We start from the raw sequence: 51,863 nt of genomic DNA, 5'->3' as shown, positions 1-51,863 counted from the left end.
GTCGCAGAAGAATCCGAAGATCGCGGTGCGGGACTACGGTTCGATCGACAACGCGCCGGAAGAGCGGGAGCGTGGGATCACGATCGCGACGGCGCACGTGGAGTACGAGACGGACAAGCGCCACTACGCGCACGTGGATTGCCCGGGTCACGCGGACTACGTGAAGAACATGATCACGGGAGCGGCGCAGATGGACGGGGCGATCTTGGTGGTGTCGGCGGCGGACGGTCCGATGCCTCAGACGCGGGAGCACGTGCTTTTGGCGCGTCAGGTGGGGGTGCCGTACATCGTGGTGTTCATGAACAAGTGCGACATGGTGGACGATCCGGAGCTTTTGGATTTGGTGGAGTTGGAGATCCGCGAGCTCTTGAAGAAGTACGAGTTCCCTGGGGACGACATCCCGGTGGTACGGGGGTCGGCGAAGGTGGCGATGGACGCCGCGGGGAAGGATGCGAAGGCGAACGAGGCGATTTTGAAGCTGATGGAGTCGGTGGACAGCTACATCCCGACGCCGCAGCGGGCGGTGGACAAGCCGTTTTTGATGCCGGTGGAGGACGTGTTCTCGATCTCGGGGCGTGGGACGGTGGGGACGGGGCGGGTGGAGCGGGGGAAGGTGAAGGTAGGGGACAAGGTGGAGATCATCGGCTTGCGGGAGACGCGGGAGACGGTGGTGACGGGGGTGGAGATGTTCCGCAAGCTGTTGGATGACGCGCAGGCTGGGGACAACGTGGGGTTGCTCCTACGTGGGATTGACAAGGAGGCGTTGGAGCGGGGGATGGTGCTGGCGTGGCCGAAGAGCATCACGCCGCACAAGAAGTTCAAGGGGAGCGCGTACATCCTGACGAAGGAAGAGGGGGGCCGGCACACGCCGTTCTTCAATGGGTATCGGCCACAGTTTTACTTCCGGACGACGGACGTGACTGGGGTGGCGACGTTGCCGGAGGGTCGGGAGATGGTGATGCCTGGGGATAACGTGGAGTTGGCGATCGAGTTGATCACGCCGATCGCGATGGAGAAGGAGCTTCGGTTCGCCATTCGCGAGGGTGGCCGGACCGTGGGCGCCGGCGTCGTCGCCGAGGTCACCGAGTAATGGCCGGGACCGCTCCCGGCCAGCGCATCCGCATCCGCCTTCGGTCGTACGACCACGCGGTCCTCGACCAGTCGGCGGGCGAGATCGTACGCACGGCCAAGCGGACCGGCGCGCGGACGGCGGGACCGATCCCGCTGCCCACGCAGCGGTCCGTCTACACCGTGCTCCGCTCCCCGCACGTGGACAAGAAATCCCGGGAACAGTTCGAGATCCGGGTGCACAAGCGTCTCATCGATATCGTGAAGTCGACGCCGCAGACGATCGACGCGCTGATGAAGCTCGATCTGCCGGCCGGCGTGGACATCGAGATCAAGCTCTAACCGGGGACGCCCATGATCGGATTGCTCGCGCAGAAAATCGGAATGAGCCAGGTCTACGACGAGAAGGGACACGTTGTTCCGGTGACCATTCTCTCGGCGGGCCCCTGCCCGGTGGTCCAGGTGAAGACGTCCGAGACGGACGGCTACGCCGCGGTCCAGATCGGATTCGGGAAGCGTCGGGAGAAGCTGATTCCAAAGGCGCTGCAGGGCCACATGAAGAAGCACAAGGCCGCGGGCCTTCGGATGCTTCGCGAGATCCGCGTCGAGGATCCCTCGGCCTACGAGATCGGCCAGACGCTCACCGTCGCGCTCTTCGAGGTCGGCGTCAAAGTCGACGTCGTCGGAGTGTCGAAAGGGCGTGGGTTCGCGGGCGTCGTGCGCCGCCATCATTTCACGGCGGGGCGCGCCACCCACGGATGCACCACTCACAAGCAGCCCGGCTCGATCGGCGCGAGCGCCTATCCCAGCCGCGTCGTCAAGGGGAAGCGCCTCCCGGGGCGCATGGGCGGCGCGCGCGTCACGGTCAGGAACCTGGACGTGATCGGCGTCGACCCGGACCAGAACTTGATCTGGCTGAGAGGCTGCGTACCCGGTCATCCGAACGGCACCGTCCTCATCCGGAAGAACGGATAACGAGATGGCCAAGGCGCGCAAATACGGAAGCGACGGCAAGCAGCACGGCACGGTCGACCTGCCGGCCGCGATCTTCGAGGCCCCGGTCAACGAGCACCTGATCTGGGAGGCGGTGAAGAGCCACCTCGGGAATCAGCGCCAGGGCACGGCGGCCGCGAAGAACCGCGCTCTGGTGAGCGGCGGCGGACGGAAGCCATGGAAGCAGAAAGGGACGGGGCGGGCGCGGTCGGGCTCGAACACGTCGCCCCTCTGGCCGGGCGGCGGCGTCGCCTTCGGGCCGAAGCAGCGCGACTACACGACGCGCATGAACCAGAAGGCCCGGCGCTCGGCGCTCCTGGGCGCCCTGTCGGTGCGGGCCCGGGAAGACAACGTGGTGATCGTGGAGGCGCCCGAGCTCAAGGAGCCGAAGACGAAGCCGGTGGCCGAGCTCTTGAAGAAGGTGGGACTCGAAGGAAAGAAGATCCTCTGGGTATTCGATCGGACGGGTGAGACGCTTCTCAAGTCCTCCCGCAATTTGGAGCGTGTCGAGACGACGGAGAGCAACACGCTCAACACCTACGCGCTCATGAAGTGCGACTGCCTCGTCTTGACCGAGGGCGGTCTCAAGAGCCTGACGGAGCGACTGAGCGCATGAGCCGCGATTCGCGCACCATCGTCCACCGCGCGCTGATCACCGAGAAGGGTACCCGGCTTCGCGAGCAGGAGAACGGCTACCTCTTCGAAGTGGCGCGCGACGCGAACAAGATCGAGATCAAGCAGGCGATCGAGGCGATCTTCCCGGTGAAGGTCGAATCGGTACGGACCCTACGCGTGCACGGCAAGCCGAAGCGGATGGGCCGGTACGCGGGACATAGACCCGATTGGAAGAAGGCGGTCGTGACCCTGAAGAAGGGGCAGACGATCGAGCTCTTCGAGCAGGTATAGCCGATGGCACTTCGCAAATTCAGGCCGCTCACACCGGCGCAACGGTTCCGGACGGTCGCGTCGTTCGACGAGATCACGCGATCGCGCCCCGAGCCGAGCTTGACCGAGAAGCTGAAGAAGACCGGCGGTCGCGACAACCGCGGCCACATCTCCTCGTGGCTCCGGGGAGGCGGCTTTCCGAAGAAGTACCGGATCGTCGACTTCAAGCGGGACAAGAGAGGGATTCCGGCCAAGGTCGCGCACATCGAGTACGACCCGAACCGAAGCGCCCGGATCGCCCTCCTCCACTACGCGGACGGCGAGAAGCGTTACATCATCGCCCCCCAGCAGCTCCACGTCGGGGACACGGTGACGGCGGGGGCGGACTCCGAAGTGAAGCCCGGGAACGCGATGCCCTTGAGCGCGGTGCCGCTGGGAACGTTCGTCTACAACGTGGAGCTGATTCCCGGAAAGGGCGGGCAGCTGAGCCGCAGCGCCGGAACGTTCTGCCAGGTGATGGCGCGCGAGGGCGACTACGCGCAGCTTCGGCTTCCCTCCGGCGAGATGCGCAAGGTGCCGGTGGTCTGCATCTGCTCGATCGGGATGGTCGGGAACGAGGATCATCAGAACATCGTGATCGGAAAGGCCGGAAAGTCGCGGTGGCTGGGCCGCCGGCCCAGCGTGCGCGGCGTGGCGATGAACCCCGTCGACCATCCGATGGGCGGCGGTGAAGGAAAGTCCTCGGGCGGACGGCATCCGTGCTCGCCTTGGGGCCAATTGGCCAAGGGAAAGAAGACCCGTAAGCGGAAGCTCTCCGACCGTCTGATCGTCCGGCGGCGGAAGCAGACGTAGAGGAGCAAGCAGACCACATGAGCCGTTCGGTCAAGAAGGGTCCGTACGTCGTCGCGAAGCTTCTGAAGAAGCTCGAGGGCATGAACCGGATGAACGAGCGCCGCGTCCTCAAGACCTGGGCGCGCCGGTCGACCATCTCGCCCGAGTTTGTCGGGCACACCCTCGCGGTGCACAACGGGAACAAGTTCATCCCGGTCTACATCACCGAGAACATGGTCGGACACAAGCTTGGCGAGTTCGCGCCGACGCGGATCTTCCGCGGGCACGGCTCCCACGTGGAGAAGGTCGCGGCCGCGGCCGCGGCGGCCGGACCGGGCAGCGGTCCCGGCTCCGGTCCTCCGAAGTAAGCCGCGCCCGAGGGACGAAATGGAAGCGAAAGCGATCGCGCGATACGTGAGGGTCACGCCCCGGAAGGCGGATCAAGTGCTGCAGCTGATCCGCGGAAAGCGCGTGGACCAGGTCACCGAGATTCTCGATTTCACCCCGAAGCACGTCGCCCGGGTGATCGGCAAGGTCGTGAAGTCGGCCGTGGCGAACGCTGTGGCGATGGAGGGGAAGATCAACGTCGAGGAGCTTCGCGTGAAGATGGCGGTGGCGGGGGCGGGACCGACGATGAAGCGGTTCCTGCCGCGTGCTCAGGGCCGCGCGACTCCGATCTTGAAGAAGACCTGCCACATCACGGTCATCGTGGAAGGCGAGGTTTCGGAGGAGGACGAGGCGACGGCACGCCGGGCCCGACGCGTGGCGCCGCGGCAGGCGCCGGCGAGGCCCGCGGAATCGAAGCCGGGCGCTAAGATCGCCGAGCCCGCTGCTCCCGCGGCGAAGAAGTCGGCCGCGAAGAAGCCCGCGGCCAAGAAGGCCGAGCCGAAGAAGGCTGAGACCAAGAAGGCGGAACCCAAGGGGCGCACCGCGAAGAAGTCGAAGGAGGCGAAGTAGTGGGTCAGAAAACCAATCCGATCGGGATGCGCCTCGGCATCATCTTTACGTGGGACTCGCGCTGGTTCGCGCGCAAGGACTACGCGAAGCTTTTGGAAGAGGACATCTTCATCCGGAAATACCTGAAGAAGCGGCTCTCGCAGGCGGGGATCTCCCGCATCGTGATCCAGCGAGCGGTCTCGAAAGTCACGATCAACATCTCGACCGCGCGGCCGGGATTGGTGATCGGCCGGCGCGGCCAGCAGGTCGACCAGCTCCGGGACGAGCTCCAGCACATCACGAAGAAGGAGATCTTCCTCAACATCGACGAGGTGAAGAAGCCGGACATGGACGCCACGCTGGTCGGCGAGCACGTCGCGCGCCAGCTGGAACAGCGCGTCTCGTTCCGCCGCGCGATGAAGAAGGCGATCGCGTCGACCATGCGGTCGGGCGCCGGCGGCGTACGCATCGTCTGCTCCGGCCGGTTGGGCGGCGCCGAAATGGCCCGCACCGAGAGCTACCGCGACGGGCGGGTGCCGCTCCATACGCTGCGCGCCGACATCGATTTCGCGCGCTCCACCGCCCGGACGATTTACGGGACGGTGGGCGTAAAGGTTTGGATCTTCAAGGGCGAGATCCTGCCGAAGCGGGAGGCGGCCGAGGTTGCCGCCGCCGCGGCTCACGGCAAGACCGCTTAACGGGAGCAGGGCATGCTCGTACCAAAGCGCGTCAAGCATCGGAAGCAGATGCGCGGGCGCCGGAAAGGGAAGGCCTACACGGGCTCGACCGTCGCCTTCGGCGAGTTCGGGCTTCAGGCCCTCGAGCCGGCCTGGATCACGAATCGCCAGATCGAGGCGGCCCGCGTTGCGATCACGCGCTTCATCAAGCGCGGCGGCAAGATGTGGATCCGGATCTTCCCGGACAAGCCGGTGACGGTGAAGCCGGCGGAGACGCGAATGGGCAAGGGCAAGGGCGCGCCCGAGTTCTGGGTCGCGGTGGTGAAGCCGGGCCGCGTCCTGTTTGAGCTGGAGGGGATCAGCAACGAGCTCGCGCGGAAGGCGATGAGGCTGGGCGCGAGCAAGCTGCCGATCAAGACGAAGTTCGTCGAGCGGCACGATCTGGCGGGGAGCTAGGAATGCGCACCTTAAAAGCGGAGAAGATTCGAGACATGAATGAAGAAGAGATCCTCGTGAAGATCAAGGAGCTGACCGAGGAACTCTTCAATCTTCGGTTCCGCAATTCGATGCGCCAGCTCCAGAACCCGGTTTCAATCCGCGAGAAGCGGCGCGACGTCGCGCGGCTCCGAACCATTTTGACCGAGCACCGGAAGGGCATTCGCAAGCTTCCCGGCTCGGTAGAGGTCAAGGCGTGATCGAGAACGAGGCGGCGAGCCGCGGCAAGCGGAAGGTGATGACCGGGAAGGTCGTGAGTGATTCGATGAAGAAGACCGTCGTCGTCACGATCGAGCGCCTGGTGAAGCACGAGACCTACGGCAAGTACGTCCGCCGTCGGAACCGGTTCAAAGTCCATGACGAGAAGAACGAATGCAAGGTGGGGGACACGATCCGCTTCATGGAGACGCGCCCCTTGAGCAAGGACAAACGCTGGCGGCTTCTCGACTTCGTCCAGCGCGTAGAGCGCTGACGGGGACGGGGAGGAGAACGGCGGAACCATGGTTCAACCACGCAGCATTATCGCGATCTCGGACAATTCCGGCGCACGCGTCGCACGCGTCGTGAAGGTCCTGGGCGGCACCCGGAAGCGGTACGGCCGGCTCGGCGACATCATCGTCGTGTCGATCCAGGACGCGCTCCCCGGGGCGGCCGTGAAGAAGGGGGACGTCCACAAGGCGGTGCTCATCCGGACCGTCAAGGAAGTCCGTAGGAAGGACGGCAGCTACATCCGGTTCGACCAGAACGCGGCCGTCCTGATCGACGACCAGAAGGAGCCCAAGGGGACCCGCATCTTCGGCCCCGTGGCGCGCGAGCTTCGCGAGCGGGAGTTCATGAAGATCATCTCCCTCGCGCCGGAAGTGATCTGAGGGGCACGATGCCGCATCAATTTCGCAGGAACGACCAAGTGATCGTCATCTCCGGCGACGACCGGGGCAAGTCGGGCAGGATCCTCAAGGTCCTGCGCGGCGAGGAACGGCTCATCGTCGAGAAGGTGAACTTTGTGAAGCGACACACCAAGCCGCGCAGCCAGACCCGGCAGGGCGGGATCCTCGAGAAGGAGGCCCCGGTGCACGTCTCGAACGTGATGCACCTCTGCCCGAAGTGCCAGGTCGGCCGGCGGGTCACCGTGAAGGACGCGTCCGACGGCAAGCGCGAGCGCTACTGCGCCCACTGCGGCGAAACGATTCCGAGAGTGAACTGATGGCCGACGAAAAGGAAAAGAAAGAGAAGAAGGAAGCGAAGCCCAAAGGCGAGGCGAAGCCCAAGGTCCCCGGAGCCGATGCGAAGGCGAAGGCGAAGGGCGAGGGCAAGAAGAGCAAGGGCAAGGGCAGAGACGCCGGCGCGGCCGCCGGACCGACGATCGCGGAGGCCGAGCCGCCCGCGCGCGTCCCGCGGATCAAGGAGCACTACGAGAAGAACGTGCTCCCCGAGCTGGTCAAGCGCTTCAGCTACAAGAACCCCATGCAGGCGCCACGGCTTCGGAAGATCGTGGTGAACATGGGGGTGGGCGACGCGCTCCAAAACGTCAAGATGCTCGACACCGCCGCGATCGAGCTGGGCGCAATCACGGGCCAGAAGGCCGCGCTTCGGCGCGCGAAGAAGTCGATCGCGAACTTCAAGCTCCGCGAGGGCCAGCCGATCGGCTGCATGGTGACCCTGCGCGGCGCTCGGATGTACGAATTCTACGACCGTCTCGTGAACGTGGCGCTGCCGCGAATCCGCGACTTCCGCGGCGTTCCGATGCGCTCCTTCGACGGTCGGGGGAATTACACGATCGGTCTCACGGAGCAGATCATCTTTCCGGAAATCAACTACGACCGGGTCGACAAGATCCGGGGGATGGACGTCACCTTCGTCACGTCGGCCAAGACCGACGAGGAAGGGCAGGAGCTCTTGAGGCTCCTGAACATGCCCTTCCGCCAGCCACAGCGCTAGGGCGCCGCAAAGCGCCGGAGGAGCGATTTTGGCCAAGAAGTCGATCGTAGAGAAATGGAAGCGGACGCCCAAATTCAAGGTGCGCCGCTACAACCGCTGCCACCGGTGCGGCCGGCCCCGCGGATTCTTGCGGGACTTTGCGCTCTGCCGCATCTGCTTCCGGGAGCTTGCCCTGCTAGGCCAGATCCCGGGCGTGGTGAAGGCGAGCTGGTAGGAGCCCGGGCGAAAGCCCAACGAGTGAAGGGAGACCATGTCGGTTAGCGATCCCATTGCGGACCTATTGACCTGCATCCGCAACGCCTGCAAGGCGAAGCACAAGAAGGTGGACGTGCCCACCTCCAAGACGAAGGCGGAGGTCGTGCGCGTTCTTCTGCGGGAGAAGTACATCAATAATTACAAGTCGATCGACGACAAGAAGCGGGGCCTTCTGCGCATCTATCTGAAGTACGACCAGAAGGACCGCCCCGTCATTCAGGGCATCGAGCGGGTGAGCAAGCCGGGCCGCCGCGTCTACATCCGGCGTCACGAAGTCCCCAAGGTTCAGGGTGGCCTCGGCACGGCGCTCATCTCGACGCCCTCGGGAATCATGACCGATCAGGAAGCGCGCGATGAGGGGCTCGGCGGCGAGTACCTCTGCCGCCTCTGGTAGGAGCCGACCATGCCGTCACGAGTAGGAAAGAAGCCGATCGACATTCCGTCCGGGGTCCAGGTGGGCCGGGAGGGAGGGACGATCCGCGTCAAGGGGCCGAAGGGCGAGCTCCAGTTCACGATCGGGCACGGCGTCGAGGTGGCGCTGGAGCCCAAGACGATCACGGTGAGCCAGGTAGGCGGCGGCAAGCAGGCGCTGGCGCTCCACGGCACGACGCGGGCGCTGATCGCGAACATGGTCCTGGGCGTGACACAGGGGTTCTCGAAGGCGCTCGAGATCACGGGCACGGGATACCGGGCGCAGCTGAGCGGGAAGAAGCTCACGCTCCAGCTCGGCTACTCGCACCCGATCGAGTTTGATCCGCCGACCGGGATCTCGATCCAGCTCGACGGGCCGACGAAGCTCACCGTGAACGGATTCGACAAGGAGCTGGTCGGACAGGTCGCCGCGAACATTCGCGGCTTCCGCCCACCGGAGCCGTACAAGGGCAAGGGAATCAAGTACGCCGGGGAGTACATCCGGCGCAAGGCGGGCAAGGCCGCGGGCGGCAAGACGGCGTAGGCCCGGAGCCACGACCCAAGCGAGATGGGAATCGAACGATGAAATCGAGCGCCACACCAAGACTCAAGGGACGGGAGCGTCGCCACATCCGGATCCGCAAGAAGGTCAAGGGAACGGCGGAGCGTCCACGCCTCTGCGTCTATCGCAGCCTGAACCACATCTACGCGCAGCTGGTCGATGATCTGGCCAGCCGCACGATCATGACCGTTTCCTCCCTGGACAAGGGGCTCGCCCCCGACGTCAAGACGGCGAAGGGCAAGGTGGCGGCGGGCAAGATCGTCGGCAAGGCCATCGCCGCGAAGGCCAAGGCCGCGGGCATCGACCGCGTCTGCTTCGACCGCGGCGGTTACCTCTACCACGGCCGCGTCAAGGCGGTCGCTGACGGAGCCCGCGAGGGCGGTCTCACCTTTTAGGAGAATTCATGGCCCATCAAGGAATGCGTGGACGCGGAATGCAGCAGACCGACTCGGAGTTCATCGAGCGGGTCATCCACGTCAATCGAGTCGCGAAAGTCGTGAAGGGCGGACGCCGCTTCAGCTTCAACGCCATCGTTGCCGTCGGAGACGGAAAGGGCAGGGTGGGCGTTGGATTGGGGAAGGCGAACGAGGTCGCCGACGCGATCCGCAAGGCGGGCGAATCGGCCAAGAAGCGGATGTTCGATGTGCCGCTCCGCCGCACGACGATCCCCCATCAGGTGATCGGTCATTTCGGGGCGGGCCGGGTCTTCATGCGGCCGGCGACCCCGGGTACCGGCGTCATCGCGGGAGGCGCCATCCGCGCCGTCCTCGAGGCCGCGGGGATCCAGGACGTGCTCACGAAGTCGCTCGGCTCGAGCAACCCGCATAACGTGGTGAAGGCCACGGTCGCGGGGCTGCAGGGCCTCCGGAGGGCCAGCGAGGTCGCGGCGCTCCGCGGGAAGACGGTGGACGAGCTCTTGGGAATCCGGCGCAAGGTGGTGGAGGCCGATGTCACAAATTAGAATCACGCAGGAGCGGAGCAAGATCCGGTGCTTGGAAAAGCACAAGCGGACGCTCGAGGCGTTGGGTCTGCGCCGCCCCCGCCATTCGGTCATTCACAACGACACGCCGCAGATCCGGGGCATGGTCGCGCAGGTGAGCTACCTGGTTCGCGTCGACGCGGCGCCCGTCGAGGGCGCGCCCGACGAAGCGGCCGGGACACGGCAACGGCCGGCGGCCAAGCCGCGGCGCAAGGCGGCGGCGCGGTCGAAGCGCGCGGCAGCCGGAAAGCCGAAGCGGGCCGCGGCGAGGAAGACGAAGCGGGCCGCGCCGAGGAGGGCCGCGGAATGAGAATCGGACAGATCAAGCCGGCGAAGGGGGCCACGCGCGACCGGAAGCGGCGCGGCCTTGGCCCTGCGTCCGGTCTCGGCGGCACCGCGGGCCGCGGCCACAAGGGTCAGCGCGCGCGGAGCGGCGGCAAGGTGGCCCGCTGGTTCGAGGGCGGGCAGATGCCGATTCAGCGGCGCCTCCCGAAGGTCGGCTTCCGGAACCCGAGCCGCGTCGAGTTCCAGGTCGTGAACGTGGCGGCCCTCTCGCGATTCGCGAAAGGGGAGGCCGTGACCCGCGAGAGCCTTCTCAAGAAGCGGCTCATCGACCGGAGCGACCTCCCGGTGAAGGTTCTCGGGATGGGCGAGATCGAGGCCGCGCTCGCCGTGACGGTGGACGCCGTCAGCGGCTCCGCGCGAACGAAGATCGAGGCGGCGGGCGGGACGATCACGCTCCCGACCCCCCGGGTCTACCGGCCGCGCCACGAGAAGAAAGAACGTAAAGAGTCAAAGGGCTAAGCGAGGGACATGTTCGAGAAACTACAAAACATATTCCGGATCCCGGAGCTGAAGCGCCGGGTCCTCTTCACGGTCGCTCTCCTATGCGTCTACCGGCTGGGCGGGCACGTGCCCACCCCCGGAGTGAACAGCGAGGCGCTGGTCTCCGCGTTCGCCAGCCAGGCGAACTCGCTCTTTGGTCTCTACGACCTGTTCGTGGGCGGGAGCTTCCAGAAGGCGACCGTGTTCGCGCTCGGGATCATGCCGTACATCTCGGTCTCGATCATTTTCCAGCTCCTGGGCGCGGTGATCCCCTACTTCGAGAAGCTGCAGAAGGAGGGGGAGGAAGGCCGGAAGAAGATCACGCAGTACACGCGTGTCGGCACGGTCGCGTTGGCCGCGATGCAGTCGCTGGCGTTCGCGAAGTTCTTGGAGTCGATGGGCTCGGCCGGCGTCCCGGTCGTCCCGCATCCGGGATTCGGGTTTCAGCTCATGACGATGATCACCCAGACGGCCGGCACGATCATGATCATGTGGCTCGGCGAGCAGATCACCGACAAGGGGATCGGGAACGGGATCTCGCTGATCATCTTCATCGGCATCGTGGCCCGGTTCCCGGCCGACATCATCAACTCGATCCGCGCGCTCCGCGTCGGGACGCTATCTCCGATCGTGGCCGCGCTCATGGTGGCGATCATGGTCGGCGTCATCGCGGCGGTCGTGGCCATGACGCAGGCGCAGCGAAAGATCCCGGTCCAGTACGCGAAGCGGGTCGTGGGGCGCAAGATGTACGGCGGTCAGAGCACGCACATCCCGCTTCGGGTGAACACGGCGGGCGTGATCCCGATCATCTTCGCGCAGTCGTTGATCATGCTCCCGAGCACGCTGGCGATCTATTTTCACGGGAACGCCGCGATCCAGGGCATTGCGGGCCTGTTCGCGCACGGGACCTGGGTCTACGTCGTCGTCTATTCGCTGACGATCATCTTTTTCACCTATTTCTATACGGCGATCGTGCTCAATCCGATCGATATGGCGGACAACATGAAGAAGTACGGCGGGTTCGTCCCGGGAATTCGCCCCGGCCGGAAGACTGCCGAGTACATCGACCGCATTCTCTCGCGGATCACGCTCCCCGGAGCGGTTTTCCTGGCGTTGATCGCCGTGCTCCCGGACATCCTGATCCGGCGGTTCAACGTGCCGTTCTATTTCGGCGGCACCAGCGTCCTGATTGTGGTGGGCGTCGCGCTCGACACCCTGCAGCAGATCGAGTCGCACTTGATCATGCGCCACTACGAGGGCTTCGTGACCCACGGAAAGATGCGTGGGCGGCGCTGATGCGGGAGCGTTGTTGATGCGGGGGCGTAGCTGATGCGGATCGTGCTCCTCGGTCCGCCCGGCAGCGGCAAGGGAACGCACGGGAAGCGCCTCTCGGAAAAGCTGGGGACGCCCCTCATCTCGACGGGGGACATCCTCCGCGAGGCGATCGCGCAGGAGACGAGCTTGGGGATGGCGGCGCAAGCCGACGTCAAGGCGGGCCGCCTGGTCGCGGACGATACGGTGCTCGGCTTAATCGAGACGCGTCTCCGGATGGGCGACGCGAGGAAGGGCTTCATCCTGGACGGCTTTCCGCGCACGACCGCGCAGGCCGACGGGCTGTCCCGGCTCCTCGGGGATCAGAAGGTCGATCGGGTGCTGAACCTGGTCATCCCGGCGGAGACGGTGGTGGAGAGACTCAAAGACCGGTGGCTCTGCGGCGAATGCGGCGCCATCTATAACTTGAAGTCGGCGCCGCCCAAGGTCCCCGGCGTCTGCGACCGGTGCGGGAACGCATTGAAGCAGCGTGCGGACGATCAGCCGGCGACGGTGCGCACGCGGCTCGAGGTGTACGAGAACGAGACGAGACCCCTCGTCGAGTACTACCGGCGAAACGGGGTGCTTCAGAACATCGACGCGTCGGGGACGCCGGACAAAGTCTTTGCCTTGATCGAGAAGGCTGTAGGAAAGGTCGCTGCCTGAGAGGCGGGACCGCATCCAAACGATGATACGGATCAACACCCTGAATGAAGTCGCCGGGATCCGCGAGAGCGCGCAGATCGTCGGAAAGTGTCTCCGGATGCTGGAAGGGGAAATCCGGCCCGGGGTGACGACGCTGAAGCTGGATCAGATCGCCGAGAAGTTCATCCGCGACATGGGCGGAGAGCCGGCGTTCAAAGGCTACCGCGGGTATCCCGCCAGCATCTGCGCCTCGGTGAACGAGGAAGTGGTGCACGGGATCCCGAGCGCGAAGCGGGTCCTCCGCGAGGGGGATGTGATCTCGCTCGACATCGGCGTGCGCCGCGAGGGCTGGTACGGAGATGCCGCGCGGACCTTCCCGGTGGGGAAGGTATCGGCCGAGGCGGTGCGGCTGCTCGAGACGACCGAGCGGGCGCTCGCAAAAGGGATCGCCCAGGCGCGCGAAGGCGGGCGAATCTCCGACATCTCGGCCGCGATCGAGCGGGAGGCGAAAGCGAGCGGTTTCACGGTTGTGCGGGCGCTCGTGGGGCACGGCATCGGCCGGGAGCTTCACGAGGACCCGCAGGTCCCCAACTACGGACGGCCGGGGGAAGGCGCCCGGCTCGAGGAGGGGATGGCGCTCGCGATCGAACCGATGGTGAATGCCGGCGGAGCGGATGTCGTGACGCTCGCCGACCAATGGACGGTGGTCACGGTGGACCGGAAGATCTCAGCCCACTTCGAGCATACCGTCGCGATCGGCCCGAACGGGCCGGAGGTGCTGTCACTGGTTGAGGCGGATTAGGTAAGAATGGCGAAAGAAGAGGGCGTCCAGGTCGAGGGGACGGTCATCGAGCCCCTGCCCAACGCGATGTTCCGCGTCGAGCTGGAGAATGGACACAGGGTCCTCGCCCACATCTCGGGCAAGATGCGGATGAATTTCATCAAGATCCTGCCCGGGGACAAGGTCACGGTGGAGCTGTCGCCCTACGATCTCACCCGCGGGCGCATCATCTACCGCTACAAATAGGAACGGAAGAGCCATGAAGGTCAAAGCTTCGGTTACGCGGATCTGCGACAACTGCAAGGTCGTCCGGCGCAAGGGCGTGGTTCGGATCATCTGTAAGAATCCGCGCCACAAGCAGCGCCAGGGCTAGGGACAGGAGGAACGTTTTGGCTCGTATCGCCGGTGTCGATTTGCCGAACGACAAACGAATCGTGATTGGGCTGACCTACATCTTCGGCATCGGCCCCTCGTCCGCGCGGAAGATCATCCACCTCACGGGGGTGAACGCGAATACGCGGGTGAAGGCGCTCGCCGAGGAGGAGGTCACCAAGCTCCGCCAGGTGATCGAGAGCCAGTTCAAGGTGGAGGGAGCGCGCCGCAGCGAGGTGGCGATGTCGATCAAGCGTTTGATGGACATCGGCGCCTATCGCGGGCTGCGCCATCGGAAGAACCTCCCGGCTCGAGGGCAGCGCACACGCACCAACGCGCGGACGCGCAAGGGACCCAAGAAGACGGCAGGCGCGGTCCGCAAGGTAGCGGTCGCGGCGAAGAGGCCGGCGCCGAAGCCGGCGGGTTGATCGGAAACGCGAGCGATCGCAAAGGAGAGTAATTAGTGGCCGAGCAACAGCAACAGCAAGGGGCACCGGCGGTACCGACGGCAACGCCGAAGCCGAAGAAGAAGCGCGAGCGGAAGGTGGGGATTAACGGAATCGCCCACGTCCAATCGACGTTCAACAACACGATCGTGACCATCGCCGACATGGACGGGCACACGGTGTCCTGGGCCAGCGCCGGCAAGGTTGGGTTCAAGGGCTCGCGCAAGAGCACGCCCTTCGCCGCTCAGATCGCGGCCGAGGCGGCGACGAAGGAGGCGCTCTCGCTCGGACTCAAGAAGGTAGAGGTGTGGGTGAAGGGTCCGGGAGCGGGTCGCGAAGCCGCGATCCGATCGCTCCAGGCGGCCGGGTTGGAGATCTCGGCCATCAAGGACGTCACCCCGATTCCGCACAATGGTTGCCGGCCGCCGAAGCGGCGGCGCGTCTAGCTGAAGGAGGTTTAAAGCAACGATATGGCGACTTATCGCGAAGCAAAATGCCGGCTCTGCCGCCGGGAGGGAGAGAAGCTCTTCCTCAAGGGTACGCGCTGCTTCACCGAGAAATGCGCGTTCGAGAGGCGCGGGTACGCGCCCGGAGAGCACGGCAAGGATCGGCGCCCCAAGGAGACGCAATACGGCGTGCAGCTTCGGATGAAGCAGAAGACCCGCCGGATTTATGGTGTCCTGGAGGCGCAGTTCCGGAACTACTTCGCGAAGGCGGAGCATCAAAAGGGCGTGACCGGCCAGAATCTCTTGCTGGCGCTCGAGCGCCGGCTGGACAACCTGGTCTTCCGGCTTGGGTTCGCCCCATCCCGATCGGCCGCGCGCCAGCTGGTGCGGCACCGCCATTTCACGGTCAACGAACACATCGTCGACATTCCTTCGTTCTCGGTGCGGGTGGGCGATGAGATTCGCGTCCGTCCCGGGAGCAAGGATTCCGTCGCGATCCAGGCGTCGCTCGAGGCCAGCAAGAGCCGCGAGATGATGAGCTGGCTCAGCCTCGACGCCGAGAAGCTCTCGGGGCGACTACTCGAGTACCCGACACGCGGAAACATTCCGACCAAGGTCTCCGAGCAGCTCATCGTCGAGCTTTACTCGAAGTAACCCGAGGCGGCCGAAAGGGCGCGAGCCAGATGGAGCGCGTGCCGAAAGGCCCCGGGTCTTAAGGAGGGAATAGATAAGATGAAGTGGAAGAATCTGCAGATGCCGAAGAATGTCGAGGCCGATGAGAAGACCTCGACCAATCGCTACGGAAAATTCACGATCGAGCCTCTCGAGCGCGGCTTTGGCGTGACGCTGGGGAACGCGCTTCGGCGCGTGCTCCTCTCGTCGTTGCCGGGCGCCGCCGTCACGGCCGTCAAGATCGAGGGCGTCCAGCATGAGTTCTCGACGCTTCCCGGCTTGAAGGAGGACGTGCCCGAGATCCTTCTCAACTTGAAGCAGATGCGGTTCAAGATTCACAGCGACGGGCCCAAGATGGCGCTCTTCGACGCCCGCGGCAAGAACGAGATCAAGGCGGGCGACCTGAAGGCGGACCCCGACATCGAGGTCCTGAACCCCGAGATGCACATCGCCACGCTCAACAAGGACGGAGAGTTCCGCGCCGAGGTTGAGGTGGGCCCCGGCCGCGGCTACGTTTCCGCGGAGAACCAGGCGGTCCAGGATCGGCCGATCGGCGTGCTGCCGGTCGACTCGATGTTCTCGCCGGTCACGAAGGTGAACTTCGAGGTCGAGAACACCCGGATCGGGCAGCGGATCGACTACGACAAGCTGACGCTGGAGATCTGGACCGACGGGAGCATCATCCCTTCGGATGCGCTCGCCTACGGCGCCAAGATCCTCAAGGACCACTTCGCCCTCTTCGTGCATTTCGAGGAGGAGATCGTCGAGGAGGTCGAGGAGGAGGTCGACGAGGAGTTCCTGCGCATCAAGACGCTGCTCGAGCGGAGCGTCGAGGAGCTGGAGCTTTCCGTGCGGTCATCCAATTGCTTGAAGGCCGCGAACATCAAGACCATCGGCGACCTGGTAACGAAGTCCGAGGGCGAGATGCTCAAGTATCGGAACTTCGGCCGGAAGTCGCTCAAGGAGATCGCCGACATCCTCGCGAGCATGAATCTTGGCTTCGGCATGGACGTGAGCAAGTACAAGCTCGGCGAGAAGATCGAGGCCGCTTAGACAGCGGCGTTTGGGCGCGCCGCTGGCGCGCCAATAAAGGACGGATCCCAAGCCATGCGCCATCGCAAAGACCATCGGAAGCTGAGCCGCACGTCCTCCCATCGGAAGGCGCTGCTCCGCAATTTGATCACTTCGCTCTTTCAGCACGAGCGGATCGAGACGACCGTCGCCAAGGCCAAGGAGGCGCGCCGGCTCGGGGAGCGGATGATCACCTTCGCGAAGCGGGGGGATGTCGCCGCGCGGCGCCACGTCGCGCGGTTCGTGCACGGCGATGACGTCGTTCGGAAGCTGTTCGGCACGGTGGCGCCCTGGTACGCCGACCGGAACGGTGGCTACACGCGGATTATCAAGGTTGGGCGGCGCCTCGGCGACGCCGGGGAGACCGCGCTTCTCGAGCTGGTCAAGTCGCCCGAGCTGAAAGAGCGGCTCCGCAAGGAGGCCGAGGAGGCCGCGAAGGTAGCCAAAGCTGCTGCCAAGGCGGGCGGCAAGGTGGCGAAGGCCGGGAAGGGCGAGGCGGCCGCGAAGGGTGAAGGCGGTGCTAAAGGCGAGGGTTCTGTTGCCACCGCGGAGGCTCCGAAGAAGGAGCGCGCGCCCAGGCCGTCGCGCGGAGAGAAGTTCGGGAGGAAGGGCGTTCCGATGGCTCCCAAGCCGACAACCCGCGGGCGCCAACGAGGGAAAAGCGGCGACTGACGCCGCGACCGATTACGTGACGAAACGGCCCACGCCGGCGCGTCGAGCGCCGGCGTTTTTCATTGGGGTCTTAGTCACGCTGAGCCTGGCGGGGCTGGCGGCCACCGTGAGGCTCGCTGCGGCCGCCCCTCCCGCCGGCGAGGAGACCCGCGCCCTCTGGGTCGTGCGCCACGCGATCAGCACGCCCGGGCGCGTCGACCAGGTGGTCGAGGTCGCCTCGCAGCTCAACATCAACACGCTGCTGGTGCAGGTCCGCGGGCGCGGCGATGCCTACTTCCGGTCCGACCTGACGCCCCGCGCCGAGGACCTCGGCGCCACGTCTCCCGACTTCGATCCGCTCGAGCGAATCATCCGCCGCGCGCACGCGGCCGGGCTCGAAGTTCAAGCCTGGATCAACGTCTATCTGGTCTGGTCGGCCGGCGCGCCACCGCGGTCACCGCTTCATGTCGTGAACGCCCATCCGGAGTGGATCTCGGTCCGCGCCGATGGCCAGCGGCTGGTGGAGATGCTCCCGGAGGATTTCGAGGACCAGAAGCTGGAAGGGATGTACCTCGCACCCGGAAATCCCGAGGTGAGACGCCATCTCCGCGAGATCGTGCGGGAGATCGTGACGAGATACGACGTCGACGGGATCCACCTCGACTACGTCCGTTATCCCGAGCCGACCGTCGGCTATGACGCCGCGACGCGGACCGCGTTCGAGAGGGAGTTCGGTGTCGATCCCATGCAGATCGACCATCCGGACTCTACGTTCTTGGAAGTGATCGGCGCCGACCGGATTCCGGATTTGCGAGCACGGTGGATTCAGTGGAAGAAGGATCAGATCACGGACCTGGTGCGCGACCTGAGGCACGATCTGGATATCTCGGGGCGGAGCATCAAGCTGACCGCCGCGGTGATCGCGGACCAGGTGGCCGCGCTGAATCGATACGAGCAGGATTGGCCCACATGGCTCCGCGAAGGGATCATCGATGCCGCGATCCCCATGTGCTACGGAACCAGCACGTCGGTCGTGGAGCGGCAGATCGGCGCCGCGCTCTCGATTCCCACGGAGCGCCACGTCTACGCGGGGATCGCTATTTATAATGAGAGCGCGCGCGACGCCGCGGAGAAGATTCGCCGCGCGCGTCGGATGGGCGTCGATGGGATCGCTCTCTTCTCGTTCGACGCTTTGATCGGGCGCGCCGGCTACATGCGGCAGATGAAGCAGTGGGTGCTGCGGGATCCTGTTCAGCCAACGAGGATGAGGTGGCGGGGGTGAGTGCGTGGGCGTCGGGCGGCGGTTTGGCGGCGGCCGAGCGCTGCGTCGGCCTTTGCGCCCGCAGCGTTCTGGTTGTTGCCGAGGAGTGATTGCGGTAGAATCATTGGCTCAAGTTATCCAACGGCAAGCCGATATCTTGTTGATTAGCAGTGGGTTGCGCGCTCGACCAGCTTGAGCTGGCGGGCTGTTCCCCACCAAGAATTCCTGAGTAGCTCAATGGTAGAGCATCCGGCTGTTAACCGGAGGGTTGTAGGTTCGAATCCTACCTCAGGAGCTTACAGACCCGAACCCAGTTCGAACTGGGTCTGGAGATAGTGGAGCCCCGAGGGCGAATGCTCTCGGGGCTTCGCACATCTAGGGACGTGTGAATGCCGCTCTCTTCCTCTCTGCCTCTCTGAGAGCGACAGAAAGATCGCGGGTGCCCGCCTCAGTGCCTCCACCGTGGGCGGATTCCCAAAGTGCGTCCTCTGAATGAGAGGCGCACTGTGAGACGCGAGGGAGACGTTTGAGGTCCTACTTTTCACCTTGACTAGGGGACCAGGGGAGGAGCAGCGTACTGGTGTTGCCTCTCAGGGGGTGCCCAGTTCTTCGCCGAGCCGGGATGCATGAGGGGCACCAAATTCCCCACACTCTGCCTTTCCAACCGTAATTCGTTCGCCCTCTCCAGGTAGAACTGCGTCCGATGGTGCGTCCCAACAAAGCGCCATGACGGCTTTCTGTAGCGGCGAGGAGGACGGCAAGATGGCTAGCGCAAGACACTCGGGCTCAGGGCGTCCCCCAAATTCCAACGGATCCTTCACTGTGGCGGTCGTCGGACACGTTCGTTTCTACCGCGAGAGCCTGGTACAGAGTCTCAGCCGGCACCGCCAGCTGATTGTCGTGGATCTCGGCGTCGGCGATCAGGAATCCCTCGAGCGCCTCGCGCACCTTCGTCCCGACATCGCGCTCGTAGACCTCCCTGCGGGGTCCGCTGCCCAGGTGGTCCGACAGTTGACCGCATCCACACCGCGCTCACGAATCATTGTGCTTGCGCCGGAAGACAACGAGGTGGCGCTCCTCGCTCTGCTCGAAGCCGGGGTTTCTGGATTCGTTCTGCCCGGTGCCTCGGGCGACGATCTCGTCAGTGCTGTGGGGGAAGCCACGCGGGGAGAGCTGCGGCTTCCACCACGAATCACAGCCGCACTGGTTGCGCGACTGAGAACCACGGCAAGTGGGTGTTCCAACGCTCCAGAGCAGGCCCATCTCACTGTCCGCGAATCGGAGATCGTCGGGCTGCTCGAGCAGAGGCTCACGAACAAGGAGATCGCTACCCGGCTGGGCATCGAGCCTGGAACCGTGAAGGGGCACGTTCACCACTTATTGGAGAAGACGGGCGTGCGGAGACGCTCGGACGTCGGGGAGCGGCATCCGGGGCGGACTAAACGACTTACGCTGATCGCTCGAGATCGAAATACAGAGGAGTGAGTTCCCGTGGTACGTATCCAAAAGGCGGAAGATATAGGCTCGAATCATACCCTCCGCCTCTACCAAAAACCTATCCTTCGGCCTATGGACAAGGGTAATGACTGCGCGCATCGTTCCTAGCGTGGTGCGGCTCACGCTTCTGCCTAGACGGGGAAGCCTACGGATCGATTAAATGAAGCTTGGAGTTCGGATGGGTACGTTGAACCCGAGAATGAGGCAACTCCAGCGAGCCCTGCCGGCAATGTATTTGGCGGCCAAGCTCCGCGTAGTCTCCGTGCCCAGTGCCGTTGCCCCTCAAGGGGTGCTCAGCTCTTTGCCGAGCCGGGATACATGAGAGACAGTCGATCCTCGCCTTACGTCTGCTCCCTGCCAACTGGGGTCTCGTACAATGTCTATACCAATGCTTTCTCGATTTGACGCCTCGGCACCGTTTATACGCACATCTCTGACGCCGCACCTGCCGAGTGAATCGGCGTGCTCCCGATCTCGATCGGTACGCGTCGCAGAATCCCAGTGTTGCACGGTCCTCGCACGATTCACTGCCCTGATCGTCCTCATGGTTGGCTGTGCGATAGCTCGCCTCGCCCCGGCGTCGATGGTGGTTCCCGGAGATATCTCGAACCTGGCGAAGGATGCTAAAGTAATCTTTGCCGGAACCGTCGCTTCGATCCGATCTGAGTGGAACGCCGGACGGACGACCATCGTGACAAAGGTGCTCTTCAAGGATGTGATCATGGTCAAGGGGGATCCTGCCCCGGTGCGTACGGAATTGACGCTCAGTGGTGGCAAGGTCGGGGACGACGAAATCGTCACTGAGGGCCAACCGCAATTTCTCGCTGGAGCGAGGTACATTCTACTGTGCAATTCTACGGACCTAGGGTCCGAGCGCAATCGGTATCTCCCAATCATCGGGCTTAATCAAGGGTTCTTTCCGGTCCGTCCGAACCGGCGCACAGGCCGTCCGGTTGTGCTTGACGGTGGGGGTCGCGAGATTGTTTCGATCCAGAACGGAAAGCTCGTTATCGTTTCGCCCAGTCTGGGGGAAAATGTCAAGGCTGGTCCGCGACCAAGCGCCATCGACCTCCCGTTCACTCCTCGCCGAGGTAGGCCCGGTGGAAAGGATTCGCTTATTAACAGGTCCAACCGCCCGCGCGAGCAATCGAATGCAACTGGCACAGCGATTCCGCGATCCGGAAACCGCCCGGCGCGGAACAACTCCGTCCCTCCAGTGGATTGGGTGCGCGGCTCTCAGCACCTAGTAATCACGGGCGAGCCAGTGGTCCGCGTTCTCGACCCTGGTTCGGATCCTGGCACCCGAATGTCGGAATCACAATTCCTGAACGAGATCCGAAGGCTCATGACCCCGTAAGCGCCGCCCATTCCGGGGGCTCACGTGCGGAAACTCTATTGGTTGGCAGCGCCAGTTCTCCTCTCGCAGTTGTCCCTGACGCACTGCGTCTCGGCATTCCCGGGGCCTTCTGACACGAGGCGTTGGGCGAACAACGAGATCGTCTTCAATCTCCCCCCAACAACCTTCCCCTCGAATACGCCGGAGTGGCAGCAGGTTCAGAATGCGATCTACTCGTGGCGCACTGTTACCGGGTCAAGCTTCCTAACCTGGTACTGGACCAACCCGCTTGACGTGAGCCCGAGCATCCACACTGACACGCTGAGCACCATCGGGTTCGTTGGTACGATCACCGATCCTCGTGTTCTGGGTGTCACGGACTTTGCCGTGTATCCGAGCACAACCAGCTACCGTGAAGCGGATATCTCGCTGAACGGAAATGCCAACTGGAACTCGCCTACATCGCACCCGGACTCGTTTCCCCCATACAGCGTGTTCAGCTTGGAGCTCGCCGTGCGGCACGAGGCGGGTCATGCCGTCGGATTCCATGGCGAGGAGGGGCGGGAGCCGCGTGTAGCCGTGATGGATAGTGTGTACTCGTGGGGCGGACAGGCATTCTGGAATCTCCATGGAGACGACCGAAACGGCGTCCGTACCTTTTACCCAGCCTCGGGAAACGAGTGGAACGTCCGTGCGCTTGGCTGGGCACTCAAGTCGAACTACAACAAGCAGGCCAAACCGGTGCTGCCCCCAGCACCTCAATACATCTCCTCCAAGCAGTCTATCTCCGTTGAGTATACAGTCGAGAACCTTGGCACGATCGCGTATCAGGACACGGTCAAGTTCTACCTCTCTCAGTTTCAGAGTATCGTGCCTTCTTCGGACACGCAGATTGGTGCTACGGCGCTTAGTCTTCCGGCCGCCAAAGGCGGAGACGCTGTCATGCCGATTCTCACGGCTACGCGATCGCTCACGGTTCCGTGCGGCATTTCCGGCATAAACTTCATCGGGGCTTATGCCCAGAACCCCGTGGACCAGGATGCCGGAGACAATGTTTCCACGCTGACCACCCCCGAGCATCCCTATCCGATCCAGGTGACCGACCTGTCTCCGACCCCGCCGGGGTTTCCCCAGGGAAGCTTCTCCGATTGCAATCACGTCCTCATCACGTGGCAGGACAGAAGTGCAGATGAGATTCGATTCAACATCCTCAGAGGAGGAGAGGTCATCGGGACGGCCATCGCCGGCTCGACCAGTTTCGAAGATTCTCCCCCGCTCGCCGGCTTCGTCTACAGTTACGAGGTTTCTGCCGAGAACTCTACGTGCGAATCCGACCGGGTCCCAACCACAGGAGCGCGCCGAGCCCCGCCGGCCAAACCGACCGGTGTGACGGCGACCACGAGCCGCTGCGATCTGGTCCGAATCACCTGGCCCTCTGTCCCGGACTTGCTGACCGGCTTCCAGGTATTGCGAGATCTCGTGCCAAAACACACTGTTCCTCCGGGCGGTGGCACCACCTGGGATGATTCGAGTGCTGTAGCGGGCACCAGCTACCAATACCAAATTCTTCCCTTCAACGAGTGCGGGACGGGTACGACGCCATCCGACCCACTGACGGGATTGCGCACCAACCCACCGACGGCGACTCCAGCTGCATCTGCGAGCAACGGATACTGCCCTGGCATCCTCGTGTGGTGGACCTGGGCCTCAACCGGGCAGGACAGCTTCCAGATCTACAGGGGCGGAACGCATGTTCACTCCGTCCGGGGCGATACACTTAGCTGGATGGACACCAGCGCACTGGCCCAGTCTTCTCAACAGACGTACACGGTTCGCGGCCGATTTCCCGGAAATTGCTTCGGCCCGTTTTCCGGGCCGGCCACAGGCACCCGGCTTAAACCCATCCAGTACCGAATAATATCGAACGTTTCTAGCGCGCAAGCCTTCGACAACGGTGCTCCGATCCTGCTCACAGGTGCAGGTTACGCGGTAACGTGCACTACGTGCACAGCATCAGCGACCCGACAGTTGTCGGTGAGCCCCACGCAAGTTGTATCAGGAACGAGGTACTGCTTCGATCGCTGGAGTGACGGAGGGCGCCGCTCCCACACCGTCGCGCTCAGTTCTGACACTACGATCACGCTGTATCTGACAGCGAGTTCCGGACCGACCACGATCCGAGCCGATACGACGCTTTACGACGACGCCTACGACTGCAAGAGCCCATACGTCTTCCGAGGGTCCGCAACGCTCAGAACAAGTTCCCCAGCGGATACCTTCAAAGTTTGGGGAATGGTCTCGTTTCGGGCTCCCAAGAATACCTTCCCGCCGGCGTCGTTGAATATCAGGGGATCGCTCTATGCAAAGGGGGCTCGATTCGAGACTACGGACACTACTGCAGCGGTCGGAAACCTCTGGGATGGTCTCCGGCTCTCCGGAGGGGGTGCCCTCGTCCTCGACAGTTGTGAGGTTAGAAACGCATTCAGGGGCATAGCCGATTCCAGCTATACAACCTCAATCGCCTGCGCTTCTGTCGATCGATCGATCTTCCAAGAAAATCAGGACTACGATGTGCTGCTCAACTTTGACCCAACGCGCTCGCCTCTCGCTCGATTCGTGCACAACGACTTCCACAACCCCAAGGGACTGCACATCAAGGTTGCCGGCTCGAGCGTTGGACCCGTTGCGACAGCGACCATCACCGATAACTTCTTCTACACGGCCGGCCCGTCGGGCAGCCTTATAATCGAAGGCGGGTGGCGAGGCAATGCGGACCGCAACATCTTTACAATCAATAAGTCCAATTCGTGGGGAGTCTGGCTGGATCGGTCCAACAACGCCTCACCATCGGTGAGCTTCACAAACAACACCTTCAACATCGTCGCTGGGTCCCTGAGAATGGCACTTAGGGCCCCGCCCAGGACTGATTCTCTTGTGCAAGTTAACGCAACAAATAACGATTGGGACTATGATACGCGGCAGCAAATAGAGGACATCATCCAACACGGCTTGGACAACAATACGCTGGCTATCGTAGCCTTCGAGCCTTGGACGCATCCGGTAGGTGGGGGAGGCGGGGGTGGAGGTGGAGGGGGTTGCCCCTTCCTCCTGACAGAGACCGCCAACGGGCTCACTGTCGAGAATTCCATTCTGGGTGTTAGCGCGATGACCGGGGCAATCGCATCCGATGCATATCCGCTGAGAGAAGATCCCTTGAGGGTGGACGGGAGAATACGGATACAGATCGCGGAAATGGGATCGGAAGTCGACGAGATTGACGAGGTCAAGCTTGCCTCGGTGATAGTGCCCGAAGGATACCAGCTCGGCAGTGACGGCGCCGGTCACCCAGTCCTGTTCAAACCAGCTGCTTCGGCGCTGCGAGAGCGCACATGGTCCGGGAAGGCCGCACCGTTTGTCTCGCCGGTGTCACCGACGACGGCGTATCGAGGCGAGGCGGGCGACAGCCTGGAGTTTCACGTCGACTCCGATGGCACGATTGTCTTCCCTGGCAAGCGCCGTTTTGGAATCAACCTAATTCCCAAGCCAACTGCGCCGTCGTTTCCGGGCGGTCGAGGGGGAGTGAGCATTCGTGTCTCACCAGACACCGAGGGCAATCGTTGGTACACACTAGATCGTGTCATCCCTCGCGAAACTTGGAGTCCGACGTTGATTCCTCTAGACATTCTCGGTGACCAAGCGGTCCGCAGGGTCCGAGTGATCTGGCACTCGAGCCACACGCTGGGCTGGGCAGGCCTGGCATCAGTTGAACCTGCAATGACGGAATTCCTTCCCTGCCGTTCGGCCCGCCATTCGGATGGACAGTCGGTCCTTACCGACCTAATCGACCAGGACCGTCGGAATGTCACCGTCCTTCCTGGAGAGCATATCGACTTAGAGTTCGACGCAAGCGACGCGCCGGAGGTTGCTCGATTCGTCCTGATGTCCCATGGCCGATATTTCCATCCAGACGCGCTCGAACCACAAGGGGTACCCCGCGCCTACTCTCTTGCACAGAATCGACCGAATCCCTTTAATCCATCGACAGAGATATCCTTCGGCCTTCCAAGACCCTCGCACGTCAGTCTGCGCGTCTACAGCGTCGCGGGGCGGCTGGTCCGCATGTTGGTCGATGGGGATCTCCCTGCTGGTTACCATGGAGCTAGGTGGGACGGTCGCAACGACCAGGGCGGAAGCGCAGCTAGCGGGATCTACTTCTATGAGCTGAGAGCGGGATTCTTTTCCGATCGGCGCCGAATGGCCCTTCTTCGCTAGCCCGCCCGGAGGATCTCTTGATTGATCAGAGCGAACAAACCCTGACCCTCACAGCGCGCAGCGCCAGCCGTCTACTGGATTGGGTCAGATGTGGCACTCGGACCTGCAGAATCACTCCCTTGGGCTTTGCCTGCGCACTCCTTTGGTTTGGTCCTGCCGCGGCAGAGACCTATTTCTCCGCAAGGACGGACTACGACGCTTCTATTGCGCCCTTCGCCGTGGCGATCGGTGACCTCAACAACGACGGTATTCCCGACTTGGTTGCCACGCACGACAATGCGGATTCTATCTCGGTCTACTTTGGAATTGGGGACGGGACGTTCGAGTCTCGAAGGACGTCTTACGTACCCGCGGGCTATGCAGACGATCTGGTCATTGGGAACTTCAACAATGATGCATGGGCCGACGTTGTCCTTGATGCGGGAGGGCGCATCATAGTGTGCCCTGGGGACGGGTCAGGGTTCTTCACCAGCTTCACGGCCCCCGTCAACGGATTGGGAGGTGGCCGGATGGCATCGGGGTACATCAACGTCGATGCCAATCTCGATCTTGTCGTGACTAACCACGGGGATCCGGGTGCCTTCTACGTTCTCCTCGGAAATGGCGACGGGACCTTCCAACCGTATACAGAACACGCAACCCACAAGTGGCCGTTAGACATCGCGCTCGGAGATTTTTACGCAGACGGGGCGCTCGACGTTGCGGTAACGCATGACTGCTGTCCAGACCAGACGACGGTGACTATCTTTCCAGGCGAGGGGACCGGGAACTTTATCCCTGGGATTGATACCCCCACCTGTAATGACCCTCAGTCGATCGCGACCGGGGATCTCAACGGAGACGGCAAGTTGGACTACGTCGTGGCATGCGTCGATCAGCGCACTGCGGTTCGTCTCGGCAACGGTAACGGAACTTTTGTCGCGACGGACGATCTGCCCATCTTTGGTGGCGGGCCGTCCACTGTGGCGGCGGATGTGACGGGCGACGGCAAACTCGACGTTGTGGTCGTGTCGAACGGATACGGACTGCGCCCGGACAGTCTCGAGGTATTTCCCGGGAATGGAAACGGATTCTTTGGCGCCCGTGAGCGTTTCGAGGCCAGCAGTGTCCCGAACGGAATCGTTGCGGCAGACCTGAACGGTGATACCAAGGTGGATCTGGTGACGGCGAACGAGATTGATTTCAACGCGTTTCCTCCGGTGGATGGCGCGCTATCGGTCTTTCTCAACTGCGTACCGTGCGTGCCCACCTCCATCTCGGTTGCACTTCAAGACGCGAGGGCCGAGGCGGGAGTTGTTCGCCTTCGCTGGTATGTTCCAGACTCACGAGGTATTTACAGCGTCCAACGGCGGACTGCCGGAGGTGATTGGGGCGAGGTCGGCATCGCCGCGCTCGAGCGTCCCGGCGTAGTCGCCTACGAGGACCGCTCGGTCAGTCCCGGCGAGCGGTACGCGTATCGCCTCTTCGTGCAGACGGTGAACGACCAAGGCTTTTCGAGCGAAGTGTGGGTCCTTGTGCCCACGGTGGGTGGGGCACCACTTGCGTTGCGGCTCGACCCGAGCTATCCTAATCCATTCCAGACGCAGACCACCCTGAATTTTGGGATCCCGTCCCCAGCTGCGGTCAAATTGGGAATCTTCAACGTGACGGGACGGCGAGTAGCCACGGTCATCGAGCGCGATCTACCCGCAGGCTGGAGATCGGCGACTTGGGACGGGCGAGACTCATCGGGCCGGCCCGTGGCGTCGGGGACCTATTTTGCCCGCCTCGAGTCCGCAGGTAGGGTAGAGATCCGAAAGATCATCGTCGCCCGATAGGTCCGGCGGAGTTCGAACAGGGTTACGTTTGGGGAGCCAAAAAACAAATCGCGAACTTCCAACGTCGCGGTAGAGAAAGGGGGCCCCGGTGCGGGAGCGCACTGGGGCCGCCGTGCATCTGGGCGCCACTTGGGGTCTTCTCGACCGCCCTCACGCGCCGACCTGTCGCGGACTTGGTCTCCACCCGGTACCTAGCGGTTGCACCCTGCGCTGGATTCCGGCCACAATGCGGCTCTCTTGATCTCTGGCTCTCTACGCGACAGTGGTGATCGGATTGGCGTGCCGCGCGAAGCGCGAGGTCGCGTCGGACGCCTACCGCTAGCGTGCTTGTACTGGCCCGACGATCGTTCCAGACAAGGCGCATTTCTGCAATACATCGGGGCTCGACTGACAGCAGCCCACGAGGATCGACTCGAAGTCACTTCGAGTTGCGGTCTGGACCACCCATGAGACCGTCCCGGGAGGAAACTTCGACTTGAACCGCATCCGTGTCAGGGACGAGCCTGGTCGTGCGGCATAGGTGAAGTAACTTCCGGTGGAGTCCCGATCCCAAATCGTCCAGCCAAGCACATCCCTGCGCCCACCGCATCCAATCATACCGTTCCAGTGATCTGGCTGATCCCATTCGTCCACTACCCCGCCAGCACAGCCCAGTAGCACGAACGCTGACACATGATCTTCATTCGTGGAGCGGTTTTCGAGATCATAGGAATAGCAATATTTCTGAGACACGGAGTCAAAGTAAGCTGAGGCGGTGATTCTCGCTCCTGCGGTTCCCTGTGCCGCATCCGGGTCGTCGGCATACGTCGTACCGACGGAAGTTCGGTTCCGAAGTGAGGCTAGCTCTCCCGATTGAGGGTGTCGAAGTTCCACGCTGATGTGCCTGCGAGTTGCTACAGGCCTTCCCCGCTTCCGGGCGGGCGAGAAGGTCCAGCGTCGAGCTGCCTGAACCACTGCTGAATCTATGTCCGACGGCATACGCAATTCGGTCCTTGCCTGCGAGACGTGGCCGGTCGAGTCGATCAGCAAATTGACTAGCACTAGCCCTTCATATCCGTTTAGTCGCCATGGCCTGGGGAATCTAGCGCGGACCTGCTTTAGGACTCGCGGAGCCTCGTCAAATGTCGTATCAGGCACCGTCCTGCCGACGTCAACTGGCGTTAGGCGGGTGCTACTGTCCTTTTTGGATATGTGCAAAGGCTTCGAAGCGAAAGAGAGCCCGACGGTAAGCGAGAGCGCCACAACCGTCGCAGCAAGAAGAGGCCGTGCATTCACGCTCGAGCTCCAATTGGAGTAATCGGGGGGGGTATCCAATGCGAGCTGGAGTCGAGGGCTGGGGCAAGCACCCTGCGGCTCCCTTGCCATACCGTGCCGCGATCCCACGTCCCTCAGGCCGCTTCGCGCGCTTGCCCGCGCCCGGGTGGCATCGTGGTTATCCCCGCATTTGGGGCTGTTTACCCGGGAGGCTCGGTAATGCCCTCAGGCGGCATCACCTCCTGCCCGAAAGGCTAGCACGGACAGCTAGAAATTCAAGTCGACGCACGAGTGCGCTGCGCTGGATCCCGCCGATCCTCGCGTAGAGTTCCTCGTCGCTCGAATGGGTGTACGCGGCCGTCGTAATTGGATTCGCGTGCCGCGCGAAGCGCTGCATTAGGAAGAGGTCCTTCGTGGCCCGGTAGACGCTCGTGATCGCGGTGCGGCGTAGCGTCCGCGCGCAAGAGCCCGCCTAACGGATAATCGCCACCCTGCGAGTCTGGGCGGCACTCCCTGCGCTCACTCGGATGAAATAAATCCCAGCATGGGCCAGGGTGCCGGAATCGCTGGCGCCGCTCCACATCAGGCTGTGACTCCCGGCCGGGAGCTCGCCGCCCGCGACCAACGTGCGTACGAGCCGCCCCGTCACGTCGTAGACCCTGACCGAGACGGGCTGGGGGCTGGCAAGGTCGAAGCTGATCGTGGCTTGGGAGTTCGCGGGATTGGGATGAGGGGCGCGTACTGCGAAGGAGTACATCGGTTCCCCCGTAGCAACTGCCGAGATGCTGTACCCAGAGACCCGCTGGGCGTAGATGTCGGTGTTGACGCTGCCGTTGCGTCCGTCCTGCCAGGTGACGATGGCGCCGCGGGCCCCGTCCGCCACGATCTCCGGCTCTCTTTGATCGCCCACCCCCGTGCCCAGCGCATGGCCGTCGATTGGCCACGCGGGATCCACAGCCCCCGAGGCCAGGACGTGGTGGGCGTAGATGTCGTAATTGCCGCTCAAACGCCTGTCGTCCCACGTGATGATGGCGCCGCCGGCCCCGTCCGGCGATATCTCCGGGAAACCCTGGCCGCCGACCGCCGTGCAGACTGCCACGCCGTCCGGAGTCCACTGCACCACGCCGGCGGCGTTCACTCGCTGGGCGTAGATGTCAATGCCGCTGCGCTCGTCCGTCCAGCTGACGATGGCGCCGCCGGCCCCGTCCGGCACGACCGACAACTGACCGGGGTAGCTCGGCGCCGCGCTCAGCAGCACTCCGTCCGCGTTCCACTGCACAACGCCTGCGGCGTTCACCCGCTGGGCGTACGTGTCGGGGTCGCCAAAGTTGGGGTGGCCAAAGTTGCGACCGTCCTGCCACGCGACGATGGCGCCGCCGGCCGCATCCGTCACGATCGAGCCTCCACCCTGGCCCGGCACCGTGCACAGCCCGCGCCCGCCGGCCGGCCAGGCGGGATCCATCGCGCCCGACGCCAGCACGTGCTGGGCGTAGACGCCGGTGCCGCTGCTGGAGGTCTTCGCATACGTGACAATGGCACCGCCGGCCCCGTCCGTCATCGACCGACTACCCTGCCCCGTGCTGATCGCCACCCCGTCCGGAGTCCACTGCGCCACGCCGGCGGCATTCACCCGCTGGGCGTAGGTGGCGTAAGCGCCACTGCGGTTGTCGTCCCACGTGATGATGGCACCGCCAGCCCCGTCCGTCACGATCGTCGGGCCGACCTGGCTACCCACCGCCGTGCAGATTGCCACGCCGTCCGGAGTCCACTGCACCACGCCGGCGGCGTTCACTCGCTGGGCGTAAACGTTGTATTCTCCTAATGAGAAGTCGTCCTCCCACGTGACGATGGCGCCGCCGGCCCCGTCCGTCGCGATATTCTGGACACTCTGGTAGCCGCCCGCAGCGGTGGACAGCGCCGCCCCGTCGGCCGGCCAGGCGGGATCCACTGCCCCCGAGGCCAGCACGTGCTGGGCGTAGGTGCCGATGTCGGTGCCGTTGCGGTGGTCCTGCCATGTGACGATTGCGCCGCCGGCCCCATCCGTCACGATCCTCGGCTGGCCCTGGCTGGCCACCGCCGCGCAGAGCGGCACCCCGTTGAGTTGCCACATGTCAACCTGGGCGTAGGCGAGCTGTGTACTGGCCGCGAGAGACACGGCGACCACAAGAGCGGCAAGGTGTTCGCGACGCAAGAACATCTGAACCTCCTTAGGGGGCTTTGGCAGCCCCATTTGCTCAATCCCGTGTGGCTACGGCAAACCTAATTCTCTGCAATCCGAACCCTGCATTCGGAGTGAACCCGGTAATCGCAGGTCTGTTGACGCTAGGGTTTGCCGAGGGGTGAGTGCGGCGCGGGCCGATTCGACTGCGGGCGTTTCGGGACTTGGATCCCCGAAGAGCAGGCCTGTTGCCGTTTGGACCCAGGGCCGCGGGATTTCCGCCGTCGCGGGGATCGACCGTCGCCCGGGGAATCGGGCAAGGGCCTGGAGTCACTATTCAGTCCGGATATGTCGGGGAGGTTAGGCTGGAGATGGTCTGGGACTGACTACAGTCATCACTGTCGTTCAATGGACGCCATAAAGCAAGGCAATTCGTGGGACGGGCCACAAGCAACGGCTCCCACGGGACAGGTTTGGCCCTGGCGCGGGTGCGATCGCAAGCCGGCTAGATCGCGCGAATCTCGGAGTACAGCTCCTCGTCACCCGGGTGCGTGTACGCGACGGTAGTCATCGGATTCGCGAGCCGAGCCCCGCCCAGAATCGGCCTAAACGGAGACCTCCATCGAGTTCGGCCTATCCCAGCCCTCGGATGTCACGTTGCGGGTATACAATGTGGCGGGACGATTGGTTCGTGAGCTGATGAATGGGCAATTACCGGGTGGTGTCCGCATCGTGCGATGGGACTCAAGGGACAGCAAAGAATCCCAAGTGTCGAGCGGGATTTACTTCTACGAGCTCAGGGCCGGCTCGTTTTCGAGCCGCCGTCGGATGGTCTTGCTCCGGTAGGAAACGCCTTGGGTCCGAATTACCCCCGTCTGCCTTATCAGAAGTTCTGCATCTCACTAATGCGAATAATCCTGCCGAACGTCTGCGTACATGCGAGGTAAGCCTGCGTTGCCCGGGAGGAGCCGCGGTGCTTCGCCGGGGGGGCGACGTCCCGGGCCAGGGTATGTGCGTTCAATTGCGACCCGAGTCGCCCGTGATCGACCGTTGGTGCTCATACTCCTCATCTCCCTCGGCATCCGCATGTGGGGATTCGGTGACCGGCTCCCCGATCCCACTCTTGGGATCAACGTCTTTGACGATACCGTCGTTGAGGAGAATGACCGGACCACGATGGGTCGGGCTTGGGACATGTGGAAGGGTGACGCGACCAAACTCGACTTGAACCCTCATACAGGCGGATGGCCAGCCTTAAGCTTCTATCTGACGCTCGCAGGACAAATGGCCTACAAGACCTACTTCGTGGCGAGTCATTCGGGCGCTGCGGCGGCTGAATTTGTGCGACACATCCAGGTGGAAAATAAGCAGGTCTTTCTCCTGCTCCGGTTGCTCGGGATACTTCTCGGCGTTGCGACTGTCGGACTAACCTATGTGCTCGGGGCACGGCTATTGGGCCGCCCGACGGGTCTTGCCGCAGCGCTCATCCTCGCTTGCAATCCTCTCCATATCCAGACCTCACAACACATCAGTGACCCGAATCTCTTAGCTCTTCTCTTCGTGCTCCTGGCGGTCGTGGCCATCTGCCGTGTGGCTGAGGGCGGAACCGTTCGCGATTCGGCGGTCGCCGGGCTGGCCATCGGGCTCGCCGGAGCTTGCAAGTATGTGCCCCTCATCCTCACTGTTCCCTTGATGCTGGCGCACCTCCCGGTGAAGCGTAAGAAGGTAACGTTCCGGAGTATTACCTTACTGTTTGGCGATCGGCGCCTCTGGGTGTCGCTCGCCGCCGTGCTCCTCGCCATGTTCATTGCCTCGCCTTTTACATTCCTCGACTGGAGGACGACGCTTCGGGATCTTATCGTCCAAAGACGGAGCCTCTTCTCGGAGTGGGTTGGGCAGACCGAGTTTCCGATCTCCCTTCCCACCTATCTCGGCATCTCCCTCCCAAGCGCCCTCGGGTGGCCCGGCTATCTTCTGAGCCTCACGGGCATGCTGCTTATCTGGCGTAGTGGCCGTGCAGGTCGGTTGACCGTCCTCACCGGTGTGAGCATTCTCCTCGCTAACGGAATGCTTAAGGTCGCTCAAGAGCGTTACGTCCTTCCGGCGTTGCCGATCATGGTGATTGGAGCGGGCGCGTCGGTGATTTGGGCTGGCGTTTGGGCCGGTGCTCGACTTCGCCGGAACCCCGCTCCAGGCGAACCCACTCGAGGATCTGGGATCGGGAGGATGCTCGTCTCCGCAACGATTCTGGGGCTTGTCCTAATTGCGCCGCTTCCGAGGTACGTCCAGGTGCGTGCGGCTCTGGCGATGCCGGACTCCCGCCATGTATCCCGGCGGTGGATCAACGAGCACATCCCGCCGGGGAGTCCCACGGCTGTTGAGGTCTACGGTCCCGTCTTCAACACGAGCGGCGAGCGTGAGCGTGCTGTGGTCGTCTGGCCATTCTTTGCGACCCAGGCCAGCCTGGTCAGCATGGCTTATCACCCGGCATTTCTGGACGGTCTCAGCAATGTCGTCTTGTCGAGCGAAGTTTCCAGACGTTTCGAGAGAGCCGCGAGTACGTACCCAATCGAGACTGCCTACTACCGGTGGTTACGCGCACACGCGCCCATCATATGGACTTCTGACCCTAAGGCCGCGTCCGGGCCACGCATCGAAATCCGGGCTCTACCAATCCGCATCAGCAGTCAGGCAGAGCGGGACAGCATTTGGAAGCACACGGGGATCAGCGGAACCCTGAGAAGTCGTCTCGTCGCATGGTGCCTGAATATGGCGAATGTCTTTCTTTCGATTGAGGATCACGGCAGGGCAGAGGAATGGGCGAAGCGTGGCATTGAAATCGCCGAGCCCTTTGAGGAGAAGAAATTACTCACCCTTCTCGCCACCTCGCAGCTTCGGCGCGAGGATGTTCGGGGAGTCCTGCAGACGGCCGATAGGGCACTACAGAAATACCCCGATGTCGCCGTGTTGCACCTCTATCGGGCCATGGCTCTCGAGGCCATTGGAATGGCGAAGGAGGCGGCAAGCGAATACAACGCCTCACTGCTGCTGGACCCCGGACAGCGGGAGGCTCCTCGGATCAGGGAGCGGATCAGGCAGCTCAATGGAGGATCCAGGGGGTCGAGTGACCATGGCTGATCTGCGCGATGGTAATATAGGGGTCCCTTCCACGACCGGCGAGAGTCACGAGGGCCAACACGCAATGGTTTTGCACCTCCCGCTGGCTCGCTCCAGGCAGGCAGCAACCCGTGCAGCTGTAGCGGGCCTGTGCGCGACGGCTCTGTTCCTCGTCGCGGCGGACACGCCGTTTGCCAGGCTCCGTGCAGCCGAACCACACGATGAGCCATGGGCGCAGGTTGGCGTCCGCGTGGAACGCCGGCCCGGCGCCTGCACGTACACATACACCGTCTTGAGTCGGTACCCGGATCGAATCGCCGGGCTCCAGATCGGATACAACATCGCGACTGGCGCGTGTGAGCTGACAGGAGCTCGCCCCCACGTCCTGCCCGACACCGTTGGATCTCCTCCCGGATGGGAAAGTACTCCCGCACAATCGGAACACGATTCCACGACTTTCGCAGTGTACTGGCGCGTCACTCCCGACCTGCTCGACAGCGCAAGCATCGCTACGGATGAGATGCTGTCTGGTTTCTCCGTCACCCTCCCCCGACCAGATCCCCTCTACGAGAATTGCCACTGGACCCTTCGCTTTAGGTGGAACCAGGACATATTGGGCTATGGGGGCTCCCTGAGACCCGAGGGTGCACTCACCCCCGGTAGTGGGACAATTTCCGGAAGGGTGGTCAATGAAAGCGGATCGGGAGTCCCATTCGCTTCGGTCGTCGTGAAGCGAACCCGGCAAAGCGACACAACAGGGCCCGATGGGAAGTACCTGGTTCCTGGGGCTCCGGCGGGATCCAATACGCTCGTCGTGAGCGCGCTTGGATACCACTCTCGCGAGATCGGGCACGTGCGAGTCGTCAAGGACGCCGCGACGACGGCCGACCTCCCCCTGGTCGCCTGGCCACCGCCACGGACGCCGTGCGCCCCCTATGCCACCGCGAGGGACCGTCTTGCGCTCCCGTTTCCGGGCGATATCGTGGACACCCTGGGAGCCCTCTACCTGGAGGCGAGGGAAAGCATTCCGCCAAGGCAAGCCGACGATGTCTCACTGCAGCGCCCATTCATCCGAAGTTTCGGCAGCCAGGGCGTGGACCTCTTCTATCGTGGGATCCGAGGGGATACTGCGACCACGGCTTTCACTGCCTCCGTACGCAGGTATGTCCGAGATGCGAACGAGGAACGACTTCTCCGCATCGCGGAAGAGACCTATCCGCCACCGGACGCGATTCTTGCAATGGCCGGGAAGGATGCGAGCAAGCAGGACCTCCGCAAGGAAAAGCGTCTATGGTGGTACGGTGACTTCGACGGCGTCCGTTTGCCCTATGCGGTGACGATGGATGCCGTTCGCTACTACCTCGCCCTCATCCAAGCTATGGCCCGAGGCGATTCAAGTCGGACGGGCGGTATACCCATGAAGAGGGCACAATTCTCCTATACCGCCTCAGTATCTTCTCGCCCATCCACGCTGTCCAGAGATGGTCGAGTGTTCGAGGACGTGTACACGGTCGAGCTGAGGCTGTCGTGGTCAAACTACTGTAGCCCGCTTTGCGCCTGCAGTTTTGATTTGAATCGTACGGTAGTGCTTCGGGCCGATGGGACGGTTCTGTGCGTGTTCGGCGACCAAAAACCAATGGTCATTGTGAGCTGATGGGAGGCAGCACCCTCGTTCGGAACCACGGTATCCTCTGATGCACCCCTACGACACGGCGATCGACCCACGTGGTGGAGCTTTTCCTCGCCGCCTCGAGCTCCCCGGATTATTCGCCGAATACTTGTTCGAACAAGCGCAAAGGGCTCGCCGGAGCCAGCAGCTCATTTCAGATCGCCAGAACGGATTGATTCGCAAAGCGTATCGGGCAAACATGGATCGGGCCGCCGGGTCCGGGACCCTCGATTCGCTTGCTGCGCATATGGCCATGTTCGGCCGCGAGGTTGTGTTCCGAGATGAGTCCGAGTTCTAGCCGGATCGCGGGGTGCTCTGCCTAGACGAGGGTACACCGCTCTCCGCTGCCACTGTAGACTGACGGCGTGAGAAATGAGTTGCAGTCAGTCGCTTCGGCAGAGAGACACTCCTCGCCGTGGCAGCGGATCGGCCTGGCTACTTGCCTCGGCTTAGCCCTTGCGCTTCGACTCTGGGGCGTATCCGATCGCCTTCCTGACCCGTCCCTCGGTATCAATGTCATCGACGATTCGGCTGTGGAAGAGGTGGACCGTACGACCATGGCTCGGGCGTGGGCCATGTGGGGCGGCGGCACGCGGCCGCTCAACCTTGATCCACAAACAGCTGGCTGGCCGGGCCTGAGCTTCTACGCGGCACTCCTAGCTCAGGTTGCGTATCGAGGTTATTGGCAACTGTTCGAGGGAGGCGGAGGAGCGGAGCAGTTTGTCCGTCACACCGCAGCTCATCCAGACAAGCTCTTCCTCTTCGCCCGACTCTTCGGCGTCGTACTTGGCGTCCTGACGGTCTGGGTTACGTATCGCCTCGGAAGGTCTCTTCTATCTCCGAGCGTGGGGCTTCTTGCGGCGCTGATCTTGGCAGTCACTCCCGTCCACGTGTTGACCTCTCAGCACGTCTCGGATCCGAATCTACTTGCGACCCTCTTCGTGCTGTTGGCGGCTGGACCGCTGTGTGCCATCGGATCGAACGGACGCCTGGCTCCCTCAGTTCTGGCCGGATCAATGATCGGACTCGCGACAGCAAGCAAGTACGTGCCCGCAATCCTGGTCTTCTCACTGATCTGGAGGCATCTCCAGTGGCTTCGAGCGGCCGGAGCTCGGCACCGAGTGGTGATTCGTGCGCTCCTTTTGAGCGTCACGTGCGCCATCGCGACGTTTCTCGCTACGTCGCCATTCGTGCTCTTGAGAGGGGTGACGTTCCGGCGAGATTTCGAGGCACAAAGCACTAGCATGTTCTCGGATTGGGTCGGTCAGAGCGAGTTCCCGGTAGCTTTGCCGGTGTATATCCTCTCGATTCTTCCAAGTGCGCTCGGTTGGGTAACTCTCTTGCTCGCGGCTGGCGGGCTCGCGGTCCTCTGGCGCAGAGGCGGGGCAGCCCGCACTCTCGCTACAATCCCGCTCTTGATCGTCGCCGGGAACGGACTGCTCAAGGTCGCGCAGTTACGGTACATTCTCCCAGCAATTCCTTTCCTTATCGTTGCAGCTGCGTTCTCGCTCCTAGCCATGGCTCGGACGAAATGGCTCGCGAACAGCCCGCCTCTGCGCCGGGCGAGCTTGATCTTTGGCGTGGCTGCGATGTGCGTTCCACAATTGGTTGAGCTGACGCATACCCGCATGGCACTCGCGATGCCAGACTCTCGGCATGTCGCGAGGCGTTGGATCAATTCCCGCGTCCCACCCGCGATGCCAATGGTGGTTGAGCTGTATGGCCCGGTCCTCAACAGCCAAAGCACGGAGAGACTTGCTCTAACCTGGCCGTTTTTCTCATCCCGACCGGAGAGAGTTAGCCCCGCATACCACCCTGAGTTTCTGGATGGTTTCCACCTATACGTCGCCTCCTCCGGCGTATCAGATCGATTCAAGTCGCAGCCGGGAAAGTACAGGGAGGAAATTGCCTACTACGCATGGCTACGGACTCACAGCACCGTAGTCTGGTACTCCGACTCTGTGAGGGCATCGGGCCCAAAGATCAGTATCTTGTCGCTTCCGCGGTTTATCAGCTCTGCGACCGCTCGCGATTCGATCTGGAGGGAAGTGTCCAAAGGAAACCTCGATTCTCTCCGACTGACAGCGTGGTGCAGCGATGCCTCCGTACTTTTCACGCTCGCCCAAGATCATGAGAGAGCCGCTGAGTGGGCCGAACGGGGGCTAACGATTGCCGCCGCATCAGAACGCCCCAGGCTATTGTCAGCTCTCGCGTGGACTCGACTGCAGCAAGGGCAGCTGGACGCGGCTGCAGACGCTGCGATTCGCGGGATTGGCCTGTCTCCGCAGGATCCGACCCTGCACCTATACCTCGGCATGGCCTACGAGAGGATGGGGAAGGCTGAAGCGGCCGTGGCGGAGTATGAGAGGTCGCTGCGAATCGCTCCCGCCCAGGATGGCTGGGAATCTATCCAGGCCGAGATAGCCAAGCTCAGAGCCGGGCGGCGGTCGCCGGGGTAGGGGTGCCGCGAGTCCACGGCGGCCGGTGAGTTCGAACTGGGTTACGTTTGGGGAGCCATGTGAACCAGGGCGCCGCTACTTCTTCGACACCGTGGATTTGTGCGCGGTGGACTTCGATCGGGTCGGCGGCGCCACCGTGAAGTCGTTGGCGACCCAGATGTCCTCGTCCTTCCCGTCGATCAGCTTCGTATAGTAGATCGCGGTCCCGTCGTACGAGAAGGTCGGCTTCATGCAGTTGCCGTCATCCGTCAGCATGAACGCCTTCTTCGTCGTCACGTCGACGATCCAGAGGCTCTGCTTGCCGCCGGCGTTCCGGCCGAAGGCGATCTGCTTCCCGTTGGGCGACCAGGACGGCCACGTATCCTCGGATCCGTCGCCCACCCCGAGGCCCGTCAGCTTTATTGCCGGGCCTCCACCAGCGGCGATCTTGAAAATTCGAAACTGGGAAAACATGGCGCTCTGCTTCGTCTGCATGCCCCCGCCGACGTTGACGGTCCTTGTGGTGTCGAAATCCTTGGCAACGAACGCGATCCATTTCCCGTCGTACGACCACACCGGGTGCCCGGGGCTGGCTCCGCTGAACGTGAGCTGTCGCGCGGGCGGGCCCTCGACCTCACCCTTCGGGTCCATGACGTAGAGGTTGAACCCGTAGATGGAGGTCGGCTGCAGGCGGCTCGACCCGAAGCAGATCTTCGCTCCGTCGGGAGAATAGACGGCGAAGCGTTGGCTACCCGCGGCATTCGAGAGCCGCTTCGCTTCGCCGCCTTCGAACGGGATGGAGTAGACGTTGTACGGGCCCGAACGCGTCGAGATGTAGAGGAGCGACTTGCCGTCGGGCGCCCAGTTGGGAGTCATCACGCGCGTGGCGATCTTCGGCTGGCCGGCCACCTGGGAGGACTCCGGCTCCGCGGTCAGCTGGCGCAACTGGCCTCCCTGCGTGGACATGATCCAGATCTGGCTCGAGCCGCTCCGATTGCTTTGGAACGCGAGCCACTTCCCGTCCGGCGACGGGACCGGATCGGTCTCGCGAAACTTGGGGTCCGCGAGAAGGGGACTGAACTTCGTCGCGAAGCTGGGGGATGCCCAGGCCAGGCCGAGGGCGAGAGTTAGACCGAAGAGGGTGGTAAACCGGCTGCGCATCACGAAAGCGTACTTGCCCCGCGGTCGTCGGAGCAACACAATACGGCTCTATCTCTGGCTCTTTCGCGGCAAATGAGGGCACCGCGCCCAAGACCTAACTTCACCCGATGCCGACCCCGCAGCAGCGTCGCTTCCAACGGCAGCACCAGACCGTGAAACCGGCCCCGGGGGCCCGGTCGGTCGCGGGTGTGCCGCTTCCCCTTCAGGCGCTCGCCTACCTCGCCGTGTTCGCCGCTGCCGTCGCGGTCTACCTGCCGACGCTCCGCCACGGATTCCTCATAAACTGGGACGATCCCACCTACGTCGTGAACAACCCGCTGATCCGGGGATGGTCGCGGGAGAACCTGATCGAAATTTTCACGAAGCCCTACTTCTCGAATTTTCTACCGCTCCATCTCGTGTCGTACATGGTCGACTACAGCCTGTGGGGCCTCAATCCGTTCGGATACCACCTCCAGTCCGTGATCCTGAACGGCGTGAACGCCGCCCTGGCGCTGCTCGTCACGCGGCGTCTCTTCGGCGATTTCACCCTCGCATTCCTCGCAGCGCTCCTTTACGCGGTCCATCCCTCCCACGTGGAGGCCGTTGCCTGGATCTCGATCCGAAAGGATCTCCTTTCCACGACCTTCTTGCTCTTGACGGTCTATTTCTATCTCCGCGCCACGGGCTCGAGGTCGCTCGATCGCGGCTCCTACGCCGCTTCGGTCGCCGCCTTCACGCTGGGGCTTCTCTCGAAAGTCAGCATCGTCGCCCTCCCGCTTTTCCTCCTTCTGCTTGATCTCCTGCAGACGGCCGGCAGGAGGCGGCTGTCCTGGAAGGCCGCCCTCGCGAACAAGATTCCGTACGGCCTCGTCGGCCTCATGCTCGTGCGGCTCAACATGCTCGCTCAGGCGAAGGGCCAGACTTACGCGCACGACCCGGCCAACTACCTCATGGTGAAGGGCCACGCAGTCTGGAACTACCTGGCGCTCCTGACCGGGCTCCCGCCCGGGAGGCCCATCTACGACGCGCCGCAGTTCGCGCCCGACCTCCTGCCCGCGGTCGCGAACCTCGCCGGCATCGTCGTGCTGCCGGCAGCCCTCTGGGTCGCGCACCGCCGCGGGTGGCGGGTGATGAGTCTGGGAGCGGGCTGGGTCTTCGTTCTCCTGCTGCCGGCGATCTTCTTCCCGCTCGTCACGTACATGGCAGACCGCTATCTCTACGCCCCCTCGCTCGGCTTCTGCTGGTTGCTCGGGGCCGGCATCGTCTGGATGGGCCGCCGTTCCGGAGGGATTGCGGTCCGAGCCGGCGTCGTGGCATTCCTCACCGCGATCCCGTTCGCCGGGTTCGTCTACCGAACCATGGAGTACTGCCCGGTCTGGGCGGGCTCGGAGTCGCTCTGGTCCTACGCCCTCGCGCGGAGCGAGGATTACCGCATCCGGAACAATCTGGCCCAGGCGCGGTTGGACGAGAAGCGATGGGCGGACGCGGAGCGCCTGTACCGGGAGGGGTCGAGGTTCGAGAACTACATCTCCCACCAGGGGCTCGCCGCCGTCTACTACAACACGAATCGCTACGCGGAAGCGGAACGGGAGATCGAGCGGGCGGTCGAGATCGCACGCAAGGGTGGGCTCGCCTCCGGCAAACTGGCGGACCTCGAGTACGCGCGAGGGCAAATCTACTGGGTGCAGTCGCAGCCTCAGAAGGCGATCGATGCCTGGGAGGCGGCCCTTCGCGCGAATCCGCGCGACGAGCGCGCGCCTCTAACCACGGTCTGGGTCGGCGTGGCGGAGAGCCGATTGGGAAATGAGGAGGCATCGCAGGAGGCCTTCCGCCAAGCGATCGAGAAATACCGCCGGACCGGTCAGCCCGTCACCGACGCCTACTTTGCTATCGGGACCGTGGAGCTCAACCGAAACAATTTCCTCAAAGCGGCCGAGTGGTACCGGCTGGCCTACCGCGAATCACCCCACGAGGCGAAGGTGGCCTTCTTCCTCGGGAGAGCCTTGGCGCGGGGGGGAAGTCCCGCGGAGGCAATGCAGCTCTTCAAGCGGATCGCCGAGGGCGAGTTTTCTATCCTTTCGGACAGCCAATTCACGATGCCGGACGTGTATGTGCAGATGGGCGTCGCGGCGCAGACGCTGGGCCACAACCAGGAGGCGATCGGCTACTGGGAGGAGGCCCTCCGACGCGCCCCCGATCACCCAGAGCGGGACGCTATTCTCGCAAGCATCGCGGCCCTTCGGCGCGCTGCCGGGCACTAGGCGCTCGACAGGCGGGAGCGTCTAGGACTCGCGTCGCAGATTGAGGACGGTTGCAGCCTTGCTGGCCCATCCGCCCACAACGCCGCTCCATCGGCTCCGTGGCGAGGCTCGTTAGTCAAGCGCGCGAGATGATTCTGCGGCCTGCGCCCGACACTCCTCGACCACATTCCTCGGGATGAGGCGAGTCGCAGCAATTACGAGTGCGGGAAGGATGATTGCGTCGTCGAGGTGGCCGAGTACAGGGATGAAATCGGGGATCAGATCGATCGGCGAGAGCGCGTACGCAATCGCAGCCCACAGGAGCCAGCGGGCGAAGCGAGGAGTTTGTGGGTGACGGAGAGCCAGTTCGTAGACTCGGATCTCTCGCCGAAATCGTAACAGTGCACCTGGGGGCATCGTCCTCACCCCTTGCCGAGGATCGGGCGACGCGCTAGAACTCGGATTCAAAGACGACCCGAGCAACGACGGGATCGTCCCGGGATGCGAGGCCGAGGCCCAATCCTAGCTTGATGGTGATTTCATCGGGGAGCGCGAACCAGAGCTGCGGGAACAAAGCGGCGCTCTTCTCACCCGGGGACTGCTTGAATTCAACGCCCCCTCGCAGGAATCCCTCCGCGGGATAGCGAGTACCGACCGCGTAGCGGAACCGAACCGCGCGGTCCGGGGAAAGAGTCACCGGCATATCCAGGTTCAGGGTGGTATTGAACGCTCGCGAAAGGTCTCGGGATAGCACTAGGCGGGGCGTCAGAACCTGCTCCTCTTCGCCTCCCGTGGCACGGCGGGTCTCGCTCTCGTATTCCAGCGACATTGCGAGGTCCAGGGGCGCCTGGCCTTCCTCCGAAAACCGATATCGGGTTTCTGCCCGGAATCGCGCGAATCCTAGGCCCGAGGGATCCCGGACCCACTGGGCAGCGCCGTCGATGGTCCAGCCCGATGTGATGCCGTATTCGAAGGCTCCGGTGTACCACGGCCGCGGATGCCGATCCTGGCCGGCGTGAATCTCTCCCCAGAGTTCGATCTCTCGCTCGCCGCCGCCTAAGGTCTGATAGACAAAGGTCTCGTCGATGTAATCATCGCGGTGGGCGATGGCGCGGGGCGCAGATCCAACCACGACGACAAGGGACACAAGTACAGCGCGTGAGAAGAGGGATCGGAGACGGTGCACTATCACGGAAAGACGAATATCACGGAAGGCTCCGAGTTTGAATCGGTGCCTTCCGAACGCGAGCTGACCTTGATCCTACTACCGCTTACTGAGCCCAGAGCACGCGTGTGAGCACCTTTTTCCCACCGCCGAAATCGCGCTCGTAAACATCGCCACGCCCGTGCTCGAAGTGGACGGGGCTCCCCCAGGCACCCTGATCTTCCATATCCTCGTCGATATTCTGACCCGACGCGGCGGTCGCGTTGGCGACAGCGAGGCCACCGTCCGAGTGGCTGTAGATGATCACAAGCTCGTCATAATCGTGCTGGTTCGGCTTTGTGTTGTTGGTGGGGTCCGCTGAATAATCCATGCACGAGCCCCTACCGCAGGCGTCAAGCAAATCGGCGTTGTTGAAGTCCTCGTCCTGGTGGGCGAGACCGAACTCGTGCCCGACCTCCTGATCCATCACGAAGCTGTGCCAGGCGGGCGTGTTGTACTGGGGCGTATTGAAATAAGTGTCGTTCACTCGGACCGTGCCTTGAGTGATATGGACACCGCTGATCCAGATCTGGGCAATACCGAGCCATCCGTTGTTGCCGTAGGTTCCGTTGCAGACCTCAACACGTCCTGCAGTGGCCCTACATTTTCTGCCACTGCCACTGCCGCCCCCCGCCACGGTACACCGGATCGGATTCTGCGGGTTATTGCAGGCGCCGGAGGTGATGCCCCAATCCGACGCGGCCGTGTTCAAGTAGGGGGTCCAGTTGGAAGAGAGGTTATTGCCAAGCGTGACGGTGAATGGGTTGCTGGCCCGACTCCAGTGGTAGCCGTTCCAAGAATGGGTAGCGGTCGCAGGGCCAGCAGAGATGAAAAGCATTCCAGAGATGGCCGCAAATGTGAACAGTCCGAGCTTTCTCGACACAGGGAACCTCCTCACGGAAATCTGCCAGAGTCACAGGTGACCTTTCGAGTTGCCGCCGGCTCGCGTTGCGACAACGGCCCGATGCGCTCTTCTGAATCCCTTCGCACGGACGCCCGCCTCGTTCACCTCCTTTCGAGGACGCTGGGTGCTGAGGGACGAGACTCTCGTCGCCGGCCTCCTGTGAGGAGACCGGCGTACGTAGTCTCGCAGCATGGGCTTCCGACGGCGAAAATCCTACGAAGGAATGCTCGCGGAATATCGGCGCATATCGGAATTTTGTGTCAGCCAGAATCTGACAGCGACAGCCCGCAAGGCGGCTGGCCGGCTGCTATTTGTGGGGGCGTCGGTACGCGATATTTGGGCTCCGGGCGGCTCTACGGCGCCGCCCGAAGGACGGCGACGACCCCAATAGCACACCCCAACGCAACAGCGACGAAGACCACGTACACGCCCATCAATCGGAAACGCTCCACGATCGCCCTCCTTCGTCAACTTGAGCGTCACAGTGAAAAGTAGTCCGTATGGATGCGGCGCGGGCTCACGCCCAGGCGTCTCAGACCTGGCGACGTCCGGGTATCCGCTGATCGGCGGGCGACTGGACTACCTGCGCGGTCGCCCCGTTGCTGCTCTCGTCTACCAGAGACGCAAACACTTGATCAACGTGTTCGCTTGGCCGGACGAGGGGGCCGCAGATTCGGAAACTCCTCCGCGGACACAACAGGGCTATAACGTCATTCACGAGACTCGTCGCGGGATGGCCTACTGGATCGTCTCGGATCTGAATTCGGAGGAACTTTCCGCCTTTGCGCGACTGTTGGCGGCTGGTGGGATGAAGGGCCGGGGGCCCTGAGGTCTAGTTCGAAGAGGGTTACGTTTGGGAGCTTTACCAGAATGAATCGAACTGGGTTTGCCGATAGCGAAGCCCCGGTGCCGCGATGCACCGGGGCTCTCGCGTATATGGCGCGCCGTTGCGACCTTGTGGCACCAGTTCAACCTGCTCAAGCCCGTGTGCCCGCACCGGGTCCCCGCTGAACCTCGCGCAATCGAACGAAAGGAAGTTCGCACCCCCACAAAGGGCACTCTTCCTCTCCAACTCTCTGGGAGCCTACCTTAACGAAGTCTTAACGGCGACGTTGGGTTCGCGAATCCAGGCTCGAGTCGTAGGAACCGGCATTGCACGCTCGTGTTCCATGGGTGTCCCATCCAAGTGGGGAGCATTCCATTATGCCCGCATGTCCGATCCGTCCCGGACTGCCCGCACCGAATCCACACGGAGGAGCAGGGCCATGCCAGTAGATCCCGATCAACTGCCCTCCAAGTGAGTCCTAATCCTAGAAACTCCAGGGTGACATTCGCAGCCGCCGTCGCCGGCTTCGGCGAGGACGTGAAGTGCCACGTCGCGGAATATTTCGCGACGAGTAGCCTCTCATCGAAGGCCGGCGCCTCAATGGTGGCCAAGACGTTCATCCTGCTGTCGGTCACATTCGGGGCCTACGGACTAATCCTCAGCAATCGCTTCTCCCCTTGGCAGATGCTTGGCCTGGCTTTCGTCATGGGGGTGGGAGTCGCGGGCATCGGCTTCGGCATCGCGCACGACGCCCTGCACGGGGCGTACTCATCGCGCCCATGGGTCAACAAGCTCCTTGGCTTCAGCTTCGAATTGGTGGGCGCCAGCGGATACATGTGGAAGATCACGCACAACGTCATTCACCACACATATCCGAACATTCACGGCCTTGACGAGGATCTTGAGGTGTCGCCGTTCCTTCGACTGTCACCCCAGGCAAAGCTGCGGAGCATTCACCGGTTCCAGCATCTCTACGCGTTCGCCGCCTACAGCCTCACCACACTTTCCTGGGTGTTCATCAAGGACTACCGCTACTTCCTCATGCCCGACCTGGGGCCGTTTCGTGATAAGAAGCACCCGAGATCCGGAGTGGCGACACTATTCACAGCCAAGCTCCTCTACTACGGATACACCATCGTGATTCCGCTCATGGTCTTGAAGGTCGCCTGGTGGCAGTTTCTGATCGGACTCCTCGTCATGCACCTGACGGCGGGACTCATCCTGGGCATCGTATTTCAACTCGCGCACGTCGTCGAAGACACGGAACATCCCAGCCCTGAGTCGAACGGACAGATGGATAACGCCTGGATGATTCATCAAATGGAAACGACATCGAATTTCGCCATGTCGAATCGAATCCTTTCCTGGTACGTCGGTGGGCTGAACTATCAGGTCGAGCACCATCTGTTTCCCAAGGTGTGCAGCGCTCATTATCCCGCCCTCAGCCGGATTGTTCGCCAGATGGCGGCGAAGCACGGCGTGCCGTATCACCACCATGAGACGATCCGTGCCGCAATCCGATCCCACTACCGAACTCTGAAAAGCCTCGGGAACCCTCTAGCATCAAGCCCTTAACTTCGCCACTGTGAGGTGCCGGGAAACGCAGTATGGAAAGGAGAACCCACTGTCGCGCATGAAAGCCGTCGTTGCGCTCGCGCTGGTCGCTACTCTCGGAGTCGCGGCCGCCGCGCCCTCCCACGCGCCCGCGAAAGCGAACCTGGCCTCGCAAGCCAAGGTGAGCATGAAAACGGCTCGAGCGACCGCGCTCGCCAAGGGGCCGAGCTGGAGCGCGAGCACGGAAAGCTCATCTATTCCTTCGATATCCCGTGCCGGGCAAGTCTGGAATCGAGGAAGTTCAAGTCGACGCGATCAAGGGCGAAGTCATCTCGATGGCCCACGAGAGCCCCAAGGCCGAGCGGAAGGAAGCGCGCCAGGAGAAGCAAGAGGCGCGGAAGGTTCGCACGAATGCTAAGGCGAAAGCCACCGGCCACTGAGGGGAACCTGGTGGTCGGTTGGGGTGAGCGGCTGGTTCGAACAGGGTTACGTTCGGGGAGCCAAAAAACGAATCGCGAACTCGGGCCAACGAGGACACATACGCCGGGTCGGTCTCGAAATACGCGAAGGCCGGCGGTGCCGCCGGCCCCGGGACTATCTCATCGGCAAGCAGTCAGGGTGCAGACGCCGTTCGAGACGGCGCAGTTGGTCCCGAGCGCTTCCTCCGTGCAGGTCACGATTCCTTGGAGGTTGCCGCAGCTGCGATTCTGGCACCTGTGGGAATTTGAGGCCTCCGCCGTCGCGACGGCAGCGTTGGAGAGCGCGGAGATATAAGGAGAATGCGTTGACGCGTTCATCGCCTGGTGCCCCGCGGTGCCAGCCACGAGGGCAAGGACGAAGATTATCGCCGCTAGACCGAGAACCAAGTTGATACGAATCGTCATGGAGAACCCCTTTCTCGGCCGATGAGCCTATTGCCGAGCGGTGGCCGGCCCGCTCGGTCAAGGCCGGCGGCACCACCGGCCAGATGAGGACCTTAATCCTACTTCGTCCGGTACAAGAGTGGATAAGAGTTTTCGCACCTTGATGACGAGACGCCCGCCCCAGGCGTATGCTTTCGCGGTGCTCTTCCGCGTGAACGGGTTCCGGTACGCGAACAAGCCGCCCGTGGGTCTGTGCCAAATCGCACTAGGGTGAGACTCCTTTTCCCGCATCAAGCGGCCTACCGGCTTGCTGTTTCTGCCGCTGTAGCGTCCGTGCTCACTTGCTCCTGCGCCCCATCCACGAGTCTCACCTACAACGTTTCCCCTGCCCCGGGAAATCCAGATCAGCTTGCAGTCACCTTCGCGCTGAACGGCGTCTCCCGCGATTCCCTCGTTCTCAAAGGGTACGCCTCCGACGAGATTCTCCGGGTCTCGGACTTCCAAGCCGTCGGCCCTCGGGGCGCGCGCATCGCAGTGGACGCTCGGGTCGACACGGTGCTCCTCGAAGGCCTGCGTGTCGACGTTCCGCGCTTCACCCTTCGGGGACCGCTGCCCCGGTCACTCACCGTGCGTTACCGGGTCACCCCGGGCAGGCGGGAAGGGGACAGTCACATGGGCTTCACGGGCCGCTGCTTCGGCTACGTAGGAGACAACTTTGCGTTGGTGTCGGGGCGGGATCTCTTCCTCTTGCCGGACCCCGGCGCCGAGATGCTACGTCACATCGCGGTTCGGTTCTCCCTTCCGAGCGGTTGGAAGGCGGTCACGACCTGGGAAGCCGGACGAGGTAACCGACTGGCGGACCTTCGTGGTTCTTCCCCCGCCGAGCAGATGATCTCGGCCACCGTGGGGCTCGGACCTTTCCACGAGCGGACATTCCGTCTCGGAGAGACTCGATTCACCCTGGCTTTCCACTCCGGCATTCCGCCGTCTCAGGAGGAACAGGCGGTGACGCAACTCACGCGCGTCGCGCGATACGTTCACGGTCTTTTTGACCGGGACCTCGGGCCCTCGTACGTGACCATCATCGTACCCCCCGCCCCGTCCGGTGACGAGATCGCCGGCGAGGGAAGCGCGACGGGACAAGGTCAAACCTTTTCCCCGCTCACAGGCAACCGGCTGCACGATTTCGCGGCCCGGCTGATCGACGCCTACATCCGGTACGCCCCGTACCGCACCGAGGTTCGGGCCCCGGGGGAATACTGGCTGGTCGACGGGATAACGAACCTCTACGCCTGGCGCGCGGTCACCGCCGCGGGGCTCGTCAGCGAGGACGAGTTGAACCGGTCGCTCGCCGCTGGCTACGTCTCTGCCTTCAGCGCCGAGGGCATCGAGCGCAATCTCGAGAATCTGTACGCGACCACGAAAAGCAGCCGTTTGGGTCGCGAGACCCTGGCGCCTTTTGTCCTGCTCCATCTCGACCGCACACTGCGGTCCACGCCGGGGGGCAGGGGCGGCTTCGACTCAGTTCTCGCTCGCATGTTCCACGGCCGGACGGCCCCTTCGCTCTGGTCCTCCTTGCCCAAGGCCCGCCCCGGTCTGTGGCAGAACTTCCGAGCCTTGTTCGTTCGAGGCACCACGCTCGCGCCGGTGGAAGCCTACTTCGCCCTCAAGCCCACGCAGGCCAAGCCCGAGCCCTCTCGCGGCAGGGCTGTCCGGGAGTTGAACTTGGCCTACACCGGCGAGACCTTCGGCTACCTCGAGAACTGCGGCTGTAAGGTGAATCAGTCCGGAGGCGTCGCGCGCAGGGCCACGGTGCTCCGCCAAATGCGCGAACGAGACCCTGAGCTCCTCCTGCTCGATGCGGGAAGCGCGTTCATCCGGCCGGAGAAACAGGACAAGCCGGATTTCTTCTCGCGGAGAGAGCAGAGCCTCTATCTCCGGCTCATGGACCTCATGCGCTACGGCGCCGCCGCGGTGGGAACCACCGAGCTCTCCTTTGGCCTCGACCACTTCCGAGAAATGACCCAAGGGCTCCGAACGCCGTATCTCTCCGCAAACATTGCAGAGGGCGGAAAGCCGATCGCTCCCGCGTGGATCATTCTCCACGCGGACGGGCTCCGCGTCGCCGTGATCGGTCTTTTCGACCCGCTGCGGGGGAAGAGCGCGGATCCTCTCTTCGAGGCGCACACGTCTTCGCTGACGATCGAAGATCCGCTCGAGCCTTTGAGGAGATCGCTGCCGGCACTTCGCCGGCAGGCGGACCTCGTCTTCGCCATGGGACGCCTCACCCCAGCCACGATCCGTCGTTTGGTCGCGGCATGTCCGGGCCTGGACGTCATCATCTCGACCGACAGCGATGCCCCCAGCTTCCACAAGGGGGCCGGCGGTTGGGAGCTGAGCAAGGAAGATCCTCCCGGATTTCTCGGTGGAACGCTGGTTCTCTACACACCTCTGAGAAATTACGGGTTCAGCAGCGCGAGGCTGGGTCTTGATCGAGAGGGGAGGATCACTTCCGCGGCCGTGGAGAGGCACATGCTGTACAAGGACGTGAAGGACGATCCGGTGGTTCGGGACCGGCTGAACCGGTTCTACGACGAAGTGGGGAAGCTCGACGCGGCGCAGGCGAGCGTAAAGCCGCTCTTCCAGGACGATCCCGCACGCCTCGAAGGTCGCTATGTGGGTGCCGCCCAATGCGAGAACTGTCATCAGGCCGAATACGCCCAATGGAAAACGACGAGACACGCGGCCGCCTACAAGACGCTGCTGGACGTGCACCGGCACTATCAGCCGCGATGTATTTCATGCCACGTCGTCGGGTACGGGACGCCTCATGGGTACAGGATCGGGGCGCCGGAGGAGCCGCTTGGCAACGTCCAATGTGAGATCTGCCACGGCCCGGGAGGCCGGCACGTAGCGGCGCCATCACGATCCAATATTCACCGGGTCGTTCCCGAGAAGGTCTGCCTCGAATGCCACAACCCGGATCATTCGGACCACTTCGTATACGCGGAAAAGCTCCCGAAGGTCCGCCATGACTACTTCGAGGAGGGGTCCGCCCCTCTGTCGCCTGCGAGCACCAGGTGAGCGGGGATCAGCCGGACCTGGGTCGAGGGCCCGAGAGATGCTATCCTTAATGTCCGCTGGCGGTGCCGCCAGCCCCGGGTGGGACTCGACTCTCGCTCGGCGTGTTCGGATGGTCGAGGAAGGAGAAGTCCACGATGACAAAACACCTCAAGCTAGCAATCGGACTCGCCGCCATTCTCACCATATCTCTGATCGTGCTCGGGACTGCGTCACCCAAGACATCGAGGGCGCCCGCGAAATCGCCTTATGTCTCGGCGCTGTCCGATCTCGCCGTCGGTACGGCCGTGGCTGCGTCGCATGGCTGCAATCACCGCACGTGCGAGGTTCTTCAAGCTCTTTACTTCTGCCGGTCGGAGGGCGCAACGGACGACTGTAAGATCGTCAACGGCAGATGCACTGGTAGCGGATGCCCGTAAATCGCTAGGGCCTCGGGTCGGTGGCACCGCCGCTCTCGAACGCTCATGAGCGCAGGCCCCGGTGGATTCACCATCGGGGCCTGATTGTTTGGGGCGGTAGGGGCGGCGGAGGCTCCGCGTACCGCGTTGCCCAGTCACGGGGAACAGCTTGGACGCCCGTTGCCACTCAGGAGGAGATCGACAGATGTCGAAGGTACGCGTGCACAACTTCGTGGTGTCGCTCGACGGCTACGCCAGCGGCGAGGGCCAGAGCCTTGACGCCGCCTTCGGGCACGCCCACAAGGAGTTCCTGCACTGGTTCGGCGAGATCAGGATCTGGCGGGGCCTGCAACCCGACGGCAAGTTCGGCCTCGACGAGGCGATCGCGTCGGCCTGGGGAGCCGGCATCGGGGCCGAGATCATGGGGCGCAACAAGTTCCGCCCCACAACCGGCCCATGGCCAGAAGACGGTTGGCGGGGCTGGTGGGGCGACGACCCCCCGTTCCACACGCCCTGCTTCGTGTGGACCCACCACCCTCGCGACCCCATGGAGATGCGGGGCGGGACGACGTTCCACTTCGTCGGGGGTACGCCCGCAGAGATTCTTGAGCTCGCACGGGATGCCGCTGGCGGTCTCGACGTGCGCATCGGTGGCGGACCGACGACGGTCAACGAGTTCCTCAGGGCCGATCTCGTCGACTACTTACACATCGTCGTCGTGCCGATCGTCCTCGGGCGTGGCGTGCCTCTGTGGAACGGCCTCGGCGGACTCCACGAGCGCTTCGGCACCTCCTCGGTGACCTCGCCGAACGGGGTCACCCACGTATTCCTCACACGGCGCGACCGCGGCTGACGACCGCCGAGAACGGCGCTGTGAAGATCTCGTGCCCCGGATGGGTAAAGGTCCGGCTTCCCGGCGGGAAGAGGGCTACCTAAGCGCCTCAGATATCAAGTAGGCTTCTTTCGAGAGTGCGAACTCGAGACTTCGCGCCGTGCGAGTCTTCTCCGGACCTCGGAACCGCCGCCCACTGGGCGGGTTCCCTAGAGGTCGGGGACCCGCGCGTGGCCAATCCTCGATGTGTCAATGCTTAAGCGAAGGCGAAGACTCCCCAGCATTTGCGCCGGACCGGGATTTCCCCCGGTGACGGTTGGGCGCTACGTGGGTCGGGGAGCACATCGACCCAAACACCCGGGGGAACTGAAGAGGAGTTCATCATGCTCAAGCAGCGCGTCTTTCCCCTAGCTCTCGCATCGGTTCTCTTAGCCGGTGTCGCCATGGCGTCTACCGCGCATCACGTAAATGCAACCCTTCTGCCTATCGGCGGATCGGGAGTCAGCGGCCGCGTGGAACTCACCGCACTCCCCAAGGGCGGCACCTTGATCACAGTGGTGGCCAAGGGGCTTCACCCAGGTACGAACTACCTGTCGCTCTATTACGACAACGGCACCTGTGAGCTCGAGCCTTACTCGGCCGATGACGTTATCGGTCACTACACCGCCAACGCGGACGGGGAAGCGACCGTCACCAGCAAGCTGCACGACGACCTGGACGAGATCCACTCGGTCTCGGTCCGGCTCGCA

The 51,863-nt window shown here is 63.1% G+C and carries 51 protein-coding genes and 1 tRNA gene (1 of these 52 only partly in view); 46 read left to right on the top strand and 6 right to left on the bottom strand.

What is annotated here, in order from left to right; genetic code table 11:
* From tuf to E6K79_03005, 37 genes are all read left to right on the top strand, one after another.
* The coding region (gene tuf, locus E6K79_03185) for an elongation factor Tu (protein TMQ66370.1) at window positions 1-1,090 on the top strand (1,090 nt) is incomplete at its 5' end.
* Window positions 1,090-1,410, top strand: coding sequence for a 30S ribosomal protein S10 (rpsJ, locus tag E6K79_03180; protein TMQ66369.1), 321 nt, complete (start codon window positions 1,090-1,092; stop codon window positions 1,408-1,410). The genes tuf and rpsJ, both read left to right, overlap by 1 nt.
* Before the next feature lie 12 nt (window positions 1,411-1,422).
* Window positions 1,423-2,043: a 50S ribosomal protein L3 gene (locus E6K79_03175; GenBank protein ID TMQ66368.1), complete on the top strand. Its 621-nt coding sequence runs from the start codon at window positions 1,423-1,425 to the stop codon at window positions 2,041-2,043.
* A 4-nt stretch (window positions 2,044-2,047) separates the two neighbouring features.
* Window positions 2,048-2,677, top strand: a complete 630-nt coding sequence (gene rplD / locus E6K79_03170) for a 50S ribosomal protein L4 (protein ID TMQ66367.1) — start codon at window positions 2,048-2,050, stop codon at window positions 2,675-2,677.
* Window positions 2,674-2,967, top strand: a complete 294-nt coding sequence (locus E6K79_03165) for a 50S ribosomal protein L23 (GenBank protein ID TMQ66366.1) — start codon at window positions 2,674-2,676, stop codon at window positions 2,965-2,967. The genes rplD and E6K79_03165 overlap by 4 nt, the downstream gene beginning before the upstream one ends.
* Before the next feature lie 3 nt (window positions 2,968-2,970).
* Entirely contained in the window at window positions 2,971-3,798 is an 828-nt protein-coding gene (gene rplB, locus E6K79_03160) for a 50S ribosomal protein L2 (protein ID TMQ66365.1), read from the top strand.
* Window positions 3,799-3,815: 17 nt separating this feature from the next.
* Window positions 3,816-4,145, top strand: coding sequence for a 30S ribosomal protein S19 (gene rpsS / locus E6K79_03155; protein ID TMQ66364.1), 330 nt, complete (start codon window positions 3,816-3,818; stop codon window positions 4,143-4,145).
* A gap of 19 nt (window positions 4,146-4,164) precedes the next feature.
* A complete protein-coding gene (locus E6K79_03150) occupies window positions 4,165-4,734 on the top strand; it encodes a 50S ribosomal protein L22 (protein TMQ66363.1) in 570 nt (189 codons plus the stop codon).
* Entirely contained in the window at window positions 4,734-5,411 is a 678-nt protein-coding gene (gene rpsC / locus E6K79_03145) for a 30S ribosomal protein S3 (protein TMQ66362.1), read from the top strand. Before E6K79_03150 ends, rpsC begins: the two co-directional genes overlap by 1 nt.
* 12 nt (window positions 5,412-5,423) lie before the next feature.
* Window positions 5,424-5,846, top strand: coding sequence for a 50S ribosomal protein L16 (gene rplP, locus E6K79_03140; protein TMQ66361.1), 423 nt, complete (start codon window positions 5,424-5,426; stop codon window positions 5,844-5,846).
* Window positions 5,847-5,848: 2 nt separating this feature from the next.
* A complete protein-coding gene (locus E6K79_03135; protein TMQ66360.1) occupies window positions 5,849-6,085 on the top strand; it encodes a 50S ribosomal protein L29 in 237 nt (78 codons plus the stop codon).
* On the top strand, window positions 6,082-6,357 hold the full coding sequence (rpsQ, locus tag E6K79_03130; GenBank protein TMQ66359.1) for a 30S ribosomal protein S17: 276 nt from the start codon (window positions 6,082-6,084) through the stop codon (window positions 6,355-6,357). Before E6K79_03135 ends, rpsQ begins: the two co-directional genes overlap by 4 nt.
* A gap of 28 nt (window positions 6,358-6,385) precedes the next feature.
* Window positions 6,386-6,754 carry a 50S ribosomal protein L14 gene (rplN, locus tag E6K79_03125; GenBank protein TMQ66358.1) on the top strand — a complete coding sequence of 123 codons (369 nt, stop codon included), beginning with the start codon at window positions 6,386-6,388 and terminating at the stop codon, window positions 6,752-6,754.
* Between the two features lie 8 nt (window positions 6,755-6,762).
* Window positions 6,763-7,089 (top strand): 50S ribosomal protein L24, encoded by a 327-nt coding sequence (locus tag E6K79_03120; protein ID TMQ66357.1) that lies wholly within the window; start codon window positions 6,763-6,765, stop codon window positions 7,087-7,089.
* The gene (gene rplE / locus E6K79_03115; GenBank protein TMQ66356.1) at window positions 7,089-7,823 is read left to right on the top strand and encodes a 50S ribosomal protein L5; all 735 of its coding nucleotides are present in this window, start codon (window positions 7,089-7,091) and stop codon (window positions 7,821-7,823) included. Before E6K79_03120 ends, rplE begins: the two co-directional genes overlap by 1 nt.
* Window positions 7,824-7,851: 28 nt before the next feature.
* Window positions 7,852-8,037 carry a type Z 30S ribosomal protein S14 gene (locus tag E6K79_03110; protein ID TMQ66355.1) on the top strand — a complete coding sequence of 62 codons (186 nt, stop codon included), beginning with the start codon at window positions 7,852-7,854 and terminating at the stop codon, window positions 8,035-8,037.
* 36 nt (window positions 8,038-8,073) lie between these two features.
* Window positions 8,074-8,472, top strand: a complete 399-nt coding sequence (gene rpsH / locus E6K79_03105; GenBank protein ID TMQ66354.1) for a 30S ribosomal protein S8 — start codon at window positions 8,074-8,076, stop codon at window positions 8,470-8,472.
* Between the two features lie 9 nt (window positions 8,473-8,481).
* Window positions 8,482-9,033 carry a 50S ribosomal protein L6 gene (locus E6K79_03100; protein TMQ66353.1) on the top strand — a complete coding sequence of 184 codons (552 nt, stop codon included), beginning with the start codon at window positions 8,482-8,484 and terminating at the stop codon, window positions 9,031-9,033.
* A 38-nt stretch (window positions 9,034-9,071) separates the two neighbouring features.
* Window positions 9,072-9,446 carry a 50S ribosomal protein L18 gene (locus E6K79_03095; GenBank protein TMQ66352.1) on the top strand — a complete coding sequence of 125 codons (375 nt, stop codon included), beginning with the start codon at window positions 9,072-9,074 and terminating at the stop codon, window positions 9,444-9,446.
* Between the two features lie 38 nt (window positions 9,447-9,484).
* Complete coding sequence (locus tag E6K79_03090) at window positions 9,485-10,012, top strand: 30S ribosomal protein S5 (protein TMQ66379.1); 528 nt, start codon at window positions 9,485-9,487, stop codon at window positions 10,010-10,012.
* Window positions 9,999-10,340, top strand: a complete 342-nt coding sequence (gene rpmD, locus E6K79_03085; GenBank protein TMQ66351.1) for a 50S ribosomal protein L30 — start codon at window positions 9,999-10,001, stop codon at window positions 10,338-10,340. Before E6K79_03090 ends, rpmD begins: the two co-directional genes overlap by 14 nt.
* On the top strand, window positions 10,337-10,834 hold the full coding sequence (locus tag E6K79_03080; protein ID TMQ66350.1) for a 50S ribosomal protein L15: 498 nt from the start codon (window positions 10,337-10,339) through the stop codon (window positions 10,832-10,834). Before rpmD ends, E6K79_03080 begins: the two co-directional genes overlap by 4 nt.
* A 9-nt stretch (window positions 10,835-10,843) precedes the next feature.
* On the top strand, window positions 10,844-12,151 hold the full coding sequence (secY, locus tag E6K79_03075; GenBank protein ID TMQ66349.1) for a preprotein translocase subunit SecY: 1,308 nt from the start codon (window positions 10,844-10,846) through the stop codon (window positions 12,149-12,151).
* A 33-nt stretch (window positions 12,152-12,184) separates the two neighbouring features.
* Window positions 12,185-12,832, top strand: coding sequence for an adenylate kinase (locus E6K79_03070; GenBank protein ID TMQ66348.1), 648 nt, complete (start codon window positions 12,185-12,187; stop codon window positions 12,830-12,832).
* 22 nt (window positions 12,833-12,854) lie between these two features.
* Window positions 12,855-13,613 (top strand): type I methionyl aminopeptidase, encoded by a 759-nt coding sequence (gene map, locus E6K79_03065; GenBank protein ID TMQ66347.1) that lies wholly within the window; start codon window positions 12,855-12,857, stop codon window positions 13,611-13,613.
* Window positions 13,614-13,619: 6 nt separating this feature from the next.
* Window positions 13,620-13,838: a translation initiation factor IF-1 gene (infA, locus tag E6K79_03060; GenBank protein TMQ66346.1), complete on the top strand. Its 219-nt coding sequence runs from the start codon at window positions 13,620-13,622 to the stop codon at window positions 13,836-13,838.
* A gap of 13 nt (window positions 13,839-13,851) precedes the next feature.
* Window positions 13,852-13,965: a 50S ribosomal protein L36 gene (rpmJ, locus tag E6K79_03055; protein ID TMQ66345.1), complete on the top strand. Its 114-nt coding sequence runs from the start codon at window positions 13,852-13,854 to the stop codon at window positions 13,963-13,965.
* A gap of 16 nt (window positions 13,966-13,981) precedes the next feature.
* Window positions 13,982-14,392: a 30S ribosomal protein S13 gene (rpsM, locus tag E6K79_03050; protein TMQ66344.1), complete on the top strand. Its 411-nt coding sequence runs from the start codon at window positions 13,982-13,984 to the stop codon at window positions 14,390-14,392.
* 35 nt (window positions 14,393-14,427) lie between these two features.
* Window positions 14,428-14,856: a 30S ribosomal protein S11 gene (rpsK, locus tag E6K79_03045; protein ID TMQ66343.1), complete on the top strand. Its 429-nt coding sequence runs from the start codon at window positions 14,428-14,430 to the stop codon at window positions 14,854-14,856.
* Window positions 14,857-14,880: 24 nt separating this feature from the next.
* The gene (gene rpsD, locus E6K79_03040) at window positions 14,881-15,510 is read left to right on the top strand and encodes a 30S ribosomal protein S4 (protein ID TMQ66342.1); all 630 of its coding nucleotides are present in this window, start codon (window positions 14,881-14,883) and stop codon (window positions 15,508-15,510) included.
* A 78-nt stretch (window positions 15,511-15,588) separates the two neighbouring features.
* Window positions 15,589-16,581 (top strand): DNA-directed RNA polymerase subunit alpha, encoded by a 993-nt coding sequence (locus tag E6K79_03035; protein TMQ66341.1) that lies wholly within the window; start codon window positions 15,589-15,591, stop codon window positions 16,579-16,581.
* 54 nt (window positions 16,582-16,635) lie between these two features.
* Window positions 16,636-17,271: a 50S ribosomal protein L17 gene (locus tag E6K79_03030; protein ID TMQ66340.1), complete on the top strand. Its 636-nt coding sequence runs from the start codon at window positions 16,636-16,638 to the stop codon at window positions 17,269-17,271.
* Window positions 17,048-18,532 (top strand): hypothetical protein, encoded by a 1,485-nt coding sequence (locus E6K79_03025; GenBank protein TMQ66339.1) that lies wholly within the window; start codon window positions 17,048-17,050, stop codon window positions 18,530-18,532. The genes E6K79_03030 and E6K79_03025 overlap by 224 nt, the downstream gene beginning before the upstream one ends.
* Before the next feature lie 202 nt (window positions 18,533-18,734).
* A tRNA-Asn gene (locus tag E6K79_03020) sits at window positions 18,735-18,806 on the top strand.
* A gap of 431 nt (window positions 18,807-19,237) precedes the next feature.
* Entirely contained in the window at window positions 19,238-19,996 is a 759-nt protein-coding gene (locus E6K79_03015; GenBank protein TMQ66338.1) for a response regulator transcription factor, read from the top strand.
* A gap of 1,411 nt (window positions 19,997-21,407) precedes the next feature.
* Complete coding sequence (locus E6K79_03010; GenBank protein ID TMQ66337.1) at window positions 21,408-25,616, top strand: hypothetical protein; 4,209 nt, start codon at window positions 21,408-21,410, stop codon at window positions 25,614-25,616.
* Window positions 25,617-25,633: 17 nt separating this feature from the next.
* Window positions 25,634-27,433, top strand: coding sequence for a T9SS type A sorting domain-containing protein (locus E6K79_03005; protein TMQ66336.1), 1,800 nt, complete (start codon window positions 25,634-25,636; stop codon window positions 27,431-27,433).
* A gap of 318 nt (window positions 27,434-27,751) precedes the next feature.
* Here the strand turns inward: E6K79_03005 and E6K79_03000 are convergent, their stop codons facing one another.
* Window positions 27,752-28,798, bottom strand: coding sequence for a TonB family protein (locus tag E6K79_03000; GenBank protein TMQ66335.1), 1,047 nt, complete (start codon window positions 28,796-28,798; stop codon window positions 27,752-27,754).
* Between the two features lie 361 nt (window positions 28,799-29,159).
* A complete protein-coding gene (locus tag E6K79_02995; GenBank protein ID TMQ66334.1) occupies window positions 29,160-30,917 on the bottom strand; it encodes a T9SS type A sorting domain-containing protein in 1,758 nt (585 codons plus the stop codon).
* Between the two features lie 549 nt (window positions 30,918-31,466).
* Between E6K79_02995 and E6K79_02990 the strand changes: the two genes are divergently transcribed.
* The 4 genes from E6K79_02990 (at window position 31,467) to E6K79_02975 (ending at window position 38,090) form a co-directional block, all read left to right on the top strand.
* On the top strand, window positions 31,467-31,691 hold the full coding sequence (locus E6K79_02990) for a T9SS type A sorting domain-containing protein (protein ID TMQ66378.1): 225 nt from the start codon (window positions 31,467-31,469) through the stop codon (window positions 31,689-31,691).
* Window positions 31,692-31,781: 90 nt separating this feature from the next.
* Window positions 31,782-33,983, top strand: a complete 2,202-nt coding sequence (locus E6K79_02985) for a hypothetical protein (protein ID TMQ66333.1) — start codon at window positions 31,782-31,784, stop codon at window positions 33,981-33,983.
* Window positions 33,622-35,616, top strand: coding sequence for a carboxypeptidase regulatory-like domain-containing protein (locus E6K79_02980; GenBank protein ID TMQ66332.1), 1,995 nt, complete (start codon window positions 33,622-33,624; stop codon window positions 35,614-35,616). The genes E6K79_02985 and E6K79_02980 overlap by 362 nt, the downstream gene beginning before the upstream one ends.
* 572 nt (window positions 35,617-36,188) lie before the next feature.
* The gene (locus E6K79_02975; protein ID TMQ66331.1) at window positions 36,189-38,090 is read left to right on the top strand and encodes a hypothetical protein; all 1,902 of its coding nucleotides are present in this window, start codon (window positions 36,189-36,191) and stop codon (window positions 38,088-38,090) included.
* Window positions 38,091-38,165: 75 nt separating this feature from the next.
* On the opposite strand, the gene E6K79_02970 is transcribed toward E6K79_02975, so the two are convergent.
* A complete protein-coding gene (locus E6K79_02970) occupies window positions 38,166-39,233 on the bottom strand; it encodes a hypothetical protein (GenBank protein ID TMQ66330.1) in 1,068 nt (355 codons plus the stop codon).
* Window positions 39,234-39,337: 104 nt separating this feature from the next.
* On the opposite strand from E6K79_02970, the gene E6K79_02965 reads away from it, so the two are divergent.
* On the top strand, window positions 39,338-41,473 hold the full coding sequence (locus E6K79_02965) for a tetratricopeptide repeat protein (protein TMQ66329.1): 2,136 nt from the start codon (window positions 39,338-39,340) through the stop codon (window positions 41,471-41,473).
* A gap of 111 nt (window positions 41,474-41,584) precedes the next feature.
* On the opposite strand, the gene E6K79_02960 is transcribed toward E6K79_02965, so the two are convergent.
* The 3 genes from E6K79_02960 to E6K79_02950 form a co-directional block, all read right to left on the bottom strand.
* A complete protein-coding gene (locus E6K79_02960) occupies window positions 41,585-41,869 on the bottom strand; it encodes a DUF1232 domain-containing protein (GenBank protein ID TMQ66328.1) in 285 nt (94 codons plus the stop codon).
* 34 nt (window positions 41,870-41,903) lie between these two features.
* Entirely contained in the window at window positions 41,904-42,599 is a 696-nt protein-coding gene (locus E6K79_02955) for a hypothetical protein (GenBank protein ID TMQ66327.1), read from the bottom strand.
* 124 nt (window positions 42,600-42,723) lie between these two features.
* The gene (locus E6K79_02950) at window positions 42,724-43,539 is read right to left on the bottom strand and encodes a hypothetical protein (protein ID TMQ66326.1); all 816 of its coding nucleotides are present in this window, start codon (window positions 43,537-43,539) and stop codon (window positions 42,724-42,726) included.
* A gap of 1,447 nt (window positions 43,540-44,986) precedes the next feature.
* Between E6K79_02950 and E6K79_02945 the strand changes: the two genes are divergently transcribed.
* The 4 genes from E6K79_02945 to E6K79_02930 all read left to right on the top strand — a co-directional run.
* A complete protein-coding gene (locus E6K79_02945; protein TMQ66377.1) occupies window positions 44,987-45,961 on the top strand; it encodes an acyl-CoA desaturase in 975 nt (324 codons plus the stop codon).
* A 1,175-nt stretch (window positions 45,962-47,136) separates the two neighbouring features.
* Complete coding sequence (locus E6K79_02940) at window positions 47,137-49,887, top strand: hypothetical protein (protein ID TMQ66325.1); 2,751 nt, start codon at window positions 47,137-47,139, stop codon at window positions 49,885-49,887.
* 600 nt (window positions 49,888-50,487) lie between these two features.
* A complete protein-coding gene (locus tag E6K79_02935) occupies window positions 50,488-51,135 on the top strand; it encodes a dihydrofolate reductase (GenBank protein TMQ66324.1) in 648 nt (215 codons plus the stop codon).
* A gap of 362 nt (window positions 51,136-51,497) precedes the next feature.
* A protein-coding gene (locus E6K79_02930) for a hypothetical protein (GenBank protein TMQ66323.1) crosses the window boundary here: on the top strand, window positions 51,498-51,863 show its 5' portion. The gene runs 42 nt beyond the window's last position; 366 of the gene's 408 nt are visible here — the first part of the coding sequence; its start codon is at window positions 51,498-51,500; its stop codon lies beyond the right edge, outside the window.

The organism is Candidatus Eisenbacteria bacterium (assembly GCA_005893305.1).
GTDB lineage: Bacteria > Eisenbacteria > RBG-16-71-46 > SZUA-252 > SZUA-252 > WS-9.
The sequence above is the reverse complement of the archived record's forward strand: the minus strand, read 5'-3'. Positions and strand labels throughout refer to the sequence as shown.

What these genes read in the sequence shown, in the direction of transcription:
- rpmD (TMQ66351.1), top strand. Translation starts at nt 9,999, where the DNA reads ATGTCACAAATTAGAATCACGCAGGAGCGGAGCAAGATCCGGTGCTTG.
- E6K79_03035 (TMQ66341.1), top strand. Translation starts at nt 15,589, where the DNA reads ATGAAGTGGAAGAATCTGCAGATGCCGAAGAATGTCGAGGCCGATGAG.
- E6K79_02980 (TMQ66332.1), top strand. Translation starts at nt 33,622, where the DNA reads ATGTCTTTCTTTCGATTGAGGATCACGGCAGGGCAGAGGAATGGGCGA.
- E6K79_03100 (TMQ66353.1), top strand. Translation starts at nt 8,482, where the DNA reads ATGCCGTCACGAGTAGGAAAGAAGCCGATCGACATTCCGTCCGGGGTC.
- rplP (TMQ66361.1), top strand. Translation starts at nt 5,424, where the DNA reads ATGCTCGTACCAAAGCGCGTCAAGCATCGGAAGCAGATGCGCGGGCGC.
- rplE (TMQ66356.1), top strand. Translation starts at nt 7,089, where the DNA reads ATGGCCGACGAAAAGGAAAAGAAAGAGAAGAAGGAAGCGAAGCCCAAA.
- E6K79_03000 (TMQ66335.1), bottom strand. Translation starts at nt 28,798, where the DNA reads ATGGCAAGGGAGCCGCAGGGTGCTTGCCCCAGCCCTCGACTCCAGCTC.
- E6K79_03165 (TMQ66366.1), top strand. Translation starts at nt 2,674, where the DNA reads ATGAGCCGCGATTCGCGCACCATCGTCCACCGCGCGCTGATCACCGAG.
- infA (TMQ66346.1), top strand. Translation starts at nt 13,620, where the DNA reads ATGGCGAAAGAAGAGGGCGTCCAGGTCGAGGGGACGGTCATCGAGCCC.
- E6K79_03120 (TMQ66357.1), top strand. Translation starts at nt 6,763, where the DNA reads ATGCCGCATCAATTTCGCAGGAACGACCAAGTGATCGTCATCTCCGGC.
- rpmJ (TMQ66345.1), top strand. Translation starts at nt 13,852, where the DNA reads ATGAAGGTCAAAGCTTCGGTTACGCGGATCTGCGACAACTGCAAGGTC.
- secY (TMQ66349.1), top strand. Translation starts at nt 10,844, where the DNA reads ATGTTCGAGAAACTACAAAACATATTCCGGATCCCGGAGCTGAAGCGC.
- E6K79_02995 (TMQ66334.1), bottom strand. Translation starts at nt 30,917, where the DNA reads ATGGGGCTGCCAAAGCCCCCTAAGGAGGTTCAGATGTTCTTGCGTCGC.
- E6K79_02935 (TMQ66324.1), top strand. Translation starts at nt 50,488, where the DNA reads ATGTCGAAGGTACGCGTGCACAACTTCGTGGTGTCGCTCGACGGCTAC.
- E6K79_03135 (TMQ66360.1), top strand. Translation starts at nt 5,849, where the DNA reads ATGCGCACCTTAAAAGCGGAGAAGATTCGAGACATGAATGAAGAAGAG.
- E6K79_03095 (TMQ66352.1), top strand. Translation starts at nt 9,072, where the DNA reads ATGAAATCGAGCGCCACACCAAGACTCAAGGGACGGGAGCGTCGCCAC.
- rplB (TMQ66365.1), top strand. Translation starts at nt 2,971, where the DNA reads ATGGCACTTCGCAAATTCAGGCCGCTCACACCGGCGCAACGGTTCCGG.
- E6K79_03150 (TMQ66363.1), top strand. Translation starts at nt 4,165, where the DNA reads ATGGAAGCGAAAGCGATCGCGCGATACGTGAGGGTCACGCCCCGGAAG.
- E6K79_02960 (TMQ66328.1), bottom strand. Translation starts at nt 41,869, where the DNA reads ATGCCCCCAGGTGCACTGTTACGATTTCGGCGAGAGATCCGAGTCTAC.
- E6K79_03015 (TMQ66338.1), top strand. Translation starts at nt 19,238, where the DNA reads ATGACGGCTTTCTGTAGCGGCGAGGAGGACGGCAAGATGGCTAGCGCA.
- E6K79_03090 (TMQ66379.1), top strand. Translation starts at nt 9,485, where the DNA reads ATGCAGCAGACCGACTCGGAGTTCATCGAGCGGGTCATCCACGTCAAT.
- E6K79_03070 (TMQ66348.1), top strand. Translation starts at nt 12,185, where the DNA reads ATGCGGATCGTGCTCCTCGGTCCGCCCGGCAGCGGCAAGGGAACGCAC.
- E6K79_02975 (TMQ66331.1), top strand. Translation starts at nt 36,189, where the DNA reads ATGGCTCGGGCGTGGGCCATGTGGGGCGGCGGCACGCGGCCGCTCAAC.
- E6K79_03175 (TMQ66368.1), top strand. Translation starts at nt 1,423, where the DNA reads ATGATCGGATTGCTCGCGCAGAAAATCGGAATGAGCCAGGTCTACGAC.
- E6K79_02985 (TMQ66333.1), top strand. Translation starts at nt 31,782, where the DNA reads ATGCGAGGTAAGCCTGCGTTGCCCGGGAGGAGCCGCGGTGCTTCGCCG.
- E6K79_03080 (TMQ66350.1), top strand. Translation starts at nt 10,337, where the DNA reads ATGAGAATCGGACAGATCAAGCCGGCGAAGGGGGCCACGCGCGACCGG.
- E6K79_02965 (TMQ66329.1), top strand. Translation starts at nt 39,338, where the DNA reads ATGCCGACCCCGCAGCAGCGTCGCTTCCAACGGCAGCACCAGACCGTG.
- E6K79_02945 (TMQ66377.1), top strand. Translation starts at nt 44,987, where the DNA reads ATGGTGGCCAAGACGTTCATCCTGCTGTCGGTCACATTCGGGGCCTAC.
- rpsJ (TMQ66369.1), top strand. Translation starts at nt 1,090, where the DNA reads ATGGCCGGGACCGCTCCCGGCCAGCGCATCCGCATCCGCCTTCGGTCG.
- rplN (TMQ66358.1), top strand. Translation starts at nt 6,386, where the DNA reads ATGGTTCAACCACGCAGCATTATCGCGATCTCGGACAATTCCGGCGCA.
- map (TMQ66347.1), top strand. Translation starts at nt 12,855, where the DNA reads ATGATACGGATCAACACCCTGAATGAAGTCGCCGGGATCCGCGAGAGC.
- E6K79_03030 (TMQ66340.1), top strand. Translation starts at nt 16,636, where the DNA reads ATGCGCCATCGCAAAGACCATCGGAAGCTGAGCCGCACGTCCTCCCAT.
- rpsH (TMQ66354.1), top strand. Translation starts at nt 8,074, where the DNA reads ATGTCGGTTAGCGATCCCATTGCGGACCTATTGACCTGCATCCGCAAC.
- rplD (TMQ66367.1), top strand. Translation starts at nt 2,048, where the DNA reads ATGGCCAAGGCGCGCAAATACGGAAGCGACGGCAAGCAGCACGGCACG.
- rpsD (TMQ66342.1), top strand. Translation starts at nt 14,881, where the DNA reads ATGGCGACTTATCGCGAAGCAAAATGCCGGCTCTGCCGCCGGGAGGGA.
- rpsS (TMQ66364.1), top strand. Translation starts at nt 3,816, where the DNA reads ATGAGCCGTTCGGTCAAGAAGGGTCCGTACGTCGTCGCGAAGCTTCTG.